The following is a 57671-nucleotide window of genomic DNA, read 5'->3' on the forward strand; positions in this document are numbered from 1 at the left end:
TTTGTCAGAGAAATATCCGATGGTAGAATTGGAAGAAAATGTTATGATTAATGCCTCTTATCTGCCAAATGCTGTTCTGGTCGAAATGGTTAGTAATCTTGGACCTAATCAAGCTATTTTTAGGGGAGATGATGTTATTGCTTTTTATACCAATGATGAACAAGAATCAGTTGACTTTGATACATATGAGATTTTGGAATACAATGAAGATTGTATCACTATAGAGCATACTTGGGATATTTTTTCTAAAAATGACGCTGCTATCCGAGAGGATTTTGAATTTTTAACTCAGGATAGAAAATCACAGCCCATCCCAAAAAGTGTTAATGTGATTTCACCTTCAACTATTTTTATAGAAGAAGGGGCCAAGTTGGAGTTTGTAACTTTAAACGCTTCTGAAGGGCCAATATATATAGGTAAAGATTCGGAAATTATGGAGGGTTCTATCATTCGCGGTCCATTTGCTTTATGCGAAAATGCACAAGTAAAAATGGGTGCCAAAGTGTATGGAGCAACAACTGTAGGGCCTTATTCCAGAATTGGTGGGGAGGTAAAAAATGCGGTTCTTTTTGCGTATTCTAATAAAGGTCATGATGGATTTCTTGGAGATTCGGTCTTAGGAGAATGGTGTAACATTGGAGCAGATAGTAATAACTCCAATTTAAAAAATAATTACGAAGAAGTAAAATTGTGGAGTTATGAAACCGAAGGATTTGCCAAAACTGGTCTTCAGTTCTGTGGTTTGATGATGGGAGACCATAGTAAATGCGGTATCAATACTATGTTCAATACTGGGACAGTAGTAGGGGTGAGCGCCAATATTTTTGGAAGCGGTTTTCCTCGAAATTTTGTACCTAGTTTTTCTTGGGGTGGAGCGGCAGGATTTACCACTTATGTAACTAAAAAAGCTTTTGAAACAGCAAGATTAGTAATGAGCCGCAGGAATATTGATTTTGATGAAAAAGAAGCTGCAATCTTGGAACATATTTTTGAGGAATCAAAAAAATGGAGAAAAGAATAGTGGGATAAATTTTCTTAAATTATAACCTTATTTTAATTCGATAATTTGCATAGTTCCTTATGTGAATTATCGAATTTTATTTTAATGAAATCTTAGCGGTACAAGAATTTAATTGTGTTGCTCAATTCTTTATTTAATCTATCTTTGCACCTTTTAATTTATTGAGGATGGAAACTTCAAAATTCTAACCTCTAACTTCTAACTTTTTATAATGATTACAATTAACGATATTTCGGTTCATTTTGGGGGAACAACTCTTTTTAGTGATGTTTCTTTTGCTATAAATGAGAATGATAAAATTGCCCTTATGGGTAAAAATGGGGCGGGTAAATCTACACTTTTAAAGATTATTGCTGGACAAAGTAAACCTTCGACAGGAAATGTTTCGGCACCGAAAGATGCTGTTGTGGCTTATTTGCCTCAGCATTTGTTGACTACAGATGGTGCCACGGTAATGGAGGAAACATCAAAAGCGTTTGGTGAAATTTTTAGCATGAAAGCCGAAATCGACGAAATCAATGAACAATTGACCATTCGTACTGATTATGAAAGTGATGCCTATATGAAATTAATCGAAAGAGTTTCAGACTTAAGTGAGAAATTCTATGCGATTGAAGAAGTGAATTATGAAGCCGAAGTAGAGAAAATTCTAATCGGTTTGGGTTTTGAAAGAGAGGATTTCACACGTCAGACTTCTGAATTTTCTGGGGGTTGGAGAATGCGAATCGAATTGGCTAAGATTCTATTGCGAAAACCAGATTTGATTTTGCTGGATGAGCCAACCAATCACATGGATATAGAAAGTATTCAATGGTTGGAAGATTTCTTGATCAATTCTGCCAAAGCAGTAGTGGTGATTTCGCACGATAGGGCTTTTGTAGATAACATTACTAATCGTACCATTGAAGTAACAATGGGGCGTATTTATGATTATAAGGCTAAATATTCCCATTATTTAGAATTGAGAAAAGACCGTCGTATGCACCAACAAAAAGCGTATGATGAGCAACAACGAATGATTGCTGATAACCGCGCTTTTATTGATCGTTTTAAAGGTACTTTTTCTAAAACAGATGCTGTTCAATCTCGTGTTAAGATGTTAGAAAAACTAGTTATTGTACAAGTGGATGAAGTAGATACTTCGGCATTGAAATTGAAATTTCCACCAGCAGTTCGCTCTGGACAATACCCTGTAATTGTAAAAGAAATGTCAAAGTCTTATGGAGATCACGTAGTTTTCAAAGATGCTAATATTGTAATTGAAAGAGGTCAGAAGGTTGCTTTTGTTGGAAAAAATGGAGAAGGAAAGTCAACGATGATCAAAGCTATAATGAAAGAAATTGGCGTTGATAGTGGTTCTGTTGAAATTGGACATAATTCTCAGATTGGATATTTTGCTCAAAACCAAGCGGCGTTGTTAGACGAAAATGCTACTATTTTTGAAACTATTGATGATATAGCAGTGGGTGATGTAAGAACTAAGATCAAAGATATTTTAGGTGCTTTTATGTTTCATGGCGATGATGTGACCAAGAAAGTAAAAGTACTTTCGGGAGGTGAGAAAACCCGTTTGGCGATGATTAAATTATTGTTGGAACCCGTAAATTTATTGATTCTGGATGAGCCTTCGAATCACTTGGATATGAAAACCAAAGATATTATCAAAGACGCTTTACGTGATTTTGATGGAACTTTAATTTTGGTTTCTCACGATCGTGATTTCCTTGATGGATTGGCGACCAAAGTTTTTGAATTTGGTAACAAACGAGTAGTTGAACATTTTGAAGATATTACTGGTTTCTTAGCTCACAAGAAAATGGACAGTATGAAAGAGATTGAAAAATAGATTTATTTTTTCGAAAAATAAACAAAAGGCAAGAGTTTAATTTCTCTTGCCTTTTTTATTTATTGTACACTTTTTAGCACCGATTTTTTCTTAAAATACAAAGCTATATATGCCCAAACGGCACAAACACTTCCTATAATAATCATATTTTTGATGGAATCCCAAGTTTGTGAGAGCGTGCCATTCTCAATAATTAATATTCTAAAAGCTTTCAAAAAATGTGTCAACGGAATTACATTGGCTACACCTTGTACCCAATTGGGCATTTGACTCAACGGCCAGCTGAACCCGCTTAAAATGAAACTAGGTGTCGCGATAACCATTAAAATTTCAGTGGCTTTAAGTTGATTTGGAATTAAGATACTCACTAATATTCCGATGAAAGAAACGGACAACACAAATATCCCCGCCACAAAGGTGAGCTGTAGTAAATTTTCGAAAAAAGAAATTCTGAAATAAAAGGTAAAGAACCAATAGAGAAGCCAAACGCCAAAACTCATAATAAGGTAAGGAATGATTTTTATACTCATCATTTTTAAAACCGAAGGACATTTGTTTACTAAAATTTTAAAAGTTCCATTCTCAAATTCAGAGGCAAAAGATAAGGCTAATGCTAGTAGAATTACTTGTTGCAAAACAGCCGCTAAAACACCAGGCCATAAGTAATATAAGTAATTGCTGCTACGGTTGTTTTTTTTGACAAAAGTAGTTTTAAAAGGTTCATATTCTGACGCTAATAATTTTTCAGGTATGCCTTGCTTGCGTAAGGTCTCCATTTGAACGCCTACTTTTAAGGTGCCTAAACAAACTTGTATAGCATTAGACGAAAAATTGGCAGTTAAAATATTAGCAGTATTAACAATAGTAATGATTTCTGGGTACCGTTTGGTGAGTACCATTTTTTGAAAATCTTTGGGAATAATTACTATGCAATTGGCTTCATTGTCTATTGCAATTTTCGAAAGGTCATTTTTGTCGAATAAAAGCGCTTTGATAGTTATGACTTCATCATCATTAAACATTTCAATAGCTTTTGCACTCATTTCAGATTGATCCATATCAACAACAATAATAGGTAAATCTGTTGCTTTTCCTTTACTGTAAACATATCCTAACAAAATGGCATACAATAAAGGAGCTCCTATAAATAGCATTCGTAAGATTTTATTTTGCCAGAATAATTGAAATTCTCTTTTTAAGAGGGAAAAGAAATTTTGCATAATTATAATGATAAAGTTACAGTTGTTTTCGTAATTAAATCTTTTGTTTCATTTATGTCTAATGGAGAAATTCGCACTTCAAACAAACTTTCTTGTAATTCATAATCGGGATAAGCGGTTGCAATGTTTCCGTATGCACCCAATTGTTTTATTATAGTAATTTTTCCTTTAATTTTTTTATCAGAATTTGGAATGCCAACACTAATTTCTTGCCCTTTTTTGAAACCAGAAAGCTGACTTTCTTGGACTGTAAATCGAAAGTACGTGCTATTGCTTATGTATCCATTAAATAAGGTGTAACCTGGTAAAGCCAACTCTCCCAAGTTAAGGGTTATGGTTTCAATACTCATATCTTGAGGAGCTATAACATAACGTTCTTTATTGGCAGATTCTACTTCTTGCAAAGCGCCGTAGGCTCTATCTTGCTGTCCTAATGCCATCGTTTGTTGTTCAATTCGTGCTCCTTTTCTAGCTTCATCAATTTCTGCTAAAACTGCATTGTATTGGGCTTGGGCTCCTTGATATTTGGCAAAAGTTTCATCAAAAGTTTGCTGAGAAACTAAGGAGTCTTTAAGCATATTACTTAATCTATTGATTGATTTTTGGGCAAATTCATATTGCTCTTTCAATCCCATTTTTTTGGCTTCAAGTTGCTTGATTTGATTGTCTGTAGCTCCTTTGACCGCCATAGAGTACTGCGCTTTTGCACTAATTACGGCACCTTCAGCTTGACTTTTTTTGGCGTCCACTTCTGGAATGTCAAGTATAGCGAGAGTGTCTCCTTTTTTAACAAGATCACCTTCTTTTACCAATATTTTAATTATTTTGCCAGGAATCTTACTAACTATTGCAATTTGTTCATTTTCTACTTTTCCTTGTAAAAGGCTATTGTTTTTTGGCTTGCTACAGCTTAATACAATCAATGTCAGGAACAGTATGGTGATAGCTCTTTTCATATTTTAATTATTATTTAGATAATTTTTTAGACAATTCCCCAGTGGTTATAATCGTTTCAATTGCGGCTAAACGTTCTTCTATTAGGGTGTTTAATTTGGTAGTAGATACTTTGAAAGAGTCATTTTCGGCTTCTAATAATTCAGAAACATTGATAAGTCCTTCTTTGTATTGTTTGGAAGCCAAGTTTAAATTGTTTTTGGCAACTTTTTCTTGCTGGTTAGAGATTTCAATTTTTTTCATTAAAACATCATAATTAACCATATTGTTTTCTAGCAATAACTGTAGTTTTTGTTTGGTGTCGTCAATTTGGTTCTGAACTTTTTCGATATTTAATTTGGCTTCATGTACTTTATGTTCTCTTTCAAAACCCGCAAAAATTTCCCATTTCATTGCAGCGCCAACCATTAACAAAGGTTTTAACGAAAATTCATTTACCCCCAAACTTACAGGTTGGTTTATAATAGGAATAGTTGAAGTAGTTCCTTTCAAATCAAATATACTGGAATAAGTAATACCCCCAAAAGCGCCAACAGTTGGTAGGTAAGTGCCTTTTTCTTTTTTTAATAAATATTCGCTTGCTAATTTGAATGATTCTAAAGCCTTTATTTCTTGTTTGTTGTCGGTGTTTAAATTAGTATCAAAAAGAATATAGGGAACAATTTCGTATTGAACTGCATTAATTTCTGTGTTGGAATAACCCGTTAAGTATTCGATTTTTTTGTAAAGTAGCGCTCGTTTTCCGTTTAATTCAATTCTTTTGGACTCTAATTCCAATAAAGCCAATTTTATTTTATCCCTATCATAAGGAATGGCAAGTCCCAGTTCAATTGCTCTAGAAACTCTTTTGGTTTCGGTATTCAGCCTTTTATCACTGTCATTAATTAGTTTCTCGGTTTCGTTGATTAGTTTTAATTGATCAAAAGTGTTAATTACATCTTTGATTATGGCGTCTTTCTCAGAGTCTTTCAAATAAGCTGTTCCAATGGCTTTTTGTTTGACCGCATTGGCTCCATTGGGTATTTGCATGCCACTAAATAACACACTTTTTGCCATAAGACTGCCAATGAAAAAATTACCCGAGTTGTCAAAGGTTCCTTTATCTTTAAATAATGGGATATTTCCAACGGTTGTACTTGGGAAATCCAATGTCAAGTTGCTATCAAAGTAAGAATAGAGTGCGTAGGCTTCTACTGTTGGGATGTACTTATTGCGAATCCCTTTTTCTTGTAGATTTAGTTTTTCTATTTCTATTGTTGAGTTTTTAAGCGAAATGTTTTTGTCGATTGCTTTGTTTATAGCCTCTTCAAGACTTGTAGAAACTACTATCTGAGAATGTAAATTTGTTACAAGTAAACAAAAAGTGGATAGGAAAATAATTTTCTTATTCATTAAAATTGATTTTTTAACTTTATAAACTTTAGAAAATGCATAACACTAATTAGTATAAATTTAAATAAAAAAGAGAAAAGGAATACAATTATTCTCTTTTTTATTTAAAAATTAGTTGCAGTGTTAATTTACATGTACTTCTTGACCAAAACCAAAGCGTTTGTCTTTGATCATTTTAGAGAAATGTATCCAAGCAAAAGCGGCATTGGCTCCAAAACTAATGATACCTACTATTAACAATAAAGTTTCATTATGCTCAGGCATTATGTAGGTATTTGGATTGTCTACGTAATAGTTGAATGTAAATAGATACATCATCCATGCGCTCAAGGTTATAGCACGCGCTTGCAACCAACTTCCTTTTGTAATAAACAAAGCAGGAACGGTGCACGAAAATAAAACCGCGACATTATAGAAAGTATGTTGTGGTACACAAAAATAGATGTAGGCAAAATTCCAAATATCATAAGCGATGATCCAAAATACAAGCATGTCGGGCCAAATCATATCTTGCGACTTGTCTTTTGTAACATTAATACCAACCCATCCAGATATGGTTATGATCGAAAGGATACCAGCAATTCCGTTAAGATAATGCCAAATGCCACCATTCTCTCCACCAAGTTCAAAATCTCTTAAGACCGCTTCAAGGATGTTTACTCCTAATATCAAAGCGGGTAAAAAAAGAATGTTTTTGTTCGATGCGCCAGATTTAGAGTATCTTATATAGGCAAAAATGAGTACGCCAGCAATTGCAGAGTACACTTTAGCCCAGTGGAACCAAGTATTAATAGTTGCATCGGGATGATCACCTGCGGTGGGCCAAACCGTAAAAGTTAACACTCCAGCAATACCTACAAAAACAATTATTGAAAGCCACTTTGACCTTCTGAAGACTTCGTTTAGGATTAATAATCCTAAAAAAATTGAAACAACATGAATGATTTTTTCCATAAGATTGGTTTTTTAAGTTGTTAATAAATATAATTTTAACAATTATATTTCTATAAATTTACTTTTTTATTTTGTCTTAATTTGTTTATTAACAGTTGTTTATGCTTTTTTGTAAAACTTCTTAAAGCTAGAGTAAATTTTATAATGCCTATCAAAAGTTTTAATATTGTTTTAAATAGAAACAAAAGCTATAATGTCAATATTGTTTTTCAATAAATCATTTTAACCAACGGCTGAAAATATATTTAAAGCATTTCATAGTTTAAACACTTGTTAATATTTAAATCTTTATAAGTATCTCACTGGTTAATTGTTTTTTATTATTTGTAGATTTAACAAATATTGATTTTGTAATTTTCAATCTATAAAGATTTTCCAAAACCTATTGGCATAAAATAAGAGTTTAAATATAACTTGATAATTTGTTCGAATATTTAATTAATTGACTGGTTTTAATATAGAAACTACTTAAATCGTGTAAAAAAATGATTCAAAAATCTAGAATAAAATGAAACAGCATCAAACATTTTCTTTGGTACTTTTTATTTTTTTGATAAAAATAACTGGGGTTTTCGGTCAATCAAATTCCTCCAATCAAGATTTAAATAAAATAGTAGATACCGATACTGAGCGACTGGTAGGAATGTTTGAAGATATTCATTCAAATCCGGAATTAGGATTCATGGAGGTAAGAACTGCTGCTATTGTCGCTAAAGAATTAAAAGCTTTGGGATTTGAGGTTAAAACTGGAATTGGTAAAACAGGCGTAGTTGGTATTTTGAAAAATGGAAATGGACCTGTCGTTATGTATCGCGCTGATATGGATTGTAATTCCGTTCAAGAAACTACGGTAATCGCATACGCAAACAATAAACTAGTAAAAAACAGAGCAGGTGAAGATGTACCTGCAATGCATGCCTGCGGACATGATGCGCATACGACTTGGATGTTGGGTGTCGCTAAAGCTATGGTGGTTTTAAAGAAATCATGGAGTGGAACTTTAGTAATGGTTGGGCAACCCGCAGAAGAATTGGGTGAAGGAGCAGAAGCTATGATTAATGATAAAATGTATGAGAAAGGAGTTCCTATACCCGATTATTTATTTGGAATGCACACAGCTCCTTTTCCTGTAGGTATAATTTCAAATGGAAGTGGAAAAAGAATGGCTGGAATGGATATTCTAGATGTTACATTTTATGGAATTGGCGGTCATGGATCTTCTCCTCACGTTGCAAAAGACCCAATTTTGATGGGAGCAGCTGCCGTAATTGAATATCAAACTATAATAAGTCGGGGCATTGATCCACAAAACGCAGCTGTGATAACTGTAGGTTCTTTTCAATCGGGTATAGATAATAATGTAATTCCTGGTTCGGCATTGTTAAAATTAAATCTACGTTGGTTTAATGAACAAGACCGTAACGTTATGATAAACGGAATTAAACGAATAAATGAGAGCATTGCCTTTGCCTATGATTTGCCTAAAGAATTGTATCCAACGCTAACTATGAAAGGAATGGCGTTTCCATTGGTAAACAATGAAGTAATGGTAAACAAGGTAAATAAAGCATTAGAAGCAGTTATTGCCCCAGACAAAAACATCAAAAATATTCCCGCAGTTATGGGTTCAGAAGATTTTCACCATTTGGTTATACACAATCCAAAACCAATATATGACTATATGTTGGTTGGTATCGCCAATAAAGAAGCGTCAGAAAAGGCTACTAAAGAAGGCAAAATGTTTCCATTTTTTAATCACAATAGCAATTTTGAAGTAGATTTGAGTGCAATCCCATTGGGTGTTACTCTTGGTACAACCGCTTTATTGGAAATTTTCAAAAAGTAGAAGGCTCCTAGAATGGGAGTGATTTTTTATTTTTAGTGTTTTGTACGTAAATAAAATTATATGATAAAACAGTTCAATTTTTCGAATTTTTGTCTCTTTTTAGCATTATTGTTTTTTTTAGCCGTGAATGGGCAATCTAGTTTGTTTTCTAATAAGTCTAGACGTTTTCAAACACTTACCCAAATTTGGGAATTGGAACCCGATACTCAAAACGGCACTTTTTTACTTTCAAAATACAAACCCATTTACGTTTTGCCTTTCCGATATTCATCAGACCCAAATGAACTTCCCTACAATTCTGGAACTGAAGTTTCTGTAGATAAATATGTAAAATTAAATAAAGTAGAAGCTAAATTTCAATTAAGTTTTAAAGTCAAAATAGCACAAGATATTTTGTTTGGAAAAGCAGATTTATGGATGGCTTATACACAAAAATCCTATTGGCAAATTTTCAACAAAGAATTTTCAAGACCTTTTAGAGAAACCAATTATGAGCCAGAACTTATTTTGAATGTCCCTGCCAAATTTAATTTTTTGGGTCTTCATGGAAGAATGTTTGGAATAGCTTTAAACCATCAATCCAATGGAAGAACAGAAACACTTACAAGAAGTTGGAATAGAATAATTGGATTTGTAGCTTTTGAAGATAAAAATTGGAGTTTGATTGTTAGATCATGGTATGCCGTTGAAATTCAAGAAAATTCAAATATAAAAGATTTTACAGGAAGAGGAGATGCTACTTTTGTGTATGTTTTAAACAAAAACATTCTTACAGCTCATGGTCAGCATTCTTTAAGAACAGGTGAGTTTAATAATGGAAGCATTCAATTGGATTGGGGATTTCCTATTCAGGGGAATCTAAGAGGGCATTTTCAATTTTTTCATGGTTATGGAGATGCTTTAATTGATCATGATTATAAACAAATTATTTTTGGAATTGGAGTTTCTTTTGCTGAGTTGCTTTGATGTGTTGGTTTGTTGTTTTTTTTTTTTCGATTTTTTCGATTTTTTTGTTAAAAAAATCGAATATAACTATCCATAATTCAGGTTATTTCGTTTTTGTAATTAAACTTTTGTTGTTTTTTTATATCTTAGTGTAATATTGTATTATATCAATGAATAATTTATACAGAAATCATGAAAAAAAATATAATTTATTTAGCTTTAATCTTGTTCAGCTTTGTTGGATATGCTGGATATTCGCAAACCAGTGAAGAGCCAGAAGCTTTGGGTTTGCCAGGGGATAATTTAAATTTATATGCGGTTTTAGATGTTTTTCAAAAATCGAAAACACTCGAGGAATTTGAAAAATCTATTAATTTGGAAGAAAATAAAATCAATAATCTTGACTTAAATAATGATAATAATGCGGATTATATTCAGGTGTCAAGCGAAAAAAAAGGAGATACTTTTTTTGTACTGCTGCAAGTATCTGTTAGTGGGTCTGAAAAACAAGATGTTGCTGTAATTGAAGTAGATAAGAATAAAAATGGGCAAATTACAGTCCAAGTAATTGGAGATGAGGAGTTGTATGGTAAGGATTATATAGTTGAGCCTTCTCAAAACGATACAATTGGAGGAACTATAAATCCGGGGTATTCAGAAAGTGGAACAACTGTAATTAATAATAATACAACCAATAACTATACAACCAATAACGAAAGAGTAGGGCCGTCTATTAGTGCATGGCCTGTCGTGGTATTTTTATTTTCCCCTTTGTTTGTGACATGGCGTTCTCCTTGGTATTGGGGACATTACCCGTCGTATTGGAGACCTTGGCGCCCTGTTTTTTATCGTAGTTATTGTGGGTATCATAGGAATTTTTATGGAAGTCATTATTATCGAAGATCGGTCTATTTGCGAACACCTTATTATCGAAATTATTATGGTAATAGAAGGACCTATTCAAATCTTGTTAGGACAAACAGGATGAATAATATGTACAAACGAACTTACGAAGGAAGGGTCTATAAAAAGCCTATTTCACCAGTTGTTCGGCCAGGATCGTCATCTAATCGCTATCCAACAGTGACAAGACCAGGATCGTCATCTAATCGCTATCCAACAGTGACAAGACCGGGATCGTCATCTAGTCGCTATCCAACGGTGACAAGACCAGGATCGTCATCTAATCGCTATCCAACAGTGACAAGACCAGGATCGTCATCTAATGGTTCTCCAACAGTGGCAAGACCAGGATCGTCATCTAATGGTTCTCCAACAATGACGAGGCCAGGAAATTCTAACAATATGCCTTCTACTTATCCTTCAACTAGACCAGTCAATAGACCCGCATCAACTTGGCCAACGTCAAGACCGTCAACAAATCCAGTTTCATGGCCAAGTTCTCAACAAGCAACACGACCTGTTGCACGACCTGTTGCACGACCTGTTGCACGACCTTCAGGGATGAGTAGGTCAACTATGCGAGGCAGTCGAAATTAATATAACACAAAAAAAAACTGACTTAAAGTTAGGAGTGGTCGGAAGAAATTCCGGCCACTTTACGTTTTAAAGACTTTGGCAGGATCCCCACCCGAAAGTATAATCAGTATTTATCGTAATAAGCTCTCTTAATTCCATAACAAACCTTCTTTTGGCTGTTTTGTAGCTTAGGTTATTTGCTTTTTTGTAAATTAAGGCCAGCATCGCTACAATTAGAGTCATATGAATCATGACTTCCATTCCATTTTTACTGAGAGATAGAATATGACTGACATTGAGTTCTTGTTTGATAAATCTGATGAAGACTTCAATATCCCATTTTCTTCTATAATAATCTGCAACTTCCTTAGTAGTAAGTTCAAAATTATTGGTGATGAACCAAAATATTTTTTCGGGTTGCTCATTATTTTTTACTATCACCAGTCTGAATTGGTTTTCAATTTTTTCTTCCTTATGCTTTATGTTTCCTTGTTTATTTATTATTGGGAGGCCTGTATCCAGAATAATAATACTGTCTATTATTAGCAAATTTACACCAATATCTAAATCCTGATTTTCCTTGATTAGAGATTCTATCTCCACGTGTTTACGATTTCCCTGACTCTAATAACAAATTTGATATTCTTTTTGGAAAACTCTTTCATGGTCCGGGCTGATTGAACACCCCTGTCAATAATATAAATACTAAGATGCTCAGCATTTTTTTTTACCTGCTTTTAAATAGCCTCAGGAAGTGTATTCTTCTAGGTCACATTGCGCTGGTTATCAAGTGTTTAAATACCTGTTGGAAGAATCCCATCAAAACAAATGTTATGTTTTTCAAGCTTTCTGCCGTTATTCTGATCAATTCCTTCTTTAAGTTTTCCTGCTGTATCTGAAACAATGGTGCTGTCTACTCGAATTAAATTATACTTATCTCTTTCTATTTCATTGTAACTTTCAGAGAAACGATCATACATGTATTCAAAAATCTCCTTAAAATAATGAGAATCAATCTTCGAGAGCCTCTCAGAGATAGAGCTCCTTCTAACAGTTTCTGATTCATCCAAATTAAAAATGGTTTAAAGCCTGAATAGTTATAAGTGTCTTCCAATGTCCGTTGGCTAAGTCTTTCATTGTCTAAAATAGCTTATAGAAGTAGATAAAATACTTTTTTACCATGAAGCACTTTTGAATAGTGATCCACTTCGGTACTTGTAGAGAGATTTGATAGGAGTGCTTCAGGTCTAAAACTTAGCAGCTCACTAACGGATACTTTGTGGTCTTTAAAATTTGTTATGAATTACTGATTTACAGTAATAAATTTATGAAAAACCAATAAAAAATAAGAAAAATAACATTAAATAATTTCAAACGAATATATGAAAATAAGACGCAAAAAAAGTCGGAAGATTTTCTTCCTACTGCTCCTAAATTAAAGTCTGTTTTTTTGTGTTTAAAAATCACTTTTTTTATTCTATGGTTTGTGATTAATTTTTTTAAAGACAGCCATTTTTTATATAAAAACAGCCTGTCTTTAAATGGCGTGATTTTTTTAAAAAATAAAATAGGTTTCGAATGTTTTTTTTAGTGCTGTAGTGTTTAGTTTTTGATTTTTATTGATTTTAAATTTCATATTATGTTAAATTATGGTGAATAAAATAGATTTAAGGTGTTATTTTTGGTATATTGCAATTGATTTTATTTATGTTGTAAAAAAATGAGTATGAAAAATAAAATTTTATCAATTGTGGCTTTGCTAAGCTGTATATTTAGTTTTTCTTCTTTTTCTCAAAATTCTGTAGAACCAGAATCATTGGGTTTGCCAGGCGATAATTTAAATTTATATGCGGTTTTGGATATTTTTCAAAAAGCTGAAACTATAGAGAGTTTTGAAAAATCATTGAATCAAGCCGATACAAAAATCAATAATTTAGATTTAGATAACAATGGAAAAGTAGATTTCATCAAAGTTACCACTAAAAAAGAAGGAGAGAATTTTATGTTTATCCTGCAAGATGAGGTTGGTAAAAATGAAACGCAAGATGTTGCAGTAATTTTTGTAAATAAAGATAGAAACAAAAAAGTTTCCATTCAAGTAGTAGGAGATGAAAATTTGTATGGTAAAGATTATGTTGTAGAACCGATAGTTTCAAGTACCGCAAATCCTGGCTATAAAGGGAATTCAACTGGGACTGCTATCTCAGTAAACGTTGTTAATGTTGCAAGAAGTCCTGTGGTGATTTACTTGTATTCTCCGGTCTATGTTCCATATTATTCTCGGTATTATTATGGATATTATCCTAGGTATTATCGCCCATGGGCTCCTCTATTTTTTAGTGTGTATTATCGTTATCATTACCATTATCACAATCGTTATTATAGGCCATATTATCATCGTTATCCAGCATATTATTCCCGCTATTATTCAGGGCGAAGAACATCAGTTATAGTAATTAATAATACAAGAAATGGTATTTATAGAAGGACTTATAATGGCAATAATTATAAAAAGCCTGCAAGCCCAACGACACGTCCGTCTACTATAACACGACCTACATCGCCATCAACTCGACCTACGTCACCATCAACAACACGACCTACAACGCCGTCAACACGACCTACGTCACCATCAACTACACGACCTACGACACCATCGACTACACGTCCTACAGCGCCGTCAACTCGACCCACTTCGCCGTCGATAACCCGTCCTACAGCGCCGTCAACTCGACCTGTAACTCGTCCGACATCACCGTCGGCACGACCGTAAAATATGCAAACTTCTACACATAACTCAGTTACAAGGCAACCTTTTCAAAGAAACAGATAGGATAGCAAAGTATGATTTTTATAAAAAGAGCCAGTCTAATTCATTAAACAGGCTCTTTTATTATAGGCGAATTCCTGGAGGGAGCAACTCTTTATAGTTTGGATTTTTTTTAAAAAAAACGACTATTTTAGGAAGGATTGGAACGACTTTTAATTTTCTTTCCAGGGCAATTTCCATAATGTTTTTCAGGAAATTAGAAATAAAATCCTCATCATTGTAATTTTCGGGAGCATTAATTTTAGTTAAAAATATTTTTTTTTCTTGAAAAGAATATTCAACAGATACTATTCCGGTTTCTACTTTTGTTTCAAATTGTCTAGCAAAAGCATTGTCTTTAATTTCTAGGTTTATTATAGTTTCCATTTTTAGTATTATTGATGCAAATGATAAGAATTTGCTTGTGGTGGATATAGTAACAGAATTTTATGTAAGCTTTGTGTTGTAAATTGAAACCCTTTAATTTGTATTAGAAATAAGTTTTAGGTGTAAAAAAATCTAATAAAGTGCAAAGGTAATGATTTGATATTCAGTAACAAGTGTTTTTTTGGGTTAAGTTGTGAAACTATATTTTAAAAAAGTCAAAAAAAGTAGCGTGTAAATTATTTTTTATTCCTTGTTGAAACTGGGGGTGTTTATTGAAATAGGAGAGTAAGTATTCTGTAATTAAAAATTAAATGGTTAATTTTAAAAAATAGTATGATAGCAAAGGACTTGCAATGATTAATAATAATTTTGGTTATGAATAAAATTCCAGTTTATTTTATGCCTGGTTTAGCGGCAAGTGTCGCTATTTTTGAAAGAATTAAACTTTCTGAGTCAGAATTTGAAATGTTTTTTTTAGAATGGGAGATTCCGAGGGAAAAAGAGACTTTGTTGGAGTATGCTAAGCGACTCGCAGAAAAGATCAAACATGAAAATCCAATTCTGATAGGTGTTTCTTTTGGAGGTATTTTGGTTCAAGAAATGTCGCGTTTTATCAAAGTGCAAAAAGTGATCATTATTTCGAGTGTAAAAAGTAATTTGGAGTTTCCAAAAAGAATGATAATTGCAAAAAACACTAAGGCTTATAAATTAATTCCTTTACGATTAGTTCAAAATATTGAAAGTCTAGCTAAATTTTCTTTTGGAGAAAAAGTGAATAAAAGATTGAAGTTGTATGAAAAATTTATTTCAATACGAGATCGGTACTACTTGGATTGGTCTATTGAAAAAATTATAATGTGGGATAGGAAAGAGGCAGATCAAAATGTGATTCATATCCACGGCGATGAGGATGATGTTTTTCCTATAAAATATATTAAAAACTGTATTGTTGTAAAAGGGGGTACTCATATAATGATTCTAAACAAGTACAAATGGCTTAATGAAAATTTGCCTAAGATTATTCATGATCAATATATTGCAAATGAAAAATAATAAAGGGTAAGATGGATTTGTAAAATTAATAAATGCCAAGTATTAATTATTGGTGAAACCGTTGTTTTTGGAAATTGCACTTACCAAGTTCTCATTTATATCTTTGCTAAAATAATTGTAGCTGGTAATAATGGCTTCTTTTATTGGGGTTTTTAATTTTACTTTGCTGTCAAAATGTTTGATACTGACTACATTTTTATTTTCATCAATAAACAATGAAGTTGGGAATCCTAATGTATGTTTTATTGTAGCGATTATGTGGGCATCTTTCTCGTAATTTTCATTGGCATAACATACTTTAATGTAATCACTGAATTTATATGCAATGTTTTTTAAGTCATTTTTCTTATCCCAAAAAATAACAATAATTTGCATATCATTTCGATGTTCTTTTGCTAAAATGTTTAATGCTGGAATCTCCCCTTTTGGAATTACAAGCCAAGAAGCGTAGGTTATAATAAAAATAGGTTTGTTGATTCGGTTTGTTTTTACGTTTTTTTCTTTGTAAACTTTTAAATTGAAATCATCAAATTTTGTTCCAACAAGTTTGTTTTTAACCAAAGAATCAAAAAGTCTTTTTCCTTCGTCTATATTTCTTTTGTCATATGCATTATTACTTGCTTTTTTATATGTATTTATATTTCCTTTTATGGCATCAGAAAAATACGTAATAGTATCTTGGCTATACGTTGATGAAAAGACTAATATGAAGAATAAAGTGAGTAATGTCTTATTCATAAAGACCTAAAATTAAATAGTTTAGCAATATATGAATGTTTTTTAGAATTATAGCATTATTCCGATAAATTACTTAAATACCTGTCTAAACGACTTAAAGTTATAAAAAAAACGCCTTAATTTCAAATTAAGGCGTTTAAAATAATAGTAATGAAGATTTATATTTTTTTCATCTGTTCTTTCATCATGATGATTTGATCTTTTAGCATATTTTGCTTGTCTAATTTTTTTGCTTCGTTCAACAATGATGTAGCTTCTAGTTTTCTTCTACGTGTCATCGCCACCCCTGCTAGGTTTAATTTTGCAACAGCCAGATCCATATCCATTGATAATCCCAATTCGATAGCTTTCTTGAAATATTTTTCGGCCTGATTGATATTCGTTTGCGAAAGCATAATTCCGTGTAAGTAATTGAAGTATCCTTGTTGTTTTCTAACTAAAGCTGTCTCAGGATTTTTGATGTAGGCTAGCCATTTTTTGGCACCCTCAAAGTCTTGTTTTCTTAATTTTAGGAAGGCCAATAAGATAAACTCATTTTTAAAATATAAAAAAACTGGTATTCCAGATAATAAAATCAGGAATATTCCGTTACCAATATTGCTTTCAGTGAATTGCCAGATGCTTGTGATTATAATAAGTCCAGCAATAATAAGTTTGATATTTTTATGAAACATAATGTATAAAGATTTAAGTCTGCAAAGATAGTAAAAGGAATTATAAATATTTTTTAAAAACTACTTGCCAGAAAAAAAAGTCTTTGTATATTTGCACTCGGTTTTAGAATAATGGTTATTCAAAAACAAATAGACACTTAATTAAGATTTTTAAACATACAAAGCAATGAGCAAAAGAACGTTTCAACCATCGAAAAGAAAAAGAAGAAATAAGCACGGATTTATGGATAGAATGGCTTCTGCTAATGGAAGAAAAGTTCTAGCGCGTAGAAGAGCTAAAGGAAGACATAAATTGACTGTATCTTGCGAACCAAGACACAAAAAATAATGTTTGCATAAACATCTATAAGGCGTTACTTTTTTTAGTATCGCCTTTTTTTATACCCAAGCGGTACTGCTATTTTTAAGTTTGAAACAAGAGTTTTTTCTAACAAATTTCAATCTTTAAGTGATAAAATATAACTACAATACAAAATAAAATGCCAAAAGATACATCTATAAAATCGGTTTTAATAATAGGTTCAGGTCCAATTGTAATTGGTCAAGCGTGCGAATTTGATTATGCAGGTTCTCAATCTGCACGTTCTATTCGTGAAGAAGGAATTGAAGTAATTTTAATCAATTCGAATCCTGCAACAATTATGACCGATCCTTCAATGGCGGATCATGTTTACTTGAAACCATTAACCACAAAATCTATTATTGAGATTCTTAAAGCACATCCTCAAATTGATGCGGTACTTCCAACAATGGGAGGACAAACTGCATTGAACTTGTGTTTGGAAGCTGACGAAAAAGGAATTTGGCAAGATTTTGGAGTAAGATTGATTGGTGTTGACGTGAATGCAATCAATATTACTGAGGATAGAGAACAATTCAAACAACTTTTAGCAAAAATTAATGTTCCTACTGCACCTGCCAAAACGGCAACTTCTTTCTTGGAAGGGAAAGAAATTGCTCAGGAATTTGGTTTTCCATTAGTAATTCGTCCTTCGTTTACACTTGGGGGAACTGGTGCTGCTTTTGTACATAGTAAAGAAGAATTTGATGAAAAACTAACCTACGGATTGGAAATGTCACCAATTCATGAAGTATTGATTGATAAAGCTTTGCTAGGTTGGAAAGAATACGAACTAGAGTTGTTGAGAGATAAGAACGATAATGTTGTGATCATCTGCTCTATCGAAAATATGGATCCAATGGGAATTCATACTGGGGATTCTATTACTGTTGCACCAGCGATGACCTTATCGGACACTACATTCCAAAAATTACGAGATTATGCTATCCTAATGATGCGCAGCATTGGAAACTTTGCAGGAGGTTGTAACGTACAGTTTGCCGTTTCGCCAGATGAAAAAGAAGATATTGTTGCCATTGAAATAAATCCTCGTGTGTCTCGTTCCTCTGCTTTGGCATCCAAAGCAACGGGTTACCCAATTGCTAAAATTGCCTCAAAATTAGCTTTAGGATACAATTTGGATGAATTGCAAAATCAAATTACAAAATCTACTTCAGCTTTATTTGAACCAACTTTGGATTATGTAATTGTAAAAATACCACGTTGGAACTTCGACAAATTTGAAGGAGCTGATAGAACTTTAGGGCTTCAAATGAAATCCGTAGGTGAGGTTATGGGAATTGGACGTTCGTTCCAAGAAGCCTTACACAAAGCTACTCAATCATTGGAAATCAAAAGAAATGGTTTAGGTGCCGATGGAAAAGGATATACAAACTACGAGCAAATTATCGAGAAATTGACTTTTGCAAGCTGGGATCGTGTTTTTGTAATTTATGATGCTATCGCAATGGGAATTCCATTGAGCCGTATACATGAAATCACAAAAATAGATATGTGGTTTTTGAAACAATACGAGGAACTTTATACTTTGGAAAAAGAAATTTCTAATTATACTATACAATCGTTGCCTAAAGAATTGTTGCTTGAAGCGAAACAAAAAGGTTTTGCAGACAGACAGATTGCACACATGATGGGAGCCAAGGAAAGTGAAGTGCATTCTTTGCGTATGACAATGGATATTAATCGTGTATTTAAATTGGTAGATACTTGTGCAGCTGAGTTTCAGGCTAAAACACCTTATTATTACTCTACTTTTGAGGCTGAAATTGAAAAAGCCAATGGTGAACGTTATGTGGATAATGAAAGTATTGTTACGGATAAAAAGAAAATCATTGTTCTGGGTTCAGGGCCAAACCGAATTGGACAAGGAATCGAATTTGATTATTCTTGTGTACACGGAGTTCTAGCTGCTAAAGAGTGTGGTTATGAGACCATTATGATTAACTGTAATCCAGAAACCGTTTCGACTGATTTTGACACGGCTGATAAATTGTATTTTGAGCCTGTATTCTGGGAGCACATTTACGATATCATCCAACATGAAAAACCAGAAGGTGTTATTGTGCAATTAGGAGGACAGACTGCTTTGAAATTGGCTGAAAAATTGTCTAAATACGGTGTGAAAATTATAGGAACAAGTTTCGATGCTTTGGATTTAGCCGAAGACAGAGGACGTTTCTCAGATTTATTGACAGAATTAAAAATTCCTTTCCCGCAATTTGGAATTGCAGAAACTGCAGATGAGGCTTCGGCTTTAGCAGATACTCTAGACTTCCCGTTGTTGATTCGTCCTTCATATGTATTGGGTGGTCAGGGGATGAAAATCGTAATCAATAAAAAAGAATTGGAAGAACACGTTATCAATTTATTGAAATCGATTCCAGGTAATAAATTGCTTTTAGATCACTATTTGGCTGGGGCAATCGAAGCTGAAGCCGATGCGATTTGTGATGCTGACGGTAATGTTTATATTATAGGTATAATGGAGCATATCGAACCTTGTGGAGTGCACTCGGGAGATAGTAATGCTACTTTACCACCATTCAACTTGGGTGAATTTGTAATGCAGCAGATAAAAGATCATACTCATAAAATTGCTAAAGCTTTAAAAACGGTAGGTTTAATCAATATTCAGTTTGCGATAAAAGATGATACTGTTTATATTATCGAAGCAAACCCTAGAGCCTCTCGTACGGTTCCATTTATTGCGAAAGCTTATGGAGAACCTTATGTAAACTATGCTACTAAAGTAATGTTAGGTCATAATAAAGTAACTGATTTTGATTTCAATCCACAATTGAAAGGATATGCTATCAAACAACCTGTTTTCTCTTTCAGTAAATTCCAAAATGTAAACAAAGCATTAGGGCCAGAAATGAAATCAACAGGTGAAAGTATTTTGTTTATTGATGACTTAAAAGATGATCAATTCTACGAATTGTATTCTAGAAGAAAAATGTATTTGAGTAAATAATAAAAATATGTTTTATTGTGTAGAAGCCCCATTTTGGGGCTTTTTTTGTTTTATATTTTAAGCAATATTTTCAAGTCCACCAGGAAAAGGTCTGTAAGCATAATAATGTAATACTTCTTCGATAGCCATTTTTAAGGCTTCGTTTATGGGAAGTAATGTTGTTGCTAGCCGATGATCTATTGGGGTAAGTCGCATATAATAATCAGAAAAAATAGGTATATAAAGTCCTTTATTAATAGCCTCTTCGGTATTGTTGTAATTTTCTTGTTGATTTTCTTTTATGATTTTGCAAGTTGCCAATCGTAGTTTTCCATATTTATCTCTGCTGGCTGCATATCCAAAAAGCCTGCAAATTAATCCTCTGTATTTGTAGTTAGAGCATCGACCATTTATACGGTCTATTGTTGAAAGGGATTGATATAAATGACAAAAAGAATTCGTTTTGGAATTAAGTTCTTCTAAAGTGACTTCGGCTTTACCATTTAAAAATAAATAAAAAGCCCATGGTAAGAATTCCAAGGGTGAAGCGTCAATGTTTGGTTTTGAGCAGCATTGGCCACATCCATTATTGCATTGTAAATTAGTTTTAGATTTAAAAGTTGTTATTTCATTTTCAAGGCGTTCAAATAATTCTTCAACCAATTGAACTTTGTGTTCTATAGACATTATTTTTTATCGAATGTACGCTATTAAATGCCATTAAACTTCTAATATCGTTTTACTTGCTGTTTTTTTTATTTTAAAGTTTGATAAAGGTAAATTAATTTAAGAAATAGATTCTTCGATTTTGGTATCAAAAGAAATAAGGATTATTAAAGTGTAGGTTTTAAATTGAATTTAATTATAACTAATTGGTATACAGTTTAATTAATTGAATTATTTTAATAGACTTATTTATTTTTTAATTAAATTTACTCTCCCTTTATTTATAGAAATAGCTTAATCTAAATTTTAAAATACTCTAAAAAATAAGCTGTGAAAAAAATCGCATTTATTGTAATTTGTGCTGTTCTGCTTTTAAATTGTAAAAAAGAAGATACTAAAGAAACGAGTAAAGTAGTTTCTATAACAGATTCTATTAAAAAACCTGCTGAATTTGCGGATCCTAAATATGCTGAAATCGGTAAAAAATCGCTAGTCGATATGGAGAAAGGTGACATGGATAGTTGGATGGATATTTATGCAGATAATGCTGTTTATGTATGGAACAGCGGAGATAGTTTGGTAGGGAAAGCTGCAATTGCTTCCTATTGGAAACAAAGAAGAGCCAATGTTATTGAGTCTATCTCTTTTAAAAATACCATTTGGTTGCCTATATTAGTCAATCAACCACAAAGTATTGAATCCAAAGGAGTTTGGTTGTTGTCATGGTACAAAACAACGGCTAAATACAGAAATGGAAATGAAATGACGCAGTGGATTCATACGGATTATCATTTTGATTCTATTGATAAAGTAGATAGAGTGATACAATACATTGATAAAGCTTTGATAAATAAAGCTATGTCAAAGTAGGTTTTAATTGTTAATTGGTTGAAGAAAATAAAAAATGATGCTTATTTGTCGTTTTTTATTTTTTTTTTGGATGATATTTATACTGATTTTTTTAAGTGGATTTTGTTTGATAATTAACAAATGAATAGCTTTAACTATATTTCTATACCTTAAAACTAAAAACAATTCTTTACTTTTGTGCCAACCAATATTTCAATTATGTACAAGATTTTTATACGCCCTATTCTTTTTTGTTTTGATCCTGAAAAAGTGCATTATTTTACTTTTTCGTTAATTAGAATAGTATCAAAAATTCCTGGAATTCCTTCCCTTTTTAGATTTTTATATCAAGTTAACGACAAAAGATTAGAGACCGAAGTATTTGGTTTAAAGTTTAAAAATCCAGTGGGGTTAGCAGCTGGTTTTGATAAAGATGCTGTATTGTATAAAGAACTTTCTAATTTTGGTTTTGGTTTTATAGAAATTGGGACACTTACCCCAAAACCGCAACCAGGAAATGATAAAAAACGAATTTTCCGATTAGTGGAAGATTCGGCTATAATCAATAGAATGGGATTTAATAATGGTGGTGTTCTTGCAGCTGTAGAACAATTGAAAAAAAATAATGGTGTATTAATAGGTGGAAATATTGGAAAAAATAAAGTGACCTTAAACGAAGATGCTACTTCTGATTACGAGATTTGTTTTGATGCTTTATTTGATTATGTCGACTATTTTGTAGTCAATGTAAGTTCGCCTAATACGCCAAATCTTCGCGCATTACAAGAAAAAGAGCCGCTGACACAGTTATTGCAAACGCTGCAAAATAAAAACTTGTCTAGGCCAATACAAAAGCCAATATTACTAAAAATTGCTCCAGATTTAACAGATGAACAATTGCTTGATATTATCGATATTGTACAAGAAACCAAGATTGCGGGAGTAATAGCTACAAATACTACAATTTCGCGCAATGGTTTGAACTCTTTGAATCAAACTGAAACTGGAGGGTTGTCCGGTAAACCTTTAACATCTCGTTCAACAGAAGTGATTCGTTTTCTTTCCCAAAAAAGTAACAAGGCATTTCCAATTATAGGAGTAGGAGGAATACATTCTGCAGAAGATGCTTTAGAAAAATTGGAGGCAGGTGCCAGTCTTGTTCAATTGTATACAGGTTTTATTTATGAAGGCCCAGCATTGGTAAAAAAAATAAATAAAGCAATTTTATCAAATAAATAATAGAATAACGATTTTTCTTTCTTTGTAACTCAAAACCTTTTTTATACATTTGAAAGTTATGAAGACAATAAAAATTATCGAATGTCCACGTGATGCGATGCAAGGTATAAAAGCCTTCATTCCTACCGAAAGAAAGGTAACCTATATCCAGTCGTTATTGCGTGTAGGTTTTGACACCATCGATTTTGGTAGTTTTGTTTCGGCAAAAGCCATACCGCAAATGCAAGATACTGCAGCGGTTTTGGAACAACTTGATTTGTCTAAAACTCGGAGCAAGTTATTAGCTATTATTGCAAATCTACAAGGCGCAACTTTAGCTTCTCAGCATAAAGCTATTCAATATTTAGGTTTTCCTTTTTCGATTTCCGAAAATTTTCAAATGCGTAATACTCATAAAACGATTGCTGAATCCTTAGTAACTTTGGATGAAATTCTAAATCTTGCCGATAAAACGAATAAAGAAGTTGTAGCCTATCTTTCTATGGGTTTTGGGAATCCATATGGAGATCCTTGGAATGTTGAAATAGTAGCACAATGGACTGAAAAGTTGGCAGCAATGGGGGTGAAAATTTTATCACTTTCTGATACCGTAGGGAGTTCATCGCCGGAAGTAATTGAATATTTGTTCTCTAATTTAATTCCTCAATATTCACAAATAGAATTTGGAGCTCATCTTCATACAACACCAGACAAATGGTTGGAAAAAATTGATGCAGCTTATAAGGGAGGCTGTCGTCGATTTGATGGAGCAATTCAAGGTTTTGGAGGATGTCCTATGGCTACGGATAATTTAACAGGTAATATGCCTACGGAGAAATTATTGTCCTATTTTACGGTTCATAAAGAAAATACCAATTGCAGTCCCATGAGCTTTGAAAGTGCTTATAATGAAGCGTCGAAAATATTTGGGGAGTTTCATTGAAATTGGTAGAAATAAAAAGTACTAAAAATTAAATAATTCCAGAATTTTATCGTTTCTTTAAATAGAGATATTAAATGGTAAAAAACAGGGATTTTATAAAACTAGTATAATGATATGAAACACAGACTCTACATTAGGATTATTTTAATAATCATGCTGGCTTTTAGTGCTTTTTCATGCAGCAGTGATTTAAATTTCGATCAAGCAAATGATTTAACGGTACAACCAGTTTTTACTACAAATCTGGCCTATTTAGAAGCAAAAGCTTCCAATTTTGTTGTAAATGGTTCCGAACAACCTTTGTTTTCATATATTTCCAGTGTTGATTTTTTTAATTCTTCATTTGTTGAAAATGATTTGGTAAAAACAGATTTGTATTTTAGAATTAAAAACACAATATCCAGAGCTTATGCGCTGGATATTACTTTTTTGGATAAAAATAATGCTCCTATTTATACTATACCAACAATGAATATAGCAGCATCTACTGGTGCCGAAGAGTTGTTTGAAACAACCGAAACATTTACTCCTGCTAATGTTTCTGTTTTGAAAAATACTACAAAAATGATTTTTTCTATAAAAATGCTTCCCGGTCCACCATTATCAGCTACAAGTTCGGGTAGAATTGAATTTAGTTCAAGTATAACTGCTTATTTTGATGTAAAATGAGAAAAATAATAATCCTTTTATTTCTGTCGGTTTCTGTTTATTGTTCCTCTCAAAATAAAGAAATATTATATAATTTCACCCCTCAGCCTCAAAGTTTATTGACAAATCCTGGAGCGGATGTAAAATACAAATGGTTTTTTGGCGTGCCATTATTATCTGGAATTTCAGCAAATGTTGGTTCGACAGGGATTGATGCTTATAGTCTATTCGCAAATGACGGGGTTGATTTTTCTGAAAAAGTGAGGAATTTGGTGGCCTCAACAAGTAGAAAGGATTATATCACTACCAATCAACAATTAGAACTTTTTATGGCTGGCTTTAAAGTAGGTGGAGAAGACAGCAAAAGTTATGTTTCTTTTGGAATGTACCAAGAATTAGATTCATTTATTTATGTCCCTACAGATTTGGCTATTTTGTCTTTATATGGGAACAATGATTACATAGGAAAGTCTTTTAATTTAGGAGATTTAAGCGTGAAAGCCGATTTGTCAACTGTTTTTCATATTGGTTATAATAAACAGATAAACGACAAACTTGTTCTTGGAATTCGAGGGAAAATTTATTCTAGTATTTTTAATGCTACATCAACTCATAATTCGGGTTATTTTGTTACTAAACAAGGTGCTAATTTGATTTATGATCAAACGATAAGATCCAATTTAGAACTTAATACCTCTGGAGCAGCCAAATATTTAGATGAAAATTATGATGGCGATTTAGGAAGCGATATAGCAGATGATGTAACTAAGAAAGCTTTTTTGGGAGGGAATTTAGGATTAGGTGTGGATTTAGGACTTACGTATTATCCTGAAAAAAATATTCAAATAACTGCAAGTCTGGTAGATATTGGTTATGTTAGCCATTCAAAAGAAGTAGTGGATTATACTTTTAAAGGGTATTATAATTTTAAAGGAGTACTTACTGAATTTAATTCTGATGGTACTATTGATAATGCTTACCAAGATTTTAAAGATGCGATCCCTTTGGATACAGTATATCATAAATACACCACTCAACGTCCTTTGAAATTTTACTCTTCCTTTCAATATTCTTTTGAGGAAGAAAGGCAAACGGAGTGTAATTGTGCAACCGATGAAGATTCGTGGTATAGGAGTGCAATTGGAGCACAACTTTTTGCAATGACAACTCCTAGGGATCCAATGTTGGCTTTGACAGCTTACTATAGAAGAAGAATTTTGGAAGGATTGCAAATGAAAGCAACTTATACTATAGACTCATATTCTTACAGCAATATTGGCTTGGGGCTAACGACAAAAATTGGAGTTTTTAATTTTTATGTTTTGGCTGATAATCTATTGGCTTATAAGGATCTATCGAAGTCAAATGCTCTTGCTTTTCAAATTGGGTTTAATGTTATTTCTGGAGGTAGTAGGAAATAGTAATTAAGAATCGATTGTCGTATTAAACTCGAATACAGTTAGAACAATTTATTCAATTGGTTTCCAGTTGTGTTTAAAATCTAAAGAATAGGAGCAATCAATAATGCAAATTGTATTAAAAACGGTTATGCAGGCAAATAATTTTTCTTTTTTTTATACTAGGAGGCTTAGTTAATTATTGATAAACAGCGTTTTATTTAAGTAACTAAAACGCTGTTTATCAAAGTTATTTATTCGATTCCTTTATTTCTTTTGTAAAGTTTATAAATTTCTATCCAAAATACACTTATAAATGCTACAGAAATACACAATCCCGTTTGTAGTAGTTTGATGTTATCAAACATGAAAAAAGCCCTGAAAACAGGAATGAATAGTATTGATAATGTGATTAATAGGGTTAGTCCGATAATCATTACAACCAAATTGTTTTTATATTTCATTGTGGTTAATACAGAATAGTAAAAAGAACGATTGGCTAATGTTAGAAAAATATTAGAAGCAATCAATGTTAGAAAAATATAGGTTCTGGTGGCATTTTCAGTATACTCCCATTTTACACAATATTGATACATAAATAATAGGCCAAGGGTGATGATTAGCCCTTGAATAATGCTGATTGTTATTTCTTTTAAATTAAAAAATGTTTTTGTAAAAGGGCGTGGTTTTTGTAACATTAAATTGTTTTCCATAGGTTCATTTTCATAAATAATGGAGCAAGTTGGTCCCATTATGATTTCAAGAAAAATAATATGTACCGGTGAAAAAATATTAGGATATATCCATCCCAAAACTAATGGGATAAAGACAATTAATATAATTGGAATATGAATAGAAATGATATAACGAATGGCTTTTTTTAGATTGATGTAAATTTTTCGACCCATGGCAATTGCGTCGGTCATTTTTCCGAAATCATCATCTATTAAGATTAAGTTTGCAGCTTGTTTGGCTATTTCGGTTCCTTTTTTACCCATTGCAATACCGATATGGGCTGATTTTAAAGCGGGGCCATCATTAACACCATCACCGGTCATCGCTACAATTTGACTATTTTCTTTTAATGCTTTTATAATTTTTAGTTTGGCTTCGGGAAACATTCTGGTAAAAATGTTAGTTTCCATTACTTTTTCTCTCAAAGTGGCATCATCCATCGTCATGAGTTCATCACCGTTTAAGGTTTTTTCTGGGTTTTTAAATCCAATCTGGTTGGCAATAGTTGCTGTAGTTAAAGCATTATCACCAGTTACAATTTTTACCTGAATTCCAGCTTTGTAAAAAGTTTCGAAAACCTCTTTTATATTGGCTTTTGGAGGATCATAAAAAGCAACTAGACCTTTAAAATCAAATGAAAATTCTTGCTGAGTTTTTGGATAATTGGATCCTGAATAATTGACAACACCTACCCCTAAAACACGATACCCTTTTTCGGCCATTGATTGCACTGCAGCTGAAATTTGATTGATCTGTTTTTCGGATAAAGCGGAACAAGCGATTAAAGCTTCTGGAGCTCCTTTGGCGGCAATGATTTTTTCTCCTTTTTTGTTTTCAAAAATATGGGTCATCATAGGAGGTGTTCCACTCAACGGATATTCATGTACCATTTGAAAATTTGGGCGTTCATCTATTATTTCCATATTGGTATATGCTTCGTGCAACGCTATTTCCATTGCATCAAAAGGAATAGGCTCACTGGACCACATAGATAGGCTTAATAATTCTTGTTCTTTTGAAGTTAATTGGGATTTTTTTCTGTTTACATTGGTGTTAAAATCGGCATTATAATTATCACTTAATAAATCTCCTTCTAATAAATACCATTGCGCAAGACTCATTTTGTTTTCGGTAATAGTCCCGGTTTTGTCTGTGCATATTACCGTAGCACTTCCCAAAGTTTCTACTGTTTTAGTTTGTTTGACAATAATCCCCATTTTCATTAATCGCCAAGCACCAAGCGCCATGAAGGTAGTAAATGCAACTGGAATTTCTTCGGGGATAATACTCATGGCTAAGGTTAGCGCTTTTAGAAGGCTGTCTAGAAGGAGTTTGGAATTGTAAAAATTAATGCCCCAAACAATTATAAATACGATTAATCCCAAAAGAGACATTTTGGTAACAAAATTTGAAATTTGTAATTGTAATGGTGTTTTTTCTTCAACGATATCTTCTAAACTTTTACCAATCTTACCTAACTGTGTTTGGCTTGCTATTGCGGTAACTTTGCAGATTGCTAATCCTGTATTGACAATTGTTCCTTGAAAAACTTGACAGTTTTCACTTTTTTCACTTTTGAAAACAGCTAAAGATTCTCCTGTAATTATTGATTCATTAACCGAAAAATCATTTGATTGGATTATAACTCCATCAGCTGGAATAAAAGTTCCTTCTTCACACTGAATATAATCTCCCAAAACAATCTCTTCGGAAGGGATTTCTATGAGTTCATTTTCCCTTATTACTTTGCTTTTTGGTTGTGTTAATTTGTGTAAAGCTTCGATGGCGTTTCTACTCTTAGATTCTTGGTAGAGGGAAATGGTAGAAACTAGTATGATTGCTACTGCCATAAATATTCCGTTGCTAAATTCGGAGGTGAAAAAATAAATGCTAGTAGCGGTTATTAGTAAAAGAAACATTGGTTCTTTGACCATATCTATAATGGAAGAAAGTATGTTGTTTTTCTTTTGGTGTTCAATAGAATTAGAACCATTTTTAATTCTGGATTTTTCAACTTCAATTTTGTTTAATCCTGAAATTGAGTGATTTGCTATTGTCATAAGTGTTAGGTGTAGTTATAAATAAAAATAGGTGTTGATGTTATTTTTAACTTGCAATTTAAAAATAAATTAGGGGAGTGAAGTGTTTTTTAGCTTAAGATTGTCTATATTTGCACGCAATTCAACTACAAATTGCAACATGAAAGCACATATCTCCAAGATTGTCGGTGAAGGTTTAACCTACGATGATGTATTATTAGTTCCCAATTACTCAAATGTTCTTCCGCGCGAAGTGAGTATTCAATCCAAATTTTCAAGAAATATCACATTAAATGTTCCTATTGTATCTGCTGCTATGGATACCGTTACCGAAAGTTCGATGGCAATTGCCATGGCACAAGAAGGAGGGATAGGTGTTTTGCATAAAAACATGACCATCGAACAACAAGCGGCCAAAGTTCGTAAAGTTAAACGTGCCGAGTCTGGTATGATTATCGATCCCGTGACTTTGCCAATGTCTTCAACTGTTACAGATGCTAAAGCTGTTATGAAAGAATACGGTATTGGTGGTATTCCAATTGTGGATGAGAATAAAATTCTAAAAGGAATTGTTACCAATAGAGATTTGCGTTTTGAAAAAAATGGGTCAAGACCTATTGTTGAAGTTATGACAAGTCAAAATCTGGTAACCGTTGCCGAAGGAACTTCATTAGAACAAGCTGAGGTAGTTTTACAAGGACATAAAATTGAAAAATTACCTGTTGTAAATGATAAAAACGAGTTGGTTGGTTTAATTACTTTTAGAGATATTACCAAATTAACTCAAAAGCCAAATGCGAATAAAGATAAGTTTGGTCGTTTGCGAGTAGCGGCTGCCCTAGGTGTTACTGCTGATGCTGTTGAAAGAGCTACTGCTTTGGTCAATGCAGGAGTTGATGCGGTAATTATTGATACTGCTCACGGACATACAAAAGGAGTGGTAGATGTTTTAAAATCAGTAAAAGCGAAATTTCCTAATTTAGATGTAATTGTTGGAAATATTGCAACTCCAGAAGCTGCTTTGTATTTAGTAGAAAATGGTGCAGATGGTGTAAAAGTTGGAATAGGACCTGGTTCTATTTGTACTACAAGAATTGTTGCAGGTGTTGGTTTTCCTCAGTTTTCTGCAGTTCTTGAAGTAGCCGCTGCTATAAAAGGTAGTGGAGTTCCTGTAATTGCAGATGGTGGTATTAGATATACTGGAGATATTCCTAAAGCGATTGCTGCTGGAGCTGATTGTGTAATGTTAGGTTCGTTGTTAGCCGGTACCATGGAATCTCCAGGAGAAACTATTATATTCGAAGGAAGAAAATTCAAATCATACAGAGGAATGGGTTCTGTTGAAGCGATGCAAGAGGGTTCAAAAGACCGTTATTTCCAAGATGTAGAAGATGATGTTAAAAAATTAGTTCCAGAAGGAATCGTAGGACGTGTACCATATAAAGGAGAGTTGAACGAAAGTATGCAACAATTTATTGGTGGTCTTCGTGCAGGAATGGGATATTGCGGTTCCAAAGATATTGCAACATTGCAGGATACGGGTCGTTTTGTTCGTATTACGGCAAGCGGAATCAACGAAAGTCATCCGCATAACGTGACTATTACAAAAGAAGCTCCGAATTATTCGAGATAAATTGGGCGAAAGCCTAAAAAAAAAGGTGTAAGATTCAGTTCTTGCACCTTTTTTGTTTTTAATTGGTATAAAGAAGTCTATGGGTTTAATCCAGATTCCGCAATAGGAAAAATTTCAAGAAGATGCGCAAAGGATTCGCAAAGTCGCACAAAGGGAAATCGAATTCTTTGAATGGAGCTTAAAAAACTTTGTGATTCTTCGCGAATTCTTCGTGTGACTCTGCGTAATAATATCTAATGCGGATTCTGGGTTTAATCATGAACCAAATCCGCCAGTAGTTTTTTATTGCCTACAATCCATAGAATATCGTCTTTTTCTAAAATCACATTTGATTCGGGATTTAGGGTACGGTTTCCTCTTTTTTCAATTCCAACAATCAAACCTTGTGTTTTTTCGCGTAGTTTAGATTCTTTAATGCTCTTGCCGTGGAATTCATGGTTTTTTAATTCGATCTGTCTTAAAACAATATCAGGTTCTGTAATTCCAGGAGAAACATCGATTTCATGTTGATCTAAATATTTTTTAAATTCTTGCACTTGAGCATCTGTTCCGATAACGCAAACTTCATCGCCAGGAAAAATACGTTCATTTGCATCAGGAATATGTATCATAACTTCTCCTCTTTTTATAGAAACCACATTAATGCCTAAGGACTCTCTAATTTGTAATTTTTTTAAAGTTTCGCCGGCAATATTCGATTCTGCCGCAATATCAAAAACTGCCATGTGTCCATCCCAAGGCGTCAAATCACTTCGGCTTCTTTTGGCTTTGCTTAACTCTCTATCGTTTAAGTTAGCAAGAAAATGGTTCTCAATTTTATGGTATTGAATATGGAGTTTCTTTTGAAAAATCAAATAAATCACTATTGAAATGACTAAAGTGATAAGTCCTATTATCGGTGAGAAAAAGATATTCAATAACAATCCAATGAAAAATATAGACAATAGAATTCGAATGAAAAAAAGCATTGTTAATGGGCCTCTTGATTTTCGATCTAGCATTAAGTGTTCTACTTCGTCAATTGCGACTCTTCTAAATGCAAGTGCCCATAAAAATGGAGAAACAATACCTAGTGTTATTAGTGCGCCTATAGCATTGCCAAAATGATAGTCGTGAACGATTGGCAATAGATATCGGGTAGAAAGTAAAATAACTGCCAATATAATTACTACAAGTATTGTCACCTGAATGATATAAGCATTAATTACGGATTGCCATAAACTTACAGTTTTTATTGCTTGAGTGCTCGCTGAATAGCGTTCGATACGTTTCGTCCATTTTCGAGGTAAGTGATGTGCTAAATATTCGGAGAAAAGGAGCGAATATTTTATCATAAAGGGAGTCGTAAAAACCGTAATGGCAGAAACGGCAACCACAATTGGGTATAAAAATGAGCCTGTTGCTTTCAAAGTCATTCCTAATGTAGCTATGATAAAAGAGAATTCACCTATTTGCGACAAACTCATTCCTGTTCGGATCGAATCTTTCAAAGGTTGTCCTGATAATATTGCACCAAAAGTTGAACTGATAGATTGTCCAAAAATAGTGACGAATGAAAGTATTAAAACGGGTAAAGCATGTTGAAATAATGCATCTGGATCGATTAACATGCCGACCGATACAAAAAATACTGCCCCAAATAAATCTTTTACGGGTTTTACCAGATGTTCAATATGTTCGGCTTGTGTCGTTTCGGCAATAATTGAGCCCATAATAAATGCGCCAAGAGCAGGAGAAAAACCAACATTAGAGGCCAAAATCACCATCATTAAGCACAATGCCAATGATATGATTAATAGCATTTCATCGGATAATAGATGTTTTGTTTTTTTTAGTAATGTAGGTACAATAAAAATCCCTCCCAAAAACCAAATTACCAAAAAGAACAAAAGTTTGAATACGGATTGAATGAGATCACTTCCGGAGAATTGGTTACTTACAGCAACAGTTGACAATAAAACCATCAATAGAATGGCGAGGATGTCTTGGACGATTAATGCTCCAATAACATTTCCGGCAAATTTTTGAGTTTTTACCCCAAGTTCTTCAAATGATTTTAAAATAATTGTGGTCGAAGAGATGGACAGGATAACTCCTAGAAAAATACTGTCCATTTTAGGCCAACCCATCCATTGCCCAACGGCATAACCCAAAATACACATGCTTATAATTTGAGTTCCGGCGGTTATAGTAGCGGTACCACCTACTTTCATTAATTTTTTGAAACTAAATTCTAATCCTAAACTAAACAATAAAAAGATGACACCAATTTCAGCCCATACTTCTACACTTTTAATCTCTTTGACCGAAGGGAAAAAATCAAAATGGTTGCCTGCTAGAAATCCCGCTATCAAATAACCCAAAACCAAGGGTTGCTTCAGTTTTTTAAATATTAAAACGGCAACAGCGGCAGTCATAAGGATTAATCCCAAATCACTGATTAATGGTTCCAAGTGGCTTGCAGTTGTAGGTGCTTCAGTTAATATACTCATAAAGTGGAATTAAAATTTGTGAAAATAATTTTGACTAAAAATCATTTAGGGCTAATTTACGAAAAGTAAATTTTTTAGGGTTTGCTTTTTTTGTATAATCTGGGTTAATTGTATCCAAAAAAATAGCCATCTCAAGAGACGGCTATTAATTAAAATATTATTTAGGGTTTAAATTCCTAAGAAATTACTTGGAGTGATTTGCATCAATTCGGCTTTTATTGCATCCGAAACTTCAAGTGTAGCTATAAATCCGTGAATTGCTTTTTTGTCAATAGCTTCGTTTGTTCTTGTTAAACCTTTCAACGCTTCATAAGGATTCGGGTAGGCTTCGCGTCGTAAGATTGTTTGAATGGCTTCGGCTACAACGGCCCAGTTTTTTTCTAAATCTTCGTGAAACTTGGATTCGTTGAGTAATAATTTATTCAAACCTTTCAAAGTTGCTTCAAAAGCAATCAAAGTATGCCCCATAGGTACACCAATGTTTCTCAAAACGGTACTGTCTGTCAAATCACGTTGAAGTCTAGATAATGGTAATTTAGCCGATAGATGTTCAAAAATAGCATTGGCTATTCCTAAGTTTCCTTCAGAATTTTCAAAATCAATTGGATTTACTTTGTGAGGCATTGCAGATGAACCAATCTCTCCCGCTTTTATTTTTTGTTTAAAATATTCCATAGAAACATACGTCCAAATGTCTCGGTCCAAATCAATTATGATAGTATTAATTCTCTTTAATGCATCAAAAAAAGCAGCAAAATGGTCGTAATGTTCAATTTGTGTTGTTGGGAACGAATGGTGTAATCCTAAGTTGTCTTCAACGAATTGACGTCCAAATTGTTTCCAGTCAATTTGAGGATAAGCCACATGATGTGCATTGTAATTTCCGGTTGCTCCACCAAATTTAGCTGCAAATGGAATATTGAATAACAAGCGCATTTGCTCTTCTAGTCGTTCTACAAAAACGGCAATTTCTTTACCTAAACGAGTAGGCGAAGCCGGCTGCCCGTGTGTGCGTGCTAGCATTGGGATGTCTGCCCATTCTTGGCTTAATTCTTTTAATTTTGAAGTTAAAGAAATCAGCGATGGCATATATACTTTTTCAAAAGCCTCTTTTGTAGAAAGTGGAATTGCTGTATTATTTATATCTTGAGATGTTAAACCAAAATGAATGAATTCTTTGTATTCAGATAAACCTAGTTTCTCAAAAGCGTCTTTGATGAAATACTCAACCGCTTTTACGTCGTGATTGGTTACTTTTTCAGTTTCTTTTATCCAAAGAGCATCTTCGGTAGAAAAGTTTTTATAGATAGCACGTAAACTTTCAAATAAGTTAGGGTTGACATTTTTTAGTTGTGGCAAAGGCACTTCGCATAATGCAATGAAATATTCGATTTCAACTAATACACGGTATTTGATTAAGGCTTCTTCAGAGAAAAAAGGAGCAAGAGACATTGTCTTATTTCTATAGCGACCATCGATAGGTGATATAGCATTCAATTCGTTTAAAGTAGTCATTTTTTGTTGTTTTTTGGAAAGGCACAAATATAAAGAGAATTTAGGTATTAGAGTTCAGAATTTTAAGGTTTGACAAATAAAATAGTTATAAAAATGATGAAACACAATATATTTTTTCAAATTGAGAAACAAAATTTTTCATTTTGGAAAAGATCTAAAAATAATAAAGTAGTGTTTTGTTTATTTAAGTTTAAATTATCTGTACCTTTGTTTAATAAAAATTGAATATTGATGAACAATGTAAAAAATATTTTCAGCATTAAAGATCTAGAAAATCTTTCTGGGGTGAAAGCGCATACCATTCGGATTTGGGAAAAAAGATACAATGTATTGCAGCCAATGCGAACAGATACCAATATACGTTTGTATTCTTTGCCTAGCTTGCAAAAACTTTTGAATATAACGTTGTTGCATGATTATGGATATAAAATATCCAAAATATCTACCTTTCCTGAAGATAAAATACCGGAATTGGTTCGCGGTATAATTTCTAATAAAAACTCTAAAAGTCATGCAATTACTGCCTTTAAAATGGCAATGATGAATTTTGATCAAGAACTTTTTTCAAATACTTACAATTGGTTGATGGAAGAAAAATCTTTTAAAGAGGTATTCAATCAAGTCTTTATTCCTTTGATGGAAGAGGTTGGATTATTGTGGCAAACAGGTACAATTACTCCAGCTCACGAACATTTTCTTAGCTGTTTGATCATAAAAAAAACACTTTTAAATACTGAAAAAATTGAAGGTTTAATTCCTGTTAATCAAGCCAAAGTATTTGTTTTGTCATTGCCGCTCAATGAGATTCATGAATTGGGTTTGATGTATTTGCATTATGAAATTGTACTCAAAGGCTATAAGGTTATCTATTTAGGTGAGAATATGCCAATTGATAATTTGAAAGAATTGAAAAAGCATTTTAATTCCATAATTTTTGTATCTTATCTGACGATTCAGCCTGAAAGAGTGGCTGTTGATGAGTTTGTTGCCACAATGACTGAAGAGCTGTTGGATGATTCAACGCAAATTTGGTTGATTGGTAGGATGACGGAATATATCAACCGCAGTGCCATATCAAATGATGTGAAAATTTTCAATTCGATTCCTGATTTAGTCGAAAAGATTTAATTTTTCTTGTTTAATCTTTTTATATATTTGACAAACAAATGAAAAAAACAATTTCTATAATAGGTTCCGGATTTTCGGCAATGGCTGCCGCTTGCTATTTGGCAAAAAGTGGACATAAAGTAACGGTGTTTGAAAAAAATGCTTCAATAGGAGGTAGAGCTAGGCAATTGAAAGCCGATGGTTTTACTTTTGATATGGGGCCTAGTTGGTATTGGATGCCCGATGTTTTTGAGCGTTTTTTTGCTGATTTTGGCAAAAAAACAACAGATTATTATGAGCTTGTAAAACTTTCACCAGCATACAGGGTGTATTATGGAGTTGATGATTTTATTGCAATTGCAGATAATTTGCCTCAAATCGTTGCTGACTTTGAAGCTATCGAAGAAGGAAGTGGTCAAGTCTTAAAAGATTTTATGGCAGAGGCCAAAAGCAATTATGATATTGCAATTAAAGAGTTGGTATATCGTCCTGGCGTTTCTCCATTAGAATTAGTAACGGTTGAAACGGCCAAAAAGATAGGTCAGTTTTTTAGTAACATTAGTAAAGATGTTCGAAGCAAATTCAAAAACGAACGGCTCATTCATATACTTGAGTTTCCTGTATTGTTTTTGGGTGCAAAACCTTCAGATACACCTTCGTTTTATAGTTTTATGAACTATGCCGATTTTGGCCTTGGTACATGGCATCCAAAAACAGGGATGTTTGATCTTGTTCGAGCTATGGAAAATTTGGCCTTAGAACTAGGAGTGATTTTTGAAACCAGTGCCAATATTGAAAAAATTGATGTAGAAAATAAAATGGCGCGTTCAATAGTGGTTAATGGAAAAAAAATACCATCTGATATTATTTTAAGTGGAGCCGATTACCATCATACCGAAACGTTATTGGATCAAGAGCATAGAATGTATTCTGAAGACTATTGGGATAGCAGAGTTTTTGCTCCATCTTCCTTGCTGTTTTATGTAGGTTTCAACAAAAAAATAAAAAACATTTCGCACCATGCTTTGTTTTTTGATGTCGATTTTGAACAGCATGCAAAAGATATTTATGATGAACCGCAATGGCCAAAAGAACCTTTGTTTTATGCCAATTTCCCATCAATTACAGATACAACAGCAGCTCCTGAAGGTATGGAATCTGGGTTTTTCTTAGTTCCATTAGCGCCTGGAATTGTTGATAATGAGGACTTAAGAAATCAGTATTTTGATAAAATAATGGAGCGTTTCGAACTGTTAACACAACAAGAAATTAAAAATAGTATTATATTTAAACAATCATTTTGCAAAAATGATTTTGTTTCAGAATATAATTCTTACAAAGGAAATGCGTATGGAATGGCAAATACGCTGCTGCAAACCGCTTTTTTGAGGCCAAAATTGAAAAGTAAAAAAGTAAAAAATTTATATTTTACAGGACAATTAACTGTTCCAGGACCGGGTGTTCCTCCAGCATTAATTTCGGGAAAATTAGTGTCTGAATTAATTGATAAACAACTTTTAAAGCAATAGTATGAAGCAATTATTTGATGATGTGTCTTTCAAGTGCAGTAAATTGGTAACCAAAAATTACAGCACTTCTTTTTCTATGGCGGTTTATATGTTGGCGCCCAGCATTCGGGATGCCATTTACAGCATCTATGGTTTTGTGCGTTTTGCCGATGAAATAGTAGATTCTTTTCATGGGTATGACAAAGAAAATCTAATCATTGATTTTGAAACCGAATATTATAAGTCAATGAAATATGGAATCAGTTTGAATCCAATTTTGAATTCCTTTCAACAGACTGTTAAAGAATACAATATTACCGATGACATGGTACAATCATTTCTCAAAAGCATGAAACTCGATTTATTCAAATCCGATTATCAAAACAAAGAGGAATACAACGAATACATTTATGGTTCTGCCGATGTTGTTGGTTTAATGTGTCTCAAAGTCTTTGTCAAAGGAGATGAAACTAAATACAATCAGCTAAAAGACCAAGCCATGCGATTGGGTTCTGCTTTTCAAAAAGTAAATTTTCTTCGGGATTTGAAGGATGATAATTTGTTATTGAACCGAAATTATTTCCCGGGAGTCGATTTGAAATCCTTTGATGAAAATTCCAAAAAAGCAATCATTAAGGAAATTGAAGAAGATTTTGAAGAAGCTTTTCAAGGCATCATAAAATTACCTTTGGAAGCCAAGTTTGGAGTGTACACTGCCTATGTGTATTACAAAAAACTGCTCAAAAAATTAGCACACACTCCTTGTCACGAAATAGGGAATACTAGAATTCGGGTTTCTAATTATTCAAAAGCAGGATTATTGGCACAATCGTTTGTATCCTACAAGTTGAAATTGGTATAAAAAGAAACATTAATTTTTAATTTAAAATAACACAATGATATCTTTTTTAATTTTTTTAAGCGTTTTTTTATTCATGGAATGTGTTACTTGGCTCACGCATAAGTACATTATGCATGGGCTCATGTGGTATTTTCACGAAGACCATCACCAACCCAAATATGCTCATACATTCGAACGGAATGACATATTTTTTGTGATTTTTGCCCTTCCAAGTATCATTCTTTTCTATTTTGGAGTGCAAGGCGGCATGAATTATCTTTTTTTTATCGCCCTCGGTATCACCACGTATGGATTTTGCTATTTTATGATTCACGATGTATTGATTCACCAACGATTCAAATGGTTCAAAAACACCAATAACAAGTATTTAATAGGCCTACGTAAAGCCCACAAAATACACCACAAACACCTCGGAAAAGAGCATGGCGAATGTTTCGGAATGTTATTTGTGCCCTTCAAATACTATAAAATGTAAAAAATAATTGGGGCATGACCGCTAGAAAAAAGCGGTCGGGCTATCCGTTCCCGCTTTTTGGTATCGGGCAAGTAAAATGCCCAATACCAAAAGAGCTCCACTTCTATCCCTCATGCAAAATACAGACTGCATTTCAAGGAGTTTTTTTTTATAAATATCATTAGCCATTTGAAAAAATAGTAATTAGGAATGTCTAATAAAACACCTATCAGGTTAAAAGAGACCTGTTAGGACACGTTCAATCCTAACCGTTTTTTTTAACCTGTTAGGTATCATTTTTATCAATTTATAAAGAAATGTAAAATTCATTACATAATAATCCAACACCAAAATGAAAGTATATAAAAAAGAAACCGTTCAACACGTCAATGCTACTCTTGAGGAATGTTGGGCGTTTTTCTCTAGTCCTCAAAATTTGCAAAAAATTACTCCAGAAACTATGGGATTTCAAATCACTGATTTTGACAATCAATCCATGTATGCCGGACAAATTATCCAATACAAAGTGACCCCACTTTTGGGTATAAAAATAAGTTGGACCACCGAAATCACACAAGTCAAAGACAAAGCGTATTTTATCGATGAACAACGTTTTGGTCCTTATAGTTTTTGGCACCACAAACACTTTTTTGAAGCAACACCAACCGGAGTAAAAATGACCGATGTGGTGCATTATGCATTGCCTTTAGGATTTCTGGGACGCATCATGAATACCTTACTAGTCAAAAACAAACTGAAAGAAATCTTTGATTACCGTTGTGTAAAAGTGGATCAGCTTTTTAATTCAAAATAATGTCAAAACAACAAGTATCCATTTTTTGGTTCCGACGCGATTTGCGTCTCGAGGATAATGTGGCATTGTATCATGCATTGCAATCCAAATATCCTGTAATTCCGTTATTTATTTTCGACACTGATATTTTGAGTAGCTTGCCCAAAAAGGATGCTCGAGTTGGTTTTATATTTGATTCGCTTCAAAAAATAAACACTCAACTTAATGCTTTTGGGAGTTCACTTTTAATCAAAAACGGAACTACAAAAGCGGTTTGGGAATCTCTTTTTGATGAATTTGACATTTTGGAAGTTTTCTACAATAAAGATTATGAACCCTATGCAATAAAGAGAGATTTGGCAATTGATGCATTGGCAAAAGCAAATAATGCGCTGTGTTTTTCTTTCAAAGACCAAGTGGTTTTTGAAGAACTCGAGATCACCAAAGCAGATGGTTTGCCGTATACCATTTATACGCCTTACAAAAATAAATGGTTGGAAAAATACAAAACCATGGCTCCGCTTGTGGAATACGATACTCAAAGTTATTGCTCTAATTTCCTGAAAAGCAATTTTGATTTCCCCACTTTAGAACAAATTGGTTTTGAGGAAAGTGATATAAAAGTAGTTCCCTATAATCTCAAACAAATAAGTAATTACCACGAAACCAGAGATTTTCCAGCAATAGACAGTACTTCGTATTTGTCACCCCATTTGCGTTTTGGTACGGTAAGTATCCGAAAATTAGTGAATTGGGCAGTTCGGAAAAATGATGTTTTTTTGAGTGAATTGATTTGGCGGGAATTTTTTATGCAAATTCTGTTCAGCTTTCCCAAAGTCGTCAGCCATAATTTCAAATCGGCTTATGATGGGATCCAGTGGCGCAACAACGAAGAAGATTTCAAACGCTGGTGTACGGGAACCACAGGTTATCCGATGGTCGATGCAGGAATGCGTCAGCTTAACGCAACGGGCTATATGCACAATAGAGTGCGCATGGTCGTGGCGAGTTTTTTGTGCAAACATTTATTGATCAATTGGCAGTGGGGCGAAGCCTATTTTGCCGAAAAGTTATTGGATTATGATTTGTCTGCCAATGTGGGCAACTGGCAATGGGCAGCAGGAACGGGTTGTGATGCAGCGCCTTATTTCAGGGTTTTTAATCCCGATATCCAACTCAAGAAATTTGACGAAAAAGGAATTTACATCCGAAAATGGATTCCTGAATTTGATTTGGGTTACGGACAGCCAATGGTAGAACATACCTTTGGTAGAGACCGAGCTATTGCTACTTATAAAGCGGGAATTTTGAAGTGAATTAAAGCTAGAAGCAATTCAAAGCTGGAGCAATTGCAACTCATTTTTTTGGGTTATACTAAAATTTTAATGGCAATCTAAAAAAAAACTGGAAATAAAGTTTGTTGACTCCTAACCTTTGTCAAAGTTTAAAACTTTGACAAAGGTGCTAGACGAAATTATATGAATCTAGAATTTTCGATTTACCATTAATACCATTAGCACATATAAAATAGTCCAATCTACTTGTTCTTTTTCTCCAATACGTCCTCAAAAAATAATTCCGTAGCGAAGGCTATGCAATGATTTTTATCGTTGTCTTGAAAAAAAATAACTTCGCATCTTTGGACTATTTTATATCCACTAATGGTATAAAATTTCACCAAACCTTTTTTTGAAAATAAAATTATGTCATTTTCCTTGAAGGTGTTGTGTTCTGCGTGAGTGATGGGAGCTAGTTACCGAAGTAACGCGGACAGCACGACGCCGTTGAGCAAAGGGGCAAATAAGCGGTACTCTAGGTAAGCCCCTTTGCTCAATGGGGTCACGCCCAAATGATTTTGAAAAGGCTTATTTTTAGCAAAAAAAGAAGTTATCGGATCAATTTATTCAGCATTCCTTTGAAAATAAAACCGTGAAAAGGCAAAACAGAATACCAATACAATTTTCCCCAAATGCCTTCGGGTCTAAAAGTTGCCGATTGATACAAAGTGTTGTTGATGATTTTGAATTCGAGCCAAGCTTCGCCGGGTAGTTTCATTTCGGCATAGAGAATGAGTTTACCTTCGTCTTTGTTGGCGTATAAAACCCGCCAAAAGTCTAGTGCATCGCCAGCATGAATATCGTGTTTGTTGGTACGCCCTCTACGTGAACCGACACCTCCAAAAAGCTTATCGATGAATCCGCGTAAATCCCACAACCAATCACCGTAATACCAGCCCGTTTCACCACCAATAGACCAAATCTGGTTGATGGTAAAAGCTCGGTTCTGAATAACCATTTTTCTTCGGTCGATAAAACAGTTTTTCTTGGGCACTTTGAGATAATCACCAACATTCCCTATGAATTGACCGCTTATCATAGAATCTTTCCAACTCGAAATTATCGTGTCATTGTCTATTTTTACCAAGGCTTTGGAAAGTGCCATTTCATAAGGCATGGGAGTGCTATTCAAAATAGTGTTGATGCTGTTGTCTCGGCAAATCACTTCGACTTTCATACTGCTCACCAATGCAGATGCTAATTTATAGGAGGTTGAGGTTACAAAATACAACCAGTAAGAGGATAACTTGGGGGTCATCACGGGTATGGTGTAAATATATCTTTTGAGATGGATGGCTTTGGCAAAACCCAAAAGCATTTCTTTGTAAGTAAGAATGTCGGGCCCACCGATATCAAAGCTTTGGTTGTAGGTCAATGGGTTTAAAAGTGATTTTGTCAAAAAATCCAAAACATCGGCAATGGCTATGGGTTGGCATTTGGTGTTCAGCCATTTTGGGGTAACCATTACCGGTAGTTTTTGAACCAAATCCCGAATAATTTCAAAGGAGGCACTTCCTGAACCTACGATAATTCCAGCTCTTAATGTAGTTGTTGCAAAAGTTCCAGTATTCAAAACCTGTTCTACTGCTTTTCGGGACGATAGGTGTTTGGATAGCGATTTGTCGTTGACAATTCCGCTTAAATAAATAACTTGTTTGGCTTTTGTCTGATTGATTCTGTCAACAAAATTTTCAGCCGAAAGATGTTCTAATTCATCATAATTACTGGCCGATCCCGACATCGAATGAATTAAATAATAAGCGGCATCGATGTCATTGGGGATATTTTCTAAAGTTTCTTTTTTTAAGAAATCAACTTCGATGATTTTTACCTTTTTTTCAAATTCTTTTGGACAAAAAAAACGCTGTTTGTCCCGCACACAGCAAATAACGTCATGACCTTGTTCGACCAAAATCGGTAAAAGTCGCTTGCCTACATATCCAGTTGCACCTGTTAAAAGAATTTGCATGTTCTTATAATTTAAAACTTACGATTCCATAATCCATTTCAAAAACTTGTCCTGAAATGGATTTGGCATTTTCGGAGATTAAGTAATTCGCCATTTCGGCCACTTCATTGGGCTTTAAGTAACTTTTCATAGGGTGGCGTTCCATCATGTTTTCTTTCATGCGGTCGTTTCTAAGGATATTGGCCGAAAGCGAAGTTTCGGTAATAGTAGGAGCAATGGCATTAACTCGAACCACCGAGGCCAATTCGGCACCGAGTGATTTTACCAATCCTTCGATTCCTGCTTTTGCGGTAGCGATACTGGCGTGAAAAGGCATTCCCAATTTGGCCGCAACGGTACTAAATAATACGATCGAAGGATTGTTTCCATTTTTTAGGGCGGGTAAATATTTCTGAATCGCTTTTACAGCACCAATTACGTTAATTTCAAAATCATTTCTAAAATCGTCCAGATTCAAACTCAAAATAGGTTTTAGTGTAATGGAACCCGGACAATAAATAAGAACATCCACGGTTTCGATTTCAGGTAAATCGTCTTCAAGAATCGAAATGGGGTAATGAATTAAGTTGGGGTGTGTGATGTCAGGAGCCGTTCGACTGATGTTATACACAATATTGTTTTGCAATTGTTGCAATAGGATAGCACTTCCAATTCCTTTGCTTCCGCCAATGATTACTATGTTTCGCATATTTTTCTTAATTTATCTTTTTGCTATTTTATTGCCATTAATTTGTCTTTGTCTCGAACATTTGAAGCGACCTTCTTGAAAGTTTCTTAATTTCTCGTGTTTTGTTTTTCGGCCTTGCACGCGTTCGCGCCACATTTTGAAACTGGAGGGCTTCATTTCGGTACGCATGAGGTTGATGACTTCTTGTTCTTTTAAACCAAATTGGATCAAAATTGCGTCAAAAGTGGTTCGGTCCTCCCAAGCCATTTCTATGATTCGGTCTATTTCTGTTGTGGTTAAGTTATTTTTAGAATTCATATCAATCGTTTGTATAGTATTTTTTATAATTTTAATCACTATCACCTACATCGGTCATGGTATGTAGTTTTAAAATCCTATTGTTTTCTTCTTTCACAAGAGGATTTTTTTTCATGTCCCACAAAAAATCACTAGCGTGTTTTCGAGTTCTGTCAATATTAACGATGGGTTTTGGATAATCTACACCTAAATCAAAATTGCAAAACTTTTGGTCTAAAAAAGTCATTTTTGATGGATTGTGTGCAAAAGGAATAGGAAGTTCTCTTAATTCCGGAACCCATTTTTTTATAAATTCTGCATTAGGATCGTGTTCTAAACTATTTTTTAAGGGATTGTAGATGCGCAACATATTGATTCCAGTTTCTCCTGCTTGCATTTGCAATTGCGGAAAATGAATCCCAGGTTCAAAATCCAAAAACATTTGGGATAAATGTTGGGTGGCTTCTTGCCATGGTTGCCAAAGATTATGGGTAAAAAAGGAAACGACCATAGCACGCATTCTAAAATTCAAATACCCCGTTTCGTTCAAGCATCGCATACAAGCATCTATTATTGGGAAACCTGTTTGCCCCATTTTCCAAGCATCAATAAAGGTATCATTTATTTTCTTTTTTAAAGTATGATAGCCTTTGTTTACGCTTTCAAATTCCATAACTTCTTCCATTTCAAATTTTTGTATAAAATGGGCTTGCCAGGTTAATCTGGAGACAAAGGAGTCGATTTGTTTTTTGTCTGTACAGATGAATCGAAAATTGGCGGCTTGTTGCAATACTTGCCTTGATGATAAATTGCCCCAAGCAATATAAGGAGATAAACGGCTGCAACTTTTTCGGGCTAACAATGGTTTCGAAATGTTACGGTTGTAATCCAAATACCGATTGGCAAAAAAACTTTCTAAATATTTGTTTGCCATAATACTTCCTCCTTTTTGAAAAATAGTATTTGGAATGGTTTCCAATGGAACGGTTTCAAAACTATTTTCTAAAATTTGAATGTTCTCAAGAGGCAAGAAATTTTGGGAAGTCGCTTCAAAAGAAAATTGTTTGGAATTCATATAATCTTCCCAAAGTTTTACCCAGTTTTTTCTATTTTCTAAAGCTCTAAAAATGCCATTGTTGGTATTTTCTTTCCATTGGATGAAATTATTTTTGCAAAAGCGTTTAAACGATTTGTCTCTTTCATAAGTAATTTTGATACCTGTTTCCTGATGAGAAAATACAGTGTCAATTTTATAAATTTCTTGTATTGAATTGATAATTGAAATTACTTCTCCTGAAACGCTTAGGATTTTTGTGTTAAATGGCAGCAATTGTTGGTTGATGTCTTGAATGGATTGTTTGATAAAGTTCCAATGTCTCTCGCTATAATGGCCATCCTTTTGTAATGAATTTTCAAAAACATACAATAATAAGGACGGTGTTTTGGACTGAAGGGCATTAAATACAGCTTCGTTGTCTTGCAAACGAAGATCTCTTTTGAACCAAACGATATTGATATGACTTTTAGTAGTGCTCATTTTATTTGCTAATGATTTTGTTTCTCCTGCATTTTTCGCTACAATATTTTACGTCATCCCATTCTTTTTTCCATTTTTTGCGCCAGCTAAAAGGAAGTTTACATACCAAACAAATTTTTGACGGCAACTCAGATTTTTTCAAACCGTTATTCGTATTTTTTATATTGATTCACCACGATGTTGGCTTTTAAATCAAATAACAAATTGTACAGTCCAAAAAACGTACGATTCATGTAAATAAAATGTTTGGAACCTCTATTGCCATTCATTTTTCTTAAGTTGGTATCTTTTGAAAATCGTTCTCCGAGTTGGGCAATATTTCCAAAAAATTCCGGATCCGAAAAATCAAAGGTTTCTCCCTGAAAAGGCTGGGTGAAAAGAGACAATAGATCATAAAACATTTGGGTGAAATAGACAATTTCTTCTGCAGAATCATCAACTCTTAAAATTTCTAATTCAAAAAGTTTCTGATTGAATAATTTTGGATTGTCGAGTATTTTTGGATCTACCAATTCGAAATACGGTATATAAAAATCATTTGGAATCTTCTTCATACAACCAAAATCCAAAGCTACCAATTGATGATTATCGTTAACCAAAAAATTACCGGGATGCGGGTCAGCATGTACTTTTTTCAAAATATGAATTTGATACATGTAAAAATCCCATAACGCTTGTCCTAGTTGGTTTCCCAATTCTTGATTTTCGTTTTTGGCTGTAAATTCAGAAAGATGAATTCCAGTCATCCAGTCCATTGTAATGATTTTTTCGGAGGAGAATTCAGGGTAATACTCCGGGAAAACTAAATGCTCAATTTTTTTGCAAGCAGCAACCACTTCACGACTTTGGTCGAGTTCGAGTATGTAATTGGTTTCTTCAATCAACTTGTCTTCCACTTCTTTAAAATACTTATCAGAGTCTTTTCCTTGCAGATTAAACATTCGGATGGCAATGGGTTTTACCAAAGCCAAATCCGAAGAAATACTATTGGCAACACCAGGATATTGAATTTTAACCGCCAGTTTTTTGCCGTTTTTCATGGCAATATGCACTTGACCAATACTGGCTGCATTTACTGAATTGGCATTGAATTCGTCAAAAATTTCATAAGGTGTTTTTCCTAAATTGGATTTGAAAGTTTTTAAAACCAATGGAGCTGAAAGAGGTGGAACTGAAAACTGTGATAGCGAAAATTTCTCAACGTAAGCCTGTGGTAGGAAACTTTTGTCCATGCTTAGCATTTGGGCTACTTTGAGTGCACTTCCTTTCAAACTTTTCAAGCCATCATAAATATCTTCGGCATTATTTTCATTGAGTTTATCCCGAGTTAAATCAGAATTGACCATTTTTTCTCCATAATACTTCAAATAATTCACGCCTACTTTGGCACCTGTTTGTACTAGTTTTGAAGCTCTTTCGATTTTGGATGTTGGTATATAATCTATTGTTTTCATTATTTGTTGTTTATTTTTTCTTTGAAAATGAATTTTCCAAAATCTAGTAAGCTGTCAATTGGTGTAATGTCTATTAATTCGAAGGAAACTTTTACCGATTTTTCGATATAGATATCCGTTTTTTCAAATGAAGGGGAAGAATCTTCCATCCAAAATTTTAAGGTTAATAAAAATTGAACCCAAAACGATTCGGTTAATACTTTTTCTTGGTATTGCTGCAATTTTTCAATTTTTATACGAAAATCATCTGTAATTATTTCCGAGATGTAATCTTTGAATTTATTTCTAAACTCAGTTAAGATCATCAGGTTTTTTAGTTGATTTTGATGCTGTTTCAAAGTCATCAATACATAGCTTCTATTAGCAGTGATTAATTCGAAGAAAGTAAAGTAAAAACTCAAGAGTTTGGTTTTCATGTCGTAACTTTCGTAATTATCGTCTTTCTGCAACAACTCGATTGTTTTATCAAAGAATACATTAAATATTTCTTTTTCAATACTTTCCAGCGTACCAAAAAAAGTATAGAATTCAGCTTCTGTAAAACCATTCACTTTAGAAAAATGAAATACAGATTTCGGTTTTTCATTATGTTCTAATGTATAGTTCATATACATGGACACAATTTGATCTTTGGATAAAGGGGATTTTTTAGTTGCCATTTTAGTTTTTTTTATTTGAGTATAAAGATATGTATGTTTAACGTATTATTAATAACGTTAAACAAAATATTAACTTATATTTGCATAGTCATAATTGATTACCCAAATTTATATCGTAATGAAAAAGAATATATTAATAACGGGAGGTACTGGTTTTATTGGAAAAGAATTAACTAAATTGTTATTGGATAGCGGTTATTCTGTTTCAATACTTACCAGAAACAGTAAACTAAATACTGAAGGAATTTCTTATTATATTTGGGATGTTGCCTCTCAAAAAATTGATGAAGCTGCTGTACTCAATGCAGATTTTATAATTCATTTGGCGGGAGAGAATATAGCAGCCAAAAGATGGACAGATAAACGCAAGCAAGAAATAGTAGAGAGTAGAACTCAATCTGCTCAATTAATTGGTTCCGTTTTAAAAAAGCATAATAAAAAGGTAGAGGCATTTGTTTCGGCATCTGGAATTGGATATTATGGAGCCATTAATGGGCAAGGTATTTGTACCGAAAACACATTACCTGCCAATGATTTTATAGGTTCAGTTTGTCAAGAATGGGAGAAATCAGCTGATTTGATAAGTAATTTGGGAATTCGAACTGTAAAAATTCGAACTGGTTTAGTTTTGGGTAAAGAGGATGGGATTTTAAATAAATTGAACCCTCTTTTTAAACGTGGTTTAGGAAGTGCATTGGGTAGTGGCAAACAATACATGCCTTGGATTCATGTGTATGATTTGTGTATGATCTATCTTGAAGCTATTGAAAACAACAAAATGGTAGGCGCTTATAATGCCACCATAAATGATAGTACAACTAATTCTAAATTTTCCAAAACATTGTCAAATGCTTTTGGGTTTAAAATGTGGTTGCCAAAAGTCCCTGCTTTTTTGATACGATTGGGAATGGGAGAGATGGCCTGTATTGTTTTGACAGGAAGAAGGGTTTCTTCGGATAAAGTAAAAAGTTTAGGATTTCGATTTAAATTCAAAAATCTTACAGCAGCAATAAAAGATTGTTTAAAATAATAGGTGAATTTAGTTTACGATACAATCAATTCGGGTATTCACTTTTTTAGAAATTTTAGCAATTACAATACTCGGTATTTCGATGTTAAAGTCGTCTGTATTCAATGTAAATAGACTGGTTATTTGTATTCCAGTATTTGCTTTTCTTATTTTAGCATTTACAGCAATCAGTCTCGTTTGACCGTGGATAGTTAGTTTTCCTTTTATCAAAAAATCTTTTTCTTGTTCGGTTATAATATTCAAATCAAATTTTTCAATTATTCCCTTAAAGGTGGCCTTTGGATAGCGGTCACTTTCCATATAATTGCTATTAAAATGTTCTTTCATTAAATCCCTTTTAAATTCAAATTCTTTTATGTTTACAGTGAAGTTAATTTGAGATTTTTTAGGATATAATTCACATCCAACTGTTTCATTTTTGGCTTCGACAGCTTCAAATAAAGGTACCGATGCTTCAAAAGAGATGGTACATTTAGAAGTCGTTAATTTTTCTTGAGCAGTTGCAGTTGCAAAAATAAAAGTCAATACTAATAGAGTAATTTTTTTCATAATCGTTCTATTAAAGGTTCACTTCTAAAGTTACGATTTATAAATAACATTAGTCTTAAAATAACGCTAAAAAAAAATAGCCACATCATAAGTACTGGACTTTTGATGTTGGCTATTTTTTTAGAATCTAAGTTTCTAAGATTTTGTTGTGTGGACTCTTAATTAACTTACTAACCTAGTTCTGATTTAGAAACTTAGTATCTCAATAACTTAGAATCTTTTAAAAAAAAGAGCTAATCTAAATTAATCTGTACATTGTATTTTTTAAGTGTTTCCATGGTTTCTTTGGATGTGTAATTAAACACCTCTTCATGCAAGTCTTTTTCTTTTTTCAACGCAATTTGTTTTAAAGCATTGCAAAATCGTTTTATGTCTTCAAAGTTTGATAATATTAAGCCAGGAACAGGTACACTATTACCTTCGTTATCTTTGGAAACCATCGTAAAATAAGAGGAGTTACAGTGTTTCTTTATTCCTGTTTGAATGTTTTCTGCTTCAACTCGAATACCAACAACCATAGAACTTTTTCCAACATAATTAACGGAGGCTTTCATGGTTACCAATTCGCCTACTTCAATTGGTTTTAGAAAATTAACAGTATCTACCGAAGCCGTTACGCAGTAGTTACCAGAAAATTTGGATCCGCAAGCAAAGGCTATTTGATCCAGTAATGATAAAATATATCCACCATGAATTTTACCGCTAAAATTGGTGTGCGAAGGCAGCATTAATACCGAAATACTGACATGGGATGAGGCAACAGTTTTGTATCTTTTTTCCATAGATTATTTTTGGTCAAAGGGTGATTTTTCTTTTTGTATCGTTTTAATAAAATATCGAGTCTCTCCCCACCAAGAAAAAGTTCGGTATTTTTCTACATAAGTGAGTTTGACATATTGTCCTTGAAGGTTTTTCATGGTTTCTATAACTTCTTTATCACTGTCTAAAATAGAAAATTTAAAAATTTGAGCACCAGAAATTCCTTGACTTAATTCTCCTTCCCAGGTTTTGATGATGACTCCTTTGTGACTTAATCGGATTAATTCTCCCGATCGAATGCCTTCACTAACGGGAACATAATAGATAAAGGCAAAATAACTTAGAAAACCAATGGTCAATAATGCTATTATGATAGCTAGAATTTTTTTCATATTTGAATTAATTTAAGAGTGAATTTTCGTCGATGTCGGCTCTTTTTAAAATACTTTCGGGTAGTGCTTTTTTGGCTTTGGCTCCCATTTTTTTAAGTTTTTCGACACTGGTGATAAGATTTCCTTTTCCTTCCACGAGTTTATTCATAGCAGCGCCATATTCAACTTTGCTTTCGTCAATTTTTTTGCCAATCTTGATTAAATCGGCCACAAAACCTTCAAATTTATCGTATAATGCACCCGCTTGACGCGCAATTTCAAAAGCATTTTCCTGTTGTTTTTGGTTGGCCCACATGCTATCAATTGTACGCAAAGTGGCCAATAGGGTAGAAGGAGTGACGATTACTATGTTTTTTTCGAATGCTTTATTGTACAAAGAGGTATCTTCATTGAGAGCTATCGCAAATGCAGGTTCCATCGGAATAAAAAGCAAAACAAAATCAGGACTTTCTATTTGGTACAAATCTTGGTAATTTTTGTTTCCCAACTGTTCTACATGAAGTTTTATCGAATTGACATGCTCTTTTAAATAACGTGTTTTTGCCGTTTCATCATCATCTTCATTAATGTATTTTTCATAAGCAGTTAATGAAACTTTAGAATCGACAACCATTTTTTTGCCATCGGGTAAATTGATCACAACGTCTGGAAATACACGATTTCCATCTTCGGTAATATGACTTTGTTGTACTTCGTATTCGCGTCCTTTTTCCAATCCCGATTTTTCGAGAACACGCTCCAGAACCAGTTCGCCCCAGTTTCCTTGCATTTTGCTATCGCCTTTTAGTGCTTTGGTCAAATTGATGGTCTCCTTACTCATTTGAATGTTCATTTCGCGTAGACCCAGTATTTGTTGGCGTAATGCAGCATGATAGTCAATGCTTTCTTTATGAGTATCTTCAACTTTCTTTTCGAATAACTGAATTTTATCTTGGAGTGGCGACAAGATATTTTTCATGTTTTCTTTGTTTTGCTCCGTAAACTTATTCGATTTTTCTTCTAATATTTTATTGGCAAGGTTCTCAAATTCTTTGGTGAATTTTTCTTGTAGTTTTTCAACTTCTTCTTTTTGTTCTTTGTTGCGTTCCCAAAGATTTTCAAAATCGACTTCTTTTTTTGAAAGTTGGATAGCAAGACTATCTTTCTCAATTCTAATCGTTTCTTTTTCGGTTTTTGAAAGTTCCAGTTGCTTTTCGGTTGCGTTTTTGTCTAATAAAAACTGTTCTTTTTGTTGAATAATCTGAGAATGTAGAGCAATTAATTTTTCTTCTAAGCTTACTTTTTCTGACTGAAAACGTGCCGAAAAAATAAGTTTACCCATAAATACACCAATTAAAAGTGCAATAACAAAAACCAATAATAAAGAGAGGATAGTAGACATAAAAATACATTTTAAAAAAAGTAAAAGTACGCATTAATACGTAGTACTTAATTTTTTAAATTGATATTTCACAATTATTTTAATTTCTTTTAAATAAAGTAAAACCTTTTTTTTTAAAACAACGCAACCTTTTTTCTATTTGCTAATCTTATCGTTATACTTAAACTTAATGAATTATGAATAAATATTTTTTACTACTGTTTGTTACTGTTGTTTTTTTTTCTTGTACAGATATATCAAATGATAGTGTACAGAATTGTGGGGCAGTTTCCAATACTCCTTTCGAAAGTTTTACTTATTGTGGCCTATTGAAAGAAAATCCAAAACAATCATCCTTCGTGATTATAAACTCGAACGAAGATCTTTTGAAAATATTCAATACTTGCCCAACGGTTAATGTTTCCTTACCTGATTTTACTCAAAAAAGAATCCTGGGCCTTTTTGCAGGACCAAAACCTACAGGAGGATTCGGAATAAAAATCCAATCCATTCAGGAAGATGACTGCCAAATTGTAGTGCAGTATTTTGAAACGGAGCCTAAAAAAGATGAAGTGGTAACAACCTTGTTGACTTACCCGTCCGATTATGTAGTGCTTCCAAAATCGAATAAACCAATTGCTTTTCAAAAGGTGTATAAAAATAATGATTATATAGTTATTGGGACTTATTATGGTCAATGCGTTGGAAATGAGTGTTTAACTTTTTTCAGGATGGATAGTCAAAAGGTACTTCGTTATCTGAATGTAACCTATGGTTTGTATGATTTTAATGAATTACGTTATAAATCATTGGCGTATAAAGATGATTTGGCCAGTTTTTATTCTAAAATTCCTGTAGAGATTAAAAATTTGAAAGGTCAGACTAAAACATTCGGATCGCCAGACTCAGCTGACCAAGGTGGAGTATATTTTGAATTGCATCAAGGAGATGTTGTAACAAAGGTATTTTTGGATAATAACAATTCTGTAGATCAAAATGAAAACATTTTAGCTTTTAAGAAAATTATTCAGGACAAGATTGTTGAGTTGAAAGGTAAAATTTAAAAATCTGTTTTAATACGGTTTTCTTAGGATTGTAAAAATAAATGTTGATAATCAAAAGCATAGTCGCTGTATAACCTTTAAACTATTTTGAAAATATGAAAAATTCAATTATAATTCTGTTCGTGATTTTTACTTTTTGCAGCTGTACTTCTGATTATAATGGAAAGGTCAAATGGAATAAAAAAGAGATTATGAACAGTTGGGCTTGGAAAATTTTTATTTTTACAGATTTAGGTGAAACGAAACCTCTTAAGAAAACCGTAAACAATTTTGACAAAACTAAAGAAGTTATGCCTATTTTTATTGAGGATGACTTTGCAAATTTTAATGCAGAAAATATTTTTCAAAACAATCAAAAAATTGCATTTAGAGATTCAATTGAAAAAGAGAATAGAATAGCATTCAAAAGAAAAAAATAACTTTTTCAATCTTATTTCTTGAAAGAAAATTTAGAAACATATATTCGAAAGTGTGTCGAAAACGACCGGGAAGCACAGCTGAAAATTTATCAGCTGTTTTCTCCTGTTTTATATGGGCTGTGTCTGAAGTATATGCGAAATGAAGACGATGCCAAAGATGTTTTTCAAGAAGCTTTTGTTATTGCTTTTCAAAAAATGGAGCAATTCAAATTTGAAGGAAGTTTTGAAGGTTGGATCAAGAGAATTTTTATCAATAAACTTTTGGAAACGCTCAAAAAAAGAAAAAAAGATGTTTTGTTTCTAGATGTTTTTGATACGGATATTATAGAAGAAGAGGAATTAGAATTAGTTCCCATCGAACAAAACAAGTTGTTAGAATACATACAAGAATTGCCAGATCAATACCGAATGGTTTTCAATTTATTTGTGTTTGAGAAAATGAAACATAAAGAAATTGCTAAGCTACTTGAAATTACCGAAGGTACATCAAAATCAAATTTGAATAGAGCCAAAGGTATTTTGAAAAAAAGAATTTTGATGGTCTTAAATTTTAAAATTGCATGAAAAATAAAAAAGCAAAATCTATTTTTTCTTCATTGGAAAACTACTCCAGTATTCCGCCTCCTGAATTATGGGATAAAATAGAAACACAATTAGATAAGCCAAAAAAGAAAAAACGTGCTATCATCTGGTGGTCGATTGCGGCCAGTTTATTGGTTGGACTTGCCGTTTCTACTGCTTTGTATTTTAATTCCAATCAGCAAAATGATCTTGAATTAAATTTGGAAAATAATACTAATGAAGTTGTTTTACAAGACAATTCAAAGGGAAAATTGGATAGGAATAATGATAAGAGTTTTCAAAATAGTAGTAATTCTAATAACAAAAGCGCTAAAAAAGAAAACAAAGACAATAATGCTAAAGAAAAGGCTAAAGGCAGTTTAAATAAAAACCAAATACATTCCAATAATCAAATTGCCATAGTTTCCAATAATTCTTCTAAAACGGAAAAAGATTTAGGACTTAATAATTTGAATAAAAATGGTAAAGAAGATTCAAAATCTAATGCATTAGTTGTGAATCAAAATTTAACAGCAGCTGCCTTTAAATCAAAGCTAATAATTGAAAAATCTGTTCCAGTTGTTAATTCAAAAAACAATACAAAAGTTGCTTTAAAAGATCAAAATAATACCATTTCAGTTTCGAATAGCAATAAAGAAATGGTAATAAATGAAGATGCAATTTCAAAATCAGAATTAGCAATTGATAAGTCTATCCAAGTTAGTAATTCAAAAGGGAATGCGAAAATAGTTGAAAACATCAGAAACACTACCGTTTCAAAATCAAATTTCAATAATTCAAAAGCAGTAACAACAAATTCTAAAGATTCGCTAAATAAAATCAATTCAGAAGTGGCTCAATTAGAAAATGCTTTAGTACAATTGGATAAAGAAAAGACCAAAAAAACAAAAGAAAAGGTTTCTGAAATAGTAGATAAATGGTCTCTTCAAGTGTTTGCTGGAGTGATGAGTTCTCAGAATTATAACAATCAAAAAGCATTGGGGAATACTGTGGCATCTCAACAAACTTCGGGTTACGGTGTAAAAACCAAGTATAAATTAAATAAAAAATGGGGGGTTAGTTCTGGTTTTAAAATAAATGAACTAGGTCAAAAAATCGATGGGGTTTCGTATTACAATCAACAAAGTTATTCAGGCTTGGTAATGGGTTCATTACCAATTGCAAGTGATATGAATTTAACAAATTTATCCAAAAGTAATTATGAATTAGTTTCTATATCAAATAATGAAGGGTATTTGTTTGCTTCCAATTCGAATGCAGATACTGGTTTTGAGAAAGGAAATGTTAAGCAAAATTTAAAGTATTTCGAAATGCCTTTAGAAATTTCTTATGCTCTTTTGAACAGAAAGAAAGCAAATATCACTATGAATACGGGAGGTTTTGTTGGAAAGTTAATCTCCAATGATATTACATTGAATGGAAATTCTATAGGTGAAAATAATAATGTAAATGAATATGTGTATGGAACTTTGTTGAGCAGTACATTGCAATATGAAATCTATAAAAAAACTAAGTTTTTCATTGAACCAGGGATGAATTATTACATCAATCCATTAGAAAATCAATCTTTTAATCAATTTCAATGGATGCTTAATGTAGGTTTGAATGTTTCGTTTTAGTTGTGGATATTTATTCTACGAAAGTATTTTATTGCCTGCAGATATAGTTTAAAATTAGTAGCTTTATTGTATTACGTTTTGTGTTTAAAATAACCTTGTTGTAAGTGCCTGAATAGACTAAATCGATTGTGGTGGTGGTTGTAGTTTTATAAAAACGAAATAATCTTTCGCTATAAATAAAAAATCCCATCTCGTTCTAAAAATAAACTGCCCCCAAGAGTAAGATACTTTTGAGGGCAGTTTTTTTGTAATATAGTGCCAGTATTATTGATTCATAAAGTGGCATTCTTTATCTAAATGTCTTTTTTTCTTTGGATCGGTAGGTATTTTTCCAGAACAATCCGGAATACTTTCAAATGGATAATACTTTCCATTTATGTCTTTGATCTCTCCTCTAGTGGCATAACCATCTCCATCATCATCAAAATCTATGAAATTAGGAATTCCGTCTTCATCTGTATCATCTGGATTAGGAACACCTGTTGCAAAACTGTTCATGTATCTATCCCCATTTAAATCTTCCTGAAAAGAAGGAATGCCATCTAAATCATGATCGTATCTCTTTAATGCATATAATTTTATGCTAAATACCAAAGGAGAATAAGCAGGGATTTTTGTTTGGCTACTGTTATAATATCCTAGACCAGAAGGAAGAATCATTACACCTACACCAAAATCATTGTAAGACACAGTCCCGTTTGTGTTAGAAGTAAGCCAACCTGTTTTAAATTGAGGAAAACCTTCTGACCAACCACGAATAACACCGGATCCTCCATCATGACTTGTACCGTCCAGGTTAAACAATGTTTGTCCGTTATTACTGGAATCAAACACAGTTCCGTCCAATAATGTTCCTTTGTAACCTGCAAAAACACCATCAACATTACAAGGATATTCACCTCCAGAAACTGGCGTTCCTCCTTTTACACCTTCCCTAATGACAAGAGTGTATACTTTATACGTAATGGAATGTAGACTTACATTTCTACTTGTTAATCTTGGTAGGGTAGGGCTATTCAAATAAGAATATAAAGAGGGTTGAATAGCAGCATCTGTAATTTTCTTAATAGTAACATCTTGATCATCTGGAAAACCAGGATGATTTACTACTTCGCTAATATAATTTGTTTTTAAATAATCTTCTATGGCTACAATGTCTAAATTATATTGTTCAGCATAGGGTTTAGGTGGAGTTGCAACCGTATTATTATCATCTTTGTTACATGAACTTATTGAAATGACAGTAGCGATCAAAAAAATAAAATAAAACTTAATTTTGCTCATTATTTGGTGTAGTTTAAGTCGCAAATATACATTAATGATTTACTTTTGTAAAGTATTTAACTTCGTTTTTAGAAAATTCATGAGAATAGACAAATATTTATGGTGTGTTCGGTATTACAAGACCAGAAACATGGTAACCGAAGCGTGTAAAAAAAATCATATTACCGTAAATGGCCTTGTTGCCAAACCATCGAAAGAAGTTTTTCCTACCGATAGAATTACTTTTAGAAAAGACCAAATTACACAAATTATTACCGTACTTGATATTCCTGATAATCGAGTAGGTGCTAAACTTGTTGATATTTACAGGAAAAACGAAACACCTCCAGAAGCTTATGCACACTTAGAATTATTAAAATTATCTAAAGAGCATTATAGAAAAAACGGAACAGGAAGGCCTACCAAAAAAGACAGAAGAGATATTGATGAATTTGGAAATGAAATAATAGAAGAATATGAAACAGACTAGTTTATTAGGCCTCCAATTTTAGAATTGGATTTAATAACTTAATTTCTTCTAACTTTTTTATCTTTGAAAAAACAAAACAGCATTATATTATGAGTAAAAATATCATCCTAACGAATCAACAAATAGAGCATACTATCAAAAGAATTGCATATCAAATCTATGAAACTTTTGTAGATGATGATGAAATTGTAATTGCGGGTATTACTAGAAATGGTTTTGTTTTTGCTGAAAAAATCGCGCAATCATTAGCTTCTATTTCGCCTGCCAAGATTTCATTATGTGAGGTACACGTAGATAAACAGAATCCTCAATTGCCTATTACTACATCTTTGACAAAAGAACAATACAGTAACAAAGGATTGATTCTTGTAGATGATGTGTTGAGTTCTGGAACTACATTAATATATGCTGTCAGACATTTTTTAGATGTTCCTTTAAAAAAGTTTAAAACAGCGGTACTTGTCGATAGAAATCACAAAAAATACCCTATTAAAGCCGATTTTAAAGGAATATCACTTTCTACTTCTCTTTTAGAACATGTTGATGTTGTTTTTGAAAAAAACGGTGAAAGCTACGCTACGTTAAGTTAGTAGATTTAATATATCATTTACCGTTTCTTCAATGGTTTTATCATCCACGTTCACTTTATATTGAGCGTGGTTGTAATAAAAGCTTCTGTCAAACAGATGTTTTGCAATAAATTCTCTCATCTCTTCCTCATTTTTATCAGCTA

General features: G+C 33.1%; 54 protein-coding genes (2 of these 54 cut by a window edge). 28 read left to right on the top strand and 26 right to left on the bottom strand.

Annotated features, from left to right (window positions below):
- Together OYT91_RS00295 and OYT91_RS00300 are read left to right on the top strand one after the other, a co-directional pair.
- A protein-coding gene (locus OYT91_RS00295) for a GlmU family protein (RefSeq protein ID WP_269223589.1) crosses the window boundary here: on the top strand, positions 1-1021 show its 3' portion. Its footprint begins 155 nt before the window's first position; only the last 1021 of its 1176 coding nucleotides appear in the window; its start codon lies beyond the left edge, outside the window; its stop codon occupies positions 1019-1021.
- A gap of 211 nt (positions 1022-1232) precedes the next feature.
- Positions 1233-2867, top strand: a complete 1635-nt coding sequence (locus OYT91_RS00300; RefSeq protein WP_281239034.1) for an ABC-F family ATP-binding cassette domain-containing protein — start codon at positions 1233-1235, stop codon at positions 2865-2867.
- Positions 2868-2926: 59 nt separating this feature from the next.
- On the opposite strand, the gene OYT91_RS00305 is transcribed toward OYT91_RS00300, so the two are convergent.
- From OYT91_RS00305 to OYT91_RS00320, 4 genes are all read right to left on the bottom strand, one after another.
- The gene (locus OYT91_RS00305) at positions 2927-4021 is read right to left on the bottom strand and encodes an ABC transporter permease (RefSeq protein WP_348651438.1); all 1095 of its coding nucleotides are present in this window, start codon (positions 4019-4021) and stop codon (positions 2927-2929) included.
- Positions 4022-4089: 68 nt separating this feature from the next.
- On the bottom strand, positions 4090-5043 hold the full coding sequence (locus tag OYT91_RS00310) for an HlyD family secretion protein (protein ID WP_281239036.1): 954 nt from the start codon (positions 5041-5043) through the stop codon (positions 4090-4092).
- 10 nt (positions 5044-5053) lie between these two features.
- A complete protein-coding gene (locus tag OYT91_RS00315) occupies positions 5054-6433 on the bottom strand; it encodes a TolC family protein (RefSeq protein WP_269223585.1) in 1380 nt (459 codons plus the stop codon).
- A 123-nt stretch (positions 6434-6556) separates the two neighbouring features.
- Positions 6557-7387 carry a DUF5692 family protein gene (locus OYT91_RS00320; protein ID WP_269223584.1) on the bottom strand — a complete coding sequence of 277 codons (831 nt, stop codon included), beginning with the start codon at positions 7385-7387 and terminating at the stop codon, positions 6557-6559.
- A 508-nt stretch (positions 7388-7895) separates the two neighbouring features.
- Between OYT91_RS00320 and OYT91_RS00325 the strand changes: the two genes are divergently transcribed.
- From OYT91_RS00325 to OYT91_RS00335, 3 genes are all read left to right on the top strand, one after another.
- Positions 7896-9233, top strand: a complete 1338-nt coding sequence (locus OYT91_RS00325; protein ID WP_281239037.1) for an amidohydrolase — start codon at positions 7896-7898, stop codon at positions 9231-9233.
- 60 nt (positions 9234-9293) lie between these two features.
- A complete protein-coding gene (locus OYT91_RS00330; RefSeq protein WP_281239038.1) occupies positions 9294-10199 on the top strand; it encodes a phospholipase A in 906 nt (301 codons plus the stop codon).
- 171 nt (positions 10200-10370) lie between these two features.
- A complete protein-coding gene (locus OYT91_RS00335) occupies positions 10371-11678 on the top strand; it encodes a dermokine domain-containing protein (RefSeq protein ID WP_281239039.1) in 1308 nt (435 codons plus the stop codon).
- Positions 11679-11744: 66 nt separating this feature from the next.
- Here the strand turns inward: OYT91_RS00335 and OYT91_RS00340 are convergent, their stop codons facing one another.
- On the bottom strand, positions 11745-12260 hold the full coding sequence (locus OYT91_RS00340) for a transposase (protein ID WP_281239040.1): 516 nt from the start codon (positions 12258-12260) through the stop codon (positions 11745-11747).
- A 191-nt stretch (positions 12261-12451) separates the two neighbouring features.
- Positions 12452-12727, bottom strand: coding sequence for a hypothetical protein (locus OYT91_RS00345; RefSeq protein ID WP_281239041.1), 276 nt, complete (start codon positions 12725-12727; stop codon positions 12452-12454).
- Positions 12728-13383: 656 nt separating this feature from the next.
- Here OYT91_RS00345 and OYT91_RS00350 point away from each other — a divergent pair.
- Positions 13384-14430 carry a hypothetical protein gene (locus tag OYT91_RS00350; protein ID WP_281239042.1) on the top strand — a complete coding sequence of 349 codons (1047 nt, stop codon included), beginning with the start codon at positions 13384-13386 and terminating at the stop codon, positions 14428-14430.
- 120 nt (positions 14431-14550) lie between these two features.
- Here the strand turns inward: OYT91_RS00350 and OYT91_RS00355 are convergent, their stop codons facing one another.
- The gene (locus OYT91_RS00355; protein WP_281239043.1) at positions 14551-14853 is read right to left on the bottom strand and encodes a GNAT family N-acetyltransferase; all 303 of its coding nucleotides are present in this window, start codon (positions 14851-14853) and stop codon (positions 14551-14553) included.
- 375 nt (positions 14854-15228) lie between these two features.
- Here OYT91_RS00355 and OYT91_RS00360 point away from each other — a divergent pair, with 375 nt between their 5' ends.
- Positions 15229-15906 (top strand): alpha/beta hydrolase family protein, encoded by a 678-nt coding sequence (locus OYT91_RS00360; protein WP_281239044.1) that lies wholly within the window; start codon positions 15229-15231, stop codon positions 15904-15906.
- A 42-nt stretch (positions 15907-15948) separates the two neighbouring features.
- On the opposite strand, the gene OYT91_RS00365 is transcribed toward OYT91_RS00360, so the two are convergent.
- Entirely contained in the window at positions 15949-16644 is a 696-nt protein-coding gene (locus OYT91_RS00365) for a thioredoxin family protein (protein WP_269223574.1), read from the bottom strand.
- Positions 16645-16802: 158 nt separating this feature from the next.
- Positions 16803-17318 (bottom strand): DUF2892 domain-containing protein, encoded by a 516-nt coding sequence (locus OYT91_RS00370; protein WP_269223573.1) that lies wholly within the window; start codon positions 17316-17318, stop codon positions 16803-16805.
- A gap of 166 nt (positions 17319-17484) precedes the next feature.
- On the opposite strand from OYT91_RS00370, the gene rpmH reads away from it, so the two are divergent.
- Together rpmH and carB are read left to right on the top strand one after the other, a co-directional pair.
- Entirely contained in the window at positions 17485-17646 is a 162-nt protein-coding gene (gene rpmH / locus OYT91_RS00375; RefSeq protein ID WP_007136275.1) for a 50S ribosomal protein L34, read from the top strand.
- Positions 17647-17797: 151 nt separating this feature from the next.
- Positions 17798-20653 carry a carbamoyl-phosphate synthase large subunit gene (gene carB / locus OYT91_RS00380; RefSeq protein ID WP_269223572.1) on the top strand — a complete coding sequence of 952 codons (2856 nt, stop codon included), beginning with the start codon at positions 17798-17800 and terminating at the stop codon, positions 20651-20653.
- Between the two features lie 57 nt (positions 20654-20710).
- Here carB and OYT91_RS00385 read toward each other — a convergent pair whose 3' ends face one another.
- Complete coding sequence (locus OYT91_RS00385) at positions 20711-21319, bottom strand: YkgJ family cysteine cluster protein (RefSeq protein ID WP_281239045.1); 609 nt, start codon at positions 21317-21319, stop codon at positions 20711-20713.
- Between the two features lie 309 nt (positions 21320-21628).
- Here OYT91_RS00385 and OYT91_RS00390 point away from each other — a divergent pair, with 309 nt between their 5' ends.
- The 5 genes from OYT91_RS00390 to OYT91_RS00410 all read left to right on the top strand — a co-directional run bounded on the left by OYT91_RS00390 (position 21629) and on the right by OYT91_RS00410 (position 26377).
- The gene (locus tag OYT91_RS00390) at positions 21629-22168 is read left to right on the top strand and encodes a nuclear transport factor 2 family protein (RefSeq protein ID WP_281239046.1); all 540 of its coding nucleotides are present in this window, start codon (positions 21629-21631) and stop codon (positions 22166-22168) included.
- Between the two features lie 198 nt (positions 22169-22366).
- Complete coding sequence (locus OYT91_RS00395) at positions 22367-23386, top strand: quinone-dependent dihydroorotate dehydrogenase (RefSeq protein WP_281239047.1); 1020 nt, start codon at positions 22367-22369, stop codon at positions 23384-23386.
- Positions 23387-23444: 58 nt separating this feature from the next.
- Complete coding sequence (locus tag OYT91_RS00400; protein WP_281239048.1) at positions 23445-24308, top strand: hydroxymethylglutaryl-CoA lyase; 864 nt, start codon at positions 23445-23447, stop codon at positions 24306-24308.
- Between the two features lie 114 nt (positions 24309-24422).
- Positions 24423-24977 (top strand): hypothetical protein, encoded by a 555-nt coding sequence (locus OYT91_RS00405; protein WP_281239049.1) that lies wholly within the window; start codon positions 24423-24425, stop codon positions 24975-24977.
- A complete protein-coding gene (locus OYT91_RS00410) occupies positions 24974-26377 on the top strand; it encodes a DUF5723 family protein (RefSeq protein WP_281239050.1) in 1404 nt (467 codons plus the stop codon). The genes OYT91_RS00405 and OYT91_RS00410 overlap by 4 nt, the downstream gene beginning before the upstream one ends.
- Before the next feature lie 230 nt (positions 26378-26607).
- On the opposite strand, the gene OYT91_RS00415 is transcribed toward OYT91_RS00410, so the two are convergent.
- Positions 26608-29148 carry a cation-translocating P-type ATPase gene (locus OYT91_RS00415; protein ID WP_281239051.1) on the bottom strand — a complete coding sequence of 847 codons (2541 nt, stop codon included), beginning with the start codon at positions 29146-29148 and terminating at the stop codon, positions 26608-26610.
- 139 nt (positions 29149-29287) lie between these two features.
- Between OYT91_RS00415 and guaB the strand changes: the two genes are divergently transcribed.
- Positions 29288-30760: an IMP dehydrogenase gene (gene guaB / locus OYT91_RS00420; RefSeq protein ID WP_281239052.1), complete on the top strand. Its 1473-nt coding sequence runs from the start codon at positions 29288-29290 to the stop codon at positions 30758-30760.
- A 251-nt stretch (positions 30761-31011) separates the two neighbouring features.
- Here the strand turns inward: guaB and OYT91_RS00425 are convergent, their stop codons facing one another.
- Together OYT91_RS00425 and purB are read right to left on the bottom strand one after the other, a co-directional pair.
- Complete coding sequence (locus OYT91_RS00425) at positions 31012-33252, bottom strand: cation:proton antiporter (RefSeq protein WP_281239053.1); 2241 nt, start codon at positions 33250-33252, stop codon at positions 31012-31014.
- A gap of 168 nt (positions 33253-33420) precedes the next feature.
- The gene (purB, locus tag OYT91_RS00430) at positions 33421-34767 is read right to left on the bottom strand and encodes an adenylosuccinate lyase (RefSeq protein ID WP_281239054.1); all 1347 of its coding nucleotides are present in this window, start codon (positions 34765-34767) and stop codon (positions 33421-33423) included.
- Positions 34768-34998: 231 nt separating this feature from the next.
- On the opposite strand from purB, the gene OYT91_RS00435 reads away from it, so the two are divergent.
- The 6 genes from OYT91_RS00435 (at position 34999) to OYT91_RS00460 (ending at position 40807) form a co-directional block, all read left to right on the top strand.
- On the top strand, positions 34999-35895 hold the full coding sequence (locus OYT91_RS00435; protein WP_281239055.1) for a MerR family transcriptional regulator: 897 nt from the start codon (positions 34999-35001) through the stop codon (positions 35893-35895).
- Positions 35896-35933: 38 nt separating this feature from the next.
- Positions 35934-37403: a bifunctional phytoene desaturase/3,4-desaturase gene (locus tag OYT91_RS00440; RefSeq protein WP_281239056.1), complete on the top strand. Its 1470-nt coding sequence runs from the start codon at positions 35934-35936 to the stop codon at positions 37401-37403.
- Position 37404: 1 nt separating this feature from the next.
- Positions 37405-38244 (top strand): phytoene/squalene synthase family protein, encoded by an 840-nt coding sequence (locus OYT91_RS00445; protein WP_281239057.1) that lies wholly within the window; start codon positions 37405-37407, stop codon positions 38242-38244.
- A 34-nt stretch (positions 38245-38278) separates the two neighbouring features.
- Positions 38279-38719, top strand: coding sequence for a sterol desaturase family protein (locus OYT91_RS00450; RefSeq protein WP_281239058.1), 441 nt, complete (start codon positions 38279-38281; stop codon positions 38717-38719).
- 331 nt (positions 38720-39050) lie between these two features.
- The gene (locus OYT91_RS00455; protein ID WP_281239059.1) at positions 39051-39512 is read left to right on the top strand and encodes an SRPBCC family protein; all 462 of its coding nucleotides are present in this window, start codon (positions 39051-39053) and stop codon (positions 39510-39512) included.
- A complete protein-coding gene (locus OYT91_RS00460) occupies positions 39512-40807 on the top strand; it encodes a cryptochrome/photolyase family protein (RefSeq protein ID WP_281239060.1) in 1296 nt (431 codons plus the stop codon). Before OYT91_RS00455 ends, OYT91_RS00460 begins: the two co-directional genes overlap by 1 nt.
- A gap of 571 nt (positions 40808-41378) precedes the next feature.
- On the opposite strand, the gene OYT91_RS00465 is transcribed toward OYT91_RS00460, so the two are convergent.
- Genes OYT91_RS00465 through OYT91_RS00495 form a run of 7 tightly spaced genes read right to left on the bottom strand, consistent with a single transcriptional unit; the run spans position 41379 to position 47411 of the window.
- Positions 41379-42797, bottom strand: a complete 1419-nt coding sequence (locus tag OYT91_RS00465; protein ID WP_281239061.1) for an SDR family oxidoreductase — start codon at positions 42795-42797, stop codon at positions 41379-41381.
- Between the two features lie 4 nt (positions 42798-42801).
- Positions 42802-43485 (bottom strand): SDR family NAD(P)-dependent oxidoreductase, encoded by a 684-nt coding sequence (locus OYT91_RS00470; RefSeq protein ID WP_281239062.1) that lies wholly within the window; start codon positions 43483-43485, stop codon positions 42802-42804.
- Positions 43486-43497: 12 nt separating this feature from the next.
- Positions 43498-43782, bottom strand: coding sequence for a TIGR03643 family protein (locus tag OYT91_RS00475; protein WP_269223560.1), 285 nt, complete (start codon positions 43780-43782; stop codon positions 43498-43500).
- 31 nt (positions 43783-43813) lie between these two features.
- Positions 43814-45298, bottom strand: a complete 1485-nt coding sequence (locus OYT91_RS00480; protein ID WP_281239063.1) for a cryptochrome/deoxyribodipyrimidine photo-lyase family protein — start codon at positions 45296-45298, stop codon at positions 43814-43816.
- Position 45299: 1 nt separating this feature from the next.
- Positions 45300-45440, bottom strand: coding sequence for a DUF2256 domain-containing protein (locus OYT91_RS00485; protein ID WP_269223558.1), 141 nt, complete (start codon positions 45438-45440; stop codon positions 45300-45302).
- Positions 45441-45444: 4 nt separating this feature from the next.
- Complete coding sequence (locus OYT91_RS00490; RefSeq protein WP_281239064.1) at positions 45445-46752, bottom strand: ABC1 kinase family protein; 1308 nt, start codon at positions 46750-46752, stop codon at positions 45445-45447.
- Positions 46752-47411 (bottom strand): TetR family transcriptional regulator C-terminal domain-containing protein, encoded by a 660-nt coding sequence (locus OYT91_RS00495; RefSeq protein WP_281239065.1) that lies wholly within the window; start codon positions 47409-47411, stop codon positions 46752-46754. The genes OYT91_RS00490 and OYT91_RS00495 overlap by 1 nt, the downstream gene beginning before the upstream one ends.
- A 118-nt stretch (positions 47412-47529) precedes the next feature.
- Here OYT91_RS00495 and OYT91_RS00500 point away from each other — a divergent pair, with 118 nt between their 5' ends.
- Positions 47530-48441, top strand: a complete 912-nt coding sequence (locus tag OYT91_RS00500; RefSeq protein ID WP_281239066.1) for a TIGR01777 family oxidoreductase — start codon at positions 47530-47532, stop codon at positions 48439-48441.
- 9 nt (positions 48442-48450) lie between these two features.
- Here the strand turns inward: OYT91_RS00500 and OYT91_RS00505 are convergent, their stop codons facing one another.
- The 4 genes from OYT91_RS00505 to OYT91_RS00520 all read right to left on the bottom strand — a co-directional run bounded on the left by OYT91_RS00505 (position 48451) and on the right by OYT91_RS00520 (position 51522).
- A complete protein-coding gene (locus OYT91_RS00505; protein ID WP_269223554.1) occupies positions 48451-48990 on the bottom strand; it encodes a YceI family protein in 540 nt (179 codons plus the stop codon).
- A gap of 233 nt (positions 48991-49223) precedes the next feature.
- Positions 49224-49772 (bottom strand): acyl-CoA thioesterase, encoded by a 549-nt coding sequence (locus tag OYT91_RS00510; RefSeq protein ID WP_269223553.1) that lies wholly within the window; start codon positions 49770-49772, stop codon positions 49224-49226.
- A 3-nt stretch (positions 49773-49775) separates the two neighbouring features.
- On the bottom strand, positions 49776-50141 hold the full coding sequence (locus tag OYT91_RS00515; RefSeq protein ID WP_269223552.1) for a 6-phosphogluconate dehydrogenase: 366 nt from the start codon (positions 50139-50141) through the stop codon (positions 49776-49778).
- A 7-nt stretch (positions 50142-50148) separates the two neighbouring features.
- Entirely contained in the window at positions 50149-51522 is a 1374-nt protein-coding gene (locus OYT91_RS00520) for a DNA recombination protein RmuC (RefSeq protein ID WP_269223551.1), read from the bottom strand.
- Between the two features lie 176 nt (positions 51523-51698).
- Here OYT91_RS00520 and OYT91_RS00525 point away from each other — a divergent pair, with 176 nt between their 5' ends.
- The 4 genes from OYT91_RS00525 to OYT91_RS00540 all read left to right on the top strand — a co-directional run bounded on the left by OYT91_RS00525 (position 51699) and on the right by OYT91_RS00540 (position 55185).
- Positions 51699-52565: a protease complex subunit PrcB family protein gene (locus tag OYT91_RS00525; protein WP_281239067.1), complete on the top strand. Its 867-nt coding sequence runs from the start codon at positions 51699-51701 to the stop codon at positions 52563-52565.
- A 95-nt stretch (positions 52566-52660) separates the two neighbouring features.
- Positions 52661-52984, top strand: coding sequence for a hypothetical protein (locus OYT91_RS00530; protein ID WP_281239068.1), 324 nt, complete (start codon positions 52661-52663; stop codon positions 52982-52984).
- Positions 52985-53002: 18 nt separating this feature from the next.
- Complete coding sequence (locus OYT91_RS00535) at positions 53003-53548, top strand: RNA polymerase sigma factor (RefSeq protein WP_281239069.1); 546 nt, start codon at positions 53003-53005, stop codon at positions 53546-53548.
- Positions 53545-55185, top strand: coding sequence for a hypothetical protein (locus OYT91_RS00540; RefSeq protein ID WP_281239070.1), 1641 nt, complete (start codon positions 53545-53547; stop codon positions 55183-55185). Before OYT91_RS00535 ends, OYT91_RS00540 begins: the two co-directional genes overlap by 4 nt.
- 264 nt (positions 55186-55449) lie before the next feature.
- On the opposite strand, the gene bamM is transcribed toward OYT91_RS00540, so the two are convergent.
- The gene (bamM, locus tag OYT91_RS00545) at positions 55450-56469 is read right to left on the bottom strand and encodes a BamM family beta-barrel-assembly machinery protein (RefSeq protein ID WP_281239071.1); all 1020 of its coding nucleotides are present in this window, start codon (positions 56467-56469) and stop codon (positions 55450-55452) included.
- Between the two features lie 79 nt (positions 56470-56548).
- On the opposite strand from bamM, the gene OYT91_RS00550 reads away from it, so the two are divergent.
- A complete protein-coding gene (locus OYT91_RS00550) occupies positions 56549-56938 on the top strand; it encodes an RNA-binding S4 domain-containing protein (RefSeq protein WP_281239072.1) in 390 nt (129 codons plus the stop codon).
- An 89-nt stretch (positions 56939-57027) separates the two neighbouring features.
- The gene (locus tag OYT91_RS00555; protein ID WP_269223544.1) at positions 57028-57528 is read left to right on the top strand and encodes a phosphoribosyltransferase family protein; all 501 of its coding nucleotides are present in this window, start codon (positions 57028-57030) and stop codon (positions 57526-57528) included.
- Here the strand turns inward: OYT91_RS00555 and OYT91_RS00560 are convergent.
- Positions 57520-57671: the final stretch of a shikimate kinase gene (locus OYT91_RS00560; protein WP_281239073.1), read on the bottom strand. 367 nt of this gene lie beyond the right edge of the window; only the last 152 of its 519 coding nucleotides appear in the window; its start codon lies off the right edge, out of view; its stop codon occupies positions 57520-57522. The genes OYT91_RS00555 and OYT91_RS00560 overlap by 9 nt on opposite strands.

This window comes from Flavobacterium praedii (assembly GCF_026810365.1).
Taxonomy (GTDB): domain Bacteria; phylum Bacteroidota; class Bacteroidia; order Flavobacteriales; family Flavobacteriaceae; genus Flavobacterium; species Flavobacterium praedii.

Coding starts and splice junctions, on each gene's coding strand:
- OYT91_RS00450 (WP_281239058.1), top strand. CDS start 38,279: ATGATATCTTTTTTAATTTTTTTAAGCGTTTTTTTATTCATGGAATGT.
- OYT91_RS00500 (WP_281239066.1), top strand. CDS start 47,530: ATGAAAAAGAATATATTAATAACGGGAGGTACTGGTTTTATTGGAAAA.
- OYT91_RS00540 (WP_281239070.1), top strand. CDS start 53,545: ATGAAAAATAAAAAAGCAAAATCTATTTTTTCTTCATTGGAAAACTAC.
- OYT91_RS00315 (WP_269223585.1), bottom strand. CDS start 6,433: ATGAATAAGAAAATTATTTTCCTATCCACTTTTTGTTTACTTGTAACA.
- OYT91_RS00305 (WP_348651438.1), bottom strand. CDS start 4,021: ATGCTATTTATAGGAGCTCCTTTATTGTATGCCATTTTGTTAGGATAT.
- OYT91_RS00520 (WP_269223551.1), bottom strand. CDS start 51,522: ATGTCTACTATCCTCTCTTTATTATTGGTTTTTGTTATTGCACTTTTA.
- OYT91_RS00550 (WP_281239072.1), top strand. CDS start 56,549: ATGAGAATAGACAAATATTTATGGTGTGTTCGGTATTACAAGACCAGA.
- OYT91_RS00555 (WP_269223544.1), top strand. CDS start 57,028: ATGAGTAAAAATATCATCCTAACGAATCAACAAATAGAGCATACTATC.
- carB (WP_269223572.1), top strand. CDS start 17,798: ATGCCAAAAGATACATCTATAAAATCGGTTTTAATAATAGGTTCAGGT.
- OYT91_RS00425 (WP_281239053.1), bottom strand. CDS start 33,252: ATGAGTATATTAACTGAAGCACCTACAACTGCAAGCCACTTGGAACCA.
- OYT91_RS00395 (WP_281239047.1), top strand. CDS start 22,367: ATGTACAAGATTTTTATACGCCCTATTCTTTTTTGTTTTGATCCTGAA.
- OYT91_RS00530 (WP_281239068.1), top strand. CDS start 52,661: ATGAAAAATTCAATTATAATTCTGTTCGTGATTTTTACTTTTTGCAGC.
- OYT91_RS00405 (WP_281239049.1), top strand. CDS start 24,423: ATGAAACACAGACTCTACATTAGGATTATTTTAATAATCATGCTGGCT.
- OYT91_RS00370 (WP_269223573.1), bottom strand. CDS start 17,318: ATGTTTCATAAAAATATCAAACTTATTATTGCTGGACTTATTATAATC.
- OYT91_RS00385 (WP_281239045.1), bottom strand. CDS start 21,319: ATGTCTATAGAACACAAAGTTCAATTGGTTGAAGAATTATTTGAACGC.
- OYT91_RS00490 (WP_281239064.1), bottom strand. CDS start 46,752: ATGAAAACAATAGATTATATACCAACATCCAAAATCGAAAGAGCTTCA.
- OYT91_RS00335 (WP_281239039.1), top strand. CDS start 10,371: ATGAAAAAAAATATAATTTATTTAGCTTTAATCTTGTTCAGCTTTGTT.
- OYT91_RS00515 (WP_269223552.1), bottom strand. CDS start 50,141: ATGAAAAAAATTCTAGCTATCATAATAGCATTATTGACCATTGGTTTT.
- OYT91_RS00525 (WP_281239067.1), top strand. CDS start 51,699: ATGAATAAATATTTTTTACTACTGTTTGTTACTGTTGTTTTTTTTTCT.
- OYT91_RS00465 (WP_281239061.1), bottom strand. CDS start 42,797: ATGCAAATTCTTTTAACAGGTGCAACTGGATATGTAGGCAAGCGACTT.
- OYT91_RS00460 (WP_281239060.1), top strand. CDS start 39,512: ATGTCAAAACAACAAGTATCCATTTTTTGGTTCCGACGCGATTTGCGT.
- OYT91_RS00470 (WP_281239062.1), bottom strand. CDS start 43,485: ATGCGAAACATAGTAATCATTGGCGGAAGCAAAGGAATTGGAAGTGCT.
- OYT91_RS00320 (WP_269223584.1), bottom strand. CDS start 7,387: ATGGAAAAAATCATTCATGTTGTTTCAATTTTTTTAGGATTATTAATC.
- OYT91_RS00325 (WP_281239037.1), top strand. CDS start 7,896: ATGAAACAGCATCAAACATTTTCTTTGGTACTTTTTATTTTTTTGATA.
- OYT91_RS00400 (WP_281239048.1), top strand. CDS start 23,445: ATGAAGACAATAAAAATTATCGAATGTCCACGTGATGCGATGCAAGGT.
- OYT91_RS00455 (WP_281239059.1), top strand. CDS start 39,051: ATGAAAGTATATAAAAAAGAAACCGTTCAACACGTCAATGCTACTCTT.
- OYT91_RS00510 (WP_269223553.1), bottom strand. CDS start 49,772: ATGGAAAAAAGATACAAAACTGTTGCCTCATCCCATGTCAGTATTTCG.
- OYT91_RS00350 (WP_281239042.1), top strand. CDS start 13,384: ATGAAAAATAAAATTTTATCAATTGTGGCTTTGCTAAGCTGTATATTT.
- purB (WP_281239054.1), bottom strand. CDS start 34,767: ATGACTACTTTAAACGAATTGAATGCTATATCACCTATCGATGGTCGC.
- OYT91_RS00505 (WP_269223554.1), bottom strand. CDS start 48,990: ATGAAAAAAATTACTCTATTAGTATTGACTTTTATTTTTGCAACTGCA.
- OYT91_RS00365 (WP_269223574.1), bottom strand. CDS start 16,644: ATGAATAAGACATTACTCACTTTATTCTTCATATTAGTCTTTTCATCA.
- rpmH (WP_007136275.1), top strand. CDS start 17,485: ATGAGCAAAAGAACGTTTCAACCATCGAAAAGAAAAAGAAGAAATAAG.
- OYT91_RS00445 (WP_281239057.1), top strand. CDS start 37,405: ATGAAGCAATTATTTGATGATGTGTCTTTCAAGTGCAGTAAATTGGTA.
- OYT91_RS00410 (WP_281239050.1), top strand. CDS start 24,974: ATGAGAAAAATAATAATCCTTTTATTTCTGTCGGTTTCTGTTTATTGT.
- guaB (WP_281239052.1), top strand. CDS start 29,288: ATGAAAGCACATATCTCCAAGATTGTCGGTGAAGGTTTAACCTACGAT.
- OYT91_RS00310 (WP_281239036.1), bottom strand. CDS start 5,043: ATGAAAAGAGCTATCACCATACTGTTCCTGACATTGATTGTATTAAGC.
- OYT91_RS00435 (WP_281239055.1), top strand. CDS start 34,999: ATGAACAATGTAAAAAATATTTTCAGCATTAAAGATCTAGAAAATCTT.
- bamM (WP_281239071.1), bottom strand. CDS start 56,469: ATGAGCAAAATTAAGTTTTATTTTATTTTTTTGATCGCTACTGTCATT.
- OYT91_RS00330 (WP_281239038.1), top strand. CDS start 9,294: ATGATAAAACAGTTCAATTTTTCGAATTTTTGTCTCTTTTTAGCATTA.
- OYT91_RS00360 (WP_281239044.1), top strand. CDS start 15,229: ATGAATAAAATTCCAGTTTATTTTATGCCTGGTTTAGCGGCAAGTGTC.
- OYT91_RS00300 (WP_281239034.1), top strand. CDS start 1,233: ATGATTACAATTAACGATATTTCGGTTCATTTTGGGGGAACAACTCTT.
- OYT91_RS00355 (WP_281239043.1), bottom strand. CDS start 14,853: ATGGAAACTATAATAAACCTAGAAATTAAAGACAATGCTTTTGCTAGA.
- OYT91_RS00440 (WP_281239056.1), top strand. CDS start 35,934: ATGAAAAAAACAATTTCTATAATAGGTTCCGGATTTTCGGCAATGGCT.
- OYT91_RS00480 (WP_281239063.1), bottom strand. CDS start 45,298: ATGAGCACTACTAAAAGTCATATCAATATCGTTTGGTTCAAAAGAGAT.
- OYT91_RS00495 (WP_281239065.1), bottom strand. CDS start 47,411: ATGGCAACTAAAAAATCCCCTTTATCCAAAGATCAAATTGTGTCCATG.
- OYT91_RS00415 (WP_281239051.1), bottom strand. CDS start 29,148: ATGACAATAGCAAATCACTCAATTTCAGGATTAAACAAAATTGAAGTT.
- OYT91_RS00475 (WP_269223560.1), bottom strand. CDS start 43,782: ATGAATTCTAAAAATAACTTAACCACAACAGAAATAGACCGAATCATA.